The sequence below is a fragment of the Vibrio sp. 1S139 genome, assembly GCF_041439475.1.
Lineage (GTDB): Bacteria > Pseudomonadota > Gammaproteobacteria > Enterobacterales > Vibrionaceae > Vibrio > Vibrio crassostreae_C.
The window spans coordinates 1-47,882 of the sequence record NZ_JBGOOD010000012.1; the positions used below are offsets into that span (position 1 = coordinate 1).

Genomic DNA, 47,882 nt, shown 5'->3' on the forward strand with positions numbered 1-47,882 from the left:
CGATTAGTCAAATATGGCGTCGTTGAACCTCAAGCTGATTTGATCAACAACGCCATTCATTTGGATAAAGCATAAGGCAATCAACATTATCGACTTTAATAATATCATCAGTCGTTAGTTGAAGTAGTTCTTTTAATCTTGCTCCTGTGTAACGAAGCAAATACACAATCCAGAATTTAAAATCATCTTTTTGAGAGTAGCTTTCTTCAATATAGTCAAATATCTTGACTAATTCATTCATCTCAAATGACCTGTTTTTTTCATTTGCCTTGACTAGTGCAGGTCTTTTGAATTTAATATCCTCAAGAGGATTTGAATCCATAATACATTCACTTCTCAAGTAAGATAACATGTTAGCTAGACTGCTAAAGTAACCTCTGTGAGTTTCAACTGTAATAATTGGATAGCAATTATCCCCTCTCTCTTTATTTATTCGACAAACATCTTTTGCATTCAAGCCTGTAAATTCTTTTATTTTAGCTGAATTAACAGGCAAGTAATAAAGATCGTCTCTCATCTTCTTTACTTTCTTTTTGGTCAGCTCTTCAAACCCAACACTATTAAGATATGAAGCTAGAACATTTAGCCTCTGCTCTAACAATGTTACTGTTTCAACAGTTCTCTCAAGCTCTGTTATTTCTTTAATACATTTAGCAATGTATTTCTTATTCTTACTTAACACTTTAAAACCTTTGTTTGTTTCGTTGGGTGCTATATTGTCAGGATTTTAATTTTGAGCAATCATTTATTACTCAAGAAGATCAACCATATTATAATATGGATAACTTGAATAAATATTATAAGTAATAATTAAATTCTTATTGCTGAGATTATTTCACTGATTTTTAGTTTAGAACTTGGATTGCTTTACACATACAATAAGATCGATATAATCCGCCGCCAAAAAAAAGCCCGCACCCAAAATGGTTGAATTTCAACCAAGCAAACTTTAGCCAAAAATCAGACATCCATCACACTTTTCTAGAGGTAGTCGAATGTATTTCTTTACGGCAGATTAACCTTTAGCCCAATCAGGGAACGTGAGCTAGCAGTTACACGTATAGTTACCATTAGCACTTCCAATTTGGTGGGGGGGTTTACACAGAGGGTTAAGAGCTGTGGGAGTTGAACCGCCGTCCAAAATGCGCTTAGGAGTTAGTTAACCACTGATTTGATAAGCAGTTAGATTGAATCTATTTTTTAAGTACTGTAATCTTGTACTTAAAATTCAATTTCTCATAAGCTAAACAGCATTAAGTGATTGATTGAGTAGGATTTAAGGTAGGGTTGTAGGCAATCCCGCCAGCTCCACCAAACGTTTGGAAAGGGCGGTAACTCACTGAGTTATCGCCCTTTTTGTATTTATAATCAATACATACGCTATTAGTACTAAAAGCAAGCACTAAACGCGCCACCTTTCACTCACAGGGGGACGTACAGTGTAAAGTGCTTTTAATTGCCATGACTTTAGTTTCGAACCATCTCATTGCGCTTCAAAGTCAGTATTTCTAATCAACTTTGTGTAGCATATTTGATCTACTTACGTGTAACCATTATCTCACCTTACCCGTACGGATAATCGCTAGTCGACAGAAGAACTTAGCGACAAGTCTAACAAAGGCTGGTATCCACCTTCTTGCAATACCTCTTTAAGCTAAAGGCTTTGATAATCCTACTTTATCCCCTATAAGGTATATATCTTGCAATATCCTTCATAAGGTATAAAGTTACATATATCCCTTTATTGGGATAGCATGACCAATATCCTCTCATGAGGATGAAACCTCATAGTAAGGAGTGACAACTTGTGATTTATAGCCCACAACAATTAGCTAATACTTTACTGCTAATACGCCAAAAAAATAGGTGGACCCAATCTGAGCTGGCAAAAAAAGTAGGGATAAAACAAGCAACCATTTCGAACTTTGAAAATAGACCAGAAAAGGCCACTATTTCAACAATGTTCAAGCTCATCCAAGCATTAGATCTCACCCTTAAAATCGAACCCAAAGATGCAAAAAATAGTCAAAGCACTGTTGATGAGGAAGATTGGTAATGCAACAACTTGATGCCTACATGAATGGTGAGTTGGTCGGTACTCTAACAAAGCAAAACAATGGCTCTCATGAATTTAAATATAATGAGTCTTGGCTAAGTAACGACAAATCTCGCCCATTATCTTTATCCCTTAAGCTACAAATACCTACGATAACTTCTGATGCCGTTATCAACTACTTTGACAACCTACTACCAGACAATATTGCTATACGTAATAGGATTGTTGCACGCTATCAAACGGCTTCAAATCAACCTTTTGATCTTCTGAAAGAAATTGGCAAAGACAGCGTTGGTGCCATTGCTCTGCTCCCTCCAAGTCAACCCTATATCGAGAACAAACTGTCATACGAACTTCTTGATGAATCTCGGCTTGAAAAAATCTTAGCTGCCCATCATTCCGATATTCCATTAGGTATGATTAAGGAAGAAGATGATTTCCGAATATCGGTTGCTGGCGCTCAAGAAAAAACAGCATTGCTAAGGTTGAATGGAGATTGGTGTTTGCCTAAAGGGAATACACCTACAAGCCATATCATTAAGCTACCTATTGGTGAGATTAAGCAGCCCACCTCTATTCTAGATCTGACTGAAAGTGTCGAGAATGAGTTCATCTGTATTGAGTTAGCTAGAGAGTTGGGGTTTGATGTTCCGACAGTCGAGATCATCACAACCCATAATTATAAAGCCATTGCTGTTGAGCGTTTTGATAGACGTTGGATTAAGGATCGTACACACCTACTGCGCCTTCCTCAGGAAGATATCTGTCAAGCCAAAGGAATCCCTTCATCGATAAAATACGAAAGTGATGGAGGCCCCGGAATCGCCGATATTATGAAGCTACTTGAAGGATCATCAAATGCACTGGAAGACAGATATAACTTCATGAAGTTTCAAGTCTTCCAATGGGCTATAGGCGCTATTGATGGGCATGCAAAGAACTATTCAATATTTATTGAAAAGCAAGGTAGTTATCGCTTAACACCATTTTATGACATTTTGTCGGCTTACCCTATCACAGGAAAAAAAGGACTTAACATCAGAAAGTTAAAGTTAGCAATGGGGTTAAAAGCAAGCCGTGGTAAAAAATACCAGATAAGCAAGATCTACTCTCGCCACTTTCTTGATACCGCCCATTCAGTTGGCTTTAATTCTGATAGCATGCAAAGCATATTGGATGACATGCAAACTGAATTACCCAAAGCAATCGAGCGCCTCGCCGCACGCTTGCCTGAAGGTTTCCCAAAACACATAACCGAAGCTATCTTTGATAACTCTATTGCCATGCTTAACAAATTGAATTTGAGCAAGAACTAGATCATTTCCCTTTAGAGAAGATGGAGCACTCAATAAAAAAACACACATCCCAATACTGAAATGTGTGGCTGTTTAGAACTATTATCTTACGAACTTAGATAAGCTTAGGTGTTACTCCATATCACCTAACAAGTAATCTTCATCGCTACTCACTACTGCGCCGTGCTTTAAGAAGTTCTTACCTAAGATCATGCTGTATTCAAAGCGAGAGCGATCTTGAAGGTTTACCCTCACCTCTTTCTCTAAGTCACCCAACTTAACCTTCATTTCAACGACAGGGCGAATGTTCACCTTCTCGCCTTTCTTGGCTTTGATGCGCATGACATCAATCACTGGCTTAGTGAAGTCTTGCTTATCGCCTTGGTTGTTTTGATAGGTAAAACTCACCATGTCTTGGCCGTCTTTCTTAAATCGTTTGATGTTGACTGCATTCATTGAGCTTACATCCGCGCCAGTATCCAACTTGGCTGGGAACTTCATGCCGTTCACTTCAACAACTTCAATATGCCCAACTTTAAACAAAGGCTCAGCTTTCAAAAGATAGTCAGAGCGAGTGTTCACATACACACCGTCTTTTGCCATCTTCTTGCCTAAAATAAAGTACGCTTCTTTCTCATTACTGTTAAGCACATCGATAGCAAACTCTTGCGTACGAACGTTTCCAGAGACCGCAAACTCACCACTCACTACCGGACGAGTATCATCACCGACTTTAAGCTTCTTAATAATTGGCTTGGTCACCTTCTGCTTCTCACCGTTTACATCCGTAAGATAAAATTCAACGGAGGCATCTTTGCCTTTACCTGTCATTTCAAAACTGTCGACCTTCAACAAAGGCGTGTTGACAGTGAATGAGGCAACGGCCTTGAGTGGGAAGTCATCAAGGGTGATGTCCTCTTCTGGAGAAATAACCAAAGGTTCACTCTTTTTAGCAACATCACTAAAGCTCTCTGAACCTTCAGAAAGAATATTTTCTGCATTGGTATCAATCATAAAAAGTTCACTGGCGGTACTGGTACCAAATCTCAACTGCGACTCACTACTCGAGCGCTCACGTAGGTACACCAGAACGTCTTTAGTTGTGTTTTCATCGAGTTGAACCGGCACATACACCAAAGGTCTTTTCTTACCACTCACGCTTAACATACGAACTAATGGCAGTGTCATCTCTTTCTGCTTGCCATCGTTGTCGAACATATCAAACGTCACTTCACTGTTCTTCTTATCTATATCGATGTCTTTTGCATGAAGGATGCTGTATCGATTTTTTAATGAGAAGGTCGCATTCATCGCCATTCCAGAGATAGACACCACCTCTTTTCGGCCAACAACCGTCGCGTTTTCCTGCTCTTGCAAGTAGTCATAACCCGCAAACACTAAAGCATTGTCAGCAAGGAAGGTTTTGCCGATCAATACTGGCGCAGAGAAGTGGCTTCTGTCGGTCAGGTTAACATCGGTTTTTAGCTCTTGGTCTGCAATGGTGAGCGACATTTTTACGGTAGGACGAAGTAAAGGTGTGCTGCTGGTGCGGCTTCGTATCATGCTGACACGCTCTAAAGGCGCTTCGATTAATACCATATCTCCCGTACGTGGGTTTTGAACCTTAAAAGACACCACAGCTTCATATTTCGCAAAGGTACTGCCATCCCAATCATCGTAATCAACATCGGAATTATTCAACAGGTCTTCGGTTATTGCTGCCATCAACTCTTTGTCTTTAAGATTCTTGTAATCGGCATTCGTGCTCTTCACATGAATATCTTCAGCATGCATAGAGGTAGTTTCTGCACCAGTGTCGATTTTGCCAATGAAAGGAACGTCTTTTAGCCCTTGAACGCTAGAGAGGTATACATTCTCAGTACGGCCTAATACCGCCTTACCATCGAGTTCGTAAGTCGGGTTTTGAGTGGTAGGTGAAGTATCAGTAGCCAAAGTATATTGTGAAAAAAGTAGAGTACTTAAAAGAGTTAGAGCCAAAGGTATCTTTTTCATTAGTTGGTCCGTTGTGATCAGTTCACTAATAATACTGGCGATTCGGTAAAGAGTTCCCCCACCAGTAATGGTTCTCACAAAACGTTAACGCTATGAGTTTTTCAATGACAAACCGATGACTTTGCGCTGCATTCGCTTATCGATTATTGACTAATGGATACCCAATAACCTTTTCAATGCTCGGTGTTCTATTGGAGAAATGAATACAAAAAAGGCCAACGACAAGCGCTGGCCTTAGCGATTCAAAACACACCTGAAGCGAGTTTAACTTGCTAAAACACAAACGGTTCTAGATAAACATAGCACTAAAAAGTCCCGACTGTTTTCTTTGCACAGATAGCTCGAGCTTTTTCTGCGTCCTCACCTTTATTTTTGAGATAGCACTGTCGATAAGATTCGACGTAGCGCTCAAATAACACCTTGGCTTCAGGTTGGGGTTTAGAAAGCAGTTGGTTAACGAATTTTCTTGAGCCGACCTCAAAATGCTGAGTATCGATTGGGCTATTCCAATCCCCTCCCCAGATCATAAATCCGTGATGGGCGAAAAGCTCAACCACATCTTCTGCCATACCTCGGCGTTCAATTTCGTCACGAGCACGAAAACGAGTACGATTCACATAGCGAGTCGCAGATTGTGAAGGCTTTACCGTGATTCTTCCGTTGCTATCGAACTCTAAGAAAGGATTTTGAACTGGGTTGATGTCGATTGCCACACCATAGGCATGCTTCGACCAACCTCCTCCGCCTGTAATAGGACGAGCGTTAAACGCACTGCTGTTGTTCGCGTCCATTGAGGCGTTATCGTCACCTCTGAATTCACGCATTAAGCGAGCAGAATGAAGAGGGAAATTACGCAGTTTGAGCTCTGAAAAGATTTGTTCAACAGCAGGCGCAATAACATCAAGCACGATCATATTACCCTGTTGCATTTCCCCTTTGAAATTAATGAAATCGAAATCCACCTTAGATAGTCGCTCACAACCAACAGGCGCACCACTACTCAAGACATTGTTCTTTTTCATCATATCGCATTGCCATTGAGATATAGGAGCAACTTGGGCATAAGTCGCAGCACTGAGCACAATGGCCAGCCAGCCGACAATAAAACGTTTCATATCAAAGACTCAAAAATAGTAAGAGTGAAAAGTAGCAGAAGTTGGAAAATAGCATAAGTTAGAAAATAGCATATTAAGCCAAGTTGAGCGCACGCTTTGTTAGCGCGTTTTGTCCCAATAGACAATCTCTCGAACTCGTCCGTTCTGATCCTTGTCAGCTTCTCCACCAACATCTGAAGGCTCAGGTAAGGTCGATAATTGCGGAGCGTTATAGGCAACCAACACCAGTCCAAAAGCATCATAGAGATCGTCTACCGCGACGTCTTTACGCTTGGTGTTTGAAATGGCCAACGACAAGCGGTCACACCATTGAGGGGCGAGTTGCTGAATAATAGAAAGCCGTTCCTCTTTGCCTTCTTGTGTTCGTTTGGAAAACGTCAGCGGTTCGTCTTTCAATGCTGCAAACACCACCTCAGGATGTGATTCCCTGATAGAAAGGTGGGGATGAGATTCAATGAGCTCATCAAGCTCGCGGATCTTAGGCACAATTCCCCAAGTCTGCTTAGAAAACTTCTTATCAAGCTGCTGCACATTGGCATTACATCCCGCAATGTAATCGGTTTGATAAACCGCCTCGCGGCACGGAACAGGAAAAACGGAAGAGCCACGCTTACTGGTGAGAAAGCGCCTTGCTGCTTTATCGCATAATCTATCCGGAGTCTGTGAATCGCTAAAGCCAATAGGCATATCGATTAACGTTGTTGCTCCCGTAAGATCATCAACCAACTCATCGAGCGTGTTTACTACTTTGAACGTAGGTGGCTCATTGCCAGAGACAATCCAAGCGATCCAACCCGCCTTGCAGCCATCAATTCCGATGTATTTCATTATGTTCTCAAATTACGTGCCCATGTTCTTTACGTACTGTCGCTAACTATCGGCTTTGAATCAACTTAACTCCGGTATATATGCCCACAATGATACTCAACACAGAAAAAACACCCGCTAGAGAAAGTACAGGCATCGCCATTAAAAGCTGAGTATCGTTCCCGCCACCAGCCATTACGGCTCCAAAGCCCATAAGCACACCAGCAACTAAGTGTTTGCCCAATCGACGTATAGAGCTCAACCTCAAAGAAAAGGATCCAGTAAATAACGCAGCGCTGACCATTCCAACTAACAGCGAGATCATCAATATAAAGCGCTCGCTGCTTGGCCAATCTTCAGCCCTTCCATGCCAGAGTGAAGTCCCCATAGATTTCAATAAACCACTTGGCGTCCAGTGTGGCTCATACAAGAAAACAAAGCCTGCCATTAACCCAATCCCCAACATTGAGAACCATAACTTGCGATTTACCGCATTCATGAAGTAGCAACTCACCACAATAATGAACGAAATGACCCCAAGGAATGCATATCGGGAAAAATCAGATAAAACCAACCGAGAACCTTTTAACTCAGTCGGTAAAGCTGGAGCAAACAACAGCCAAGCAACGAACCACCCTAATATGGTCGCCAACATAACCACTTCGCCACGAGCTAAACGGCTAACCGTCGAAACTCCGCAACCACTATTAATTGCCGCGCCAATACCAAACAGAAAACCACCAAACAGAGAAAACAGACTCGGCCAAAACGCAGAAGATAACGCTCGTCCTTCCACTGCCGATCCTAATGCCATAAACACCCAAGCCAATGAGCCACTAAACACAATCGCGACAATCAGCATTGGTGATCCGCTTGTCGCCTCTTTAACGCCCCGAACCATACAAAGGCCGGTAGTTTGGGCGAGATATCCCACCAGAAAAATGCAGAGCAAAGCGAGAATAAACAGCATACACAGCCTCCGAATTGCGTTGATTTTATTATTGTCGTTGGTTAAATATAGTCAGAAGACCCAATAACAGCGTGCAAGGACAAGCCCGAACAGGGATAATTGTTTTGATAATTAAACCAACCTCAAACACCCAGCCGATAAAGACTAATGACCACATATTCGTACATAGACATCCCATTCAACCTGCGCCACACCTGTTGGTTTTGTGGTGAACCTTCCAATGATGTTGTTGAATTCCCTAAGACTGCACAAGCTATTGCCAAGATAGACTATTCACCGATTGCACTGCCAGCTTGTAAGGAGTGCGCGAGTGTCAGGTATGCAAAAGATCTAACTTCGATTTGGGCGGTGCGCGATCAGATAAAACACGCACTTATCGATAAGTACGCAAAGCACCTAGGCATCGGTGAGAACTGGACGGAGCAAGAGCTTATTGATTCTGATTTCTCTGGCTCGACGCTCGGTGGATTTGGGCGCAGTGCTTGGAAGATGTATCAAATAGCCAAACAGCGAATCGACTATAAAGGTTGGCCTTTGTCGGTTGATGACATTGTAATCGAGGTCTACGACGAAACCAGTGGCTTTGAATTCGACGGTACTCGTTATGCTTCAATCAATTCGTGTATCGATTATTTCACTAAGGCTGCGGGCGTAGACAAAGAGCTGCTATCGCAACTTGTCGACATAGTTTCAACAGACCGTTTTAGCTACGCACTACGAATCGCCAAGCTAAACAAGAATGTCTCTAATACCAAACGCTCAGAGATCGTCGAAGAGGTGTTACAGCAAGAGTCTGAGCAAGAAGAGATACAGCTTGAACAAGCCAACTCACTGTTCAACCCAAATGTCGAAGAGGTCAGCATTTCAGGTTCGACGGCTCCGGTGTTCGCTATTCAATGGGCAATGATGAATAACGTTAAAGATTTAGCTCACCTTTGCGCGCTCGAGGATGATTATTTTGACTATTTCGAGCATCTTGGTGGACCTGCTGCTTTCATGTCTTATAACGGCCTACAACTCTATTTAGAGTCGCGTCAAGATCCTGAATGGGTAGAAAAGTCGGATCCAAATAAACAGTATTGGTGAACATACCTACCTACTGGTGAACACGTGTAAGCTCGATGATCGTGTCAAACACCCATTGTTAGTCCTTGTTTTATATAAAGATCTAAAAAAAGAACCCTATAACAGTTAATTGTTGCAATTCGGTTAAATAGAGTGAAAACTTCAAGCATCTAAAACTATTTAATCACTGCAATCTTGTGGTGAGTAAGGAGTGAATTGTGCTTGCTGTTCTTCGTATTATTTTGGCTACGGTGTTTATTATTTTCACCACCCTCTGTGCTTTTGTTTACTGCTTGTTTAGCCCCAAGAACCCTAAGCATGTGTACGTTTTCTGCCGTTGGTTCAATCAACTACAAAAGATCGTCGGTGTAAAACTGGTGCAGCGCGGCCTAGACAATGCGCCGACATCAGAAAAAAGCGTCTACATCTCTAACCACCAAAGCATATTAGACTTTGTGACCGATCCAGGAATGCTAAGACCTCGCACTGTTTCATTGGGCAAGCGCGATTTGTTGTATGTGCCTTTCTTTGGTCTGCTGTATTGGATCACCGGTAACATCATGATTAACCGCGAAGATAAATCCAAAGCACGCGATACCATCAAGCAAGTGGCAGAAGCCATTCATCAGCGAGATCTGTCTGTTTGGGTTTACCCTGAAGGAACGCGCAGTAAAGGGCGTGGACTACTGCCATTCAAAACGGGCGCTTTTCGAATGGCGATTGAAGCTGGCGTACCTATCACCCCGATGTGTACCAGCACCACACACAATAAGATTGACCTCAACCGAGTTAATAATGGCATTGTGATCACCGAGATGCTTGAACCTATCGATGTGTCTGGATACAAGATCAGCGACGCTAGAGAACTAGCCAATCGCTGTCACGCAATTATGGCTGAAAAAATAGCAGAGCTTGATGACGAAGTGGCTCGTATAGAGGCTCAACAAAATCCAGAGCTGGATTCAGACCGTTCTTCTACGCGCTAACAAGGTAGTCACAGAAGGAACAAGAGCTAACTCGCAACGAACCCACTGAGTCATCGCTCAGTTACTTAAAAAGACACTCAACGATCGCAACTCTCATTGTTCTTGTTTTACTTGCTGGCGCTTATCCGCAAAATAAAAACAGGCGTTAATGGCTTTATAGAGCAATGGGAGTAAACGATGGAAGTGATTCACCATGGTGGCAAACATACTGTCACAGGATCTTGTCACGAACTAAGAGATTCAGGCCAAGCGGTGCTCATCGACTGCGGCCTTTTTCAAGGTTTAGATCTTCAAGGCAAAAAGCTCCAAGGTTCGGATGCACGTTCTCTTGATATTGAATTTGAAACTTCCCACCTCAACGCTCTGCTGCTGACCCATACCCACATTGATCATATTGGCCGGTTACCTTGGTTACTCGCCAGTGGATTTAACCAGCCAATTTATTGCACGCAAGCCACCGCCGAACTCGCTCCTTTAATGATTGAGGATGGGTTAAAACTACAAGGGCTCAGCAATAAACAATCGAAGCTGATACTCAAAAAGATTCATTCGTTGATAGCCCCCAAGCCTTACGGGGAATGGTTTCCCATCACGTCCACACAGCAAAACAACGGAAAGGATCATCATAGGCCAAATACTCTACATGCTCGCTTTCAACCTGCTGGGCACATCTTAGGTTCCGCCTATATTGAGCTTAAATTACCCAACCAAGAGGTGGTGGTCTTTTCAGGCGACTTGGGCCCAAGTAACACACCATTGCTGCCGGATCCGAAACCACCACAACAAGCCGATTACCTATTTATCGAATCAACTTACGGCACCAGTAAACATGACGATATTGCAACGCGATCGGAGCGCTTGAAGGCGATCATTGACCGTTCGTTACTCGATGGTGGCGTCATCCTGATCCCGGCATTTAGTATTGGCAGAACACAAGAACTGTTGTTTGATATTGAAAACCTGATCTTTGAGCATCAACTCAGCGCCGATATTCCTATCATCCTCGATTCGCCTATGGCAGATAAAGTAACGCGATCCTACCGACGCTTTAAAGAGTTGTGGGGACAAGAAGCAAAGCAGCGCCTTGAAGTGAAACGTCACCCACTCGCCTTTGAACAATGCATTACTGTTGATGGGCATAGAATGCACAAGAAAATTGTTAATCGCCTTAAGTCGACAGGTGAACCTGCCATTGTGGTCGCAGCTTCTGGAATGTGTCAGGGCGGCAGGATAATGAACTACTTATCAGCTTTGCTTCCAGATAAACGAACCGATGTGATTTTAGCGGGCTATCAAGCGCACGGAACGCTCGGGCGAGAACTGCAACAAGGCGAAATGCAGGTTTCTATTGATAAAAAAGACGTTGAGGTCAATGCTCAAATTCATGGCATGTCTGGCTACTCAGCTCATGCCGATAAAGAAGATCTCTACCGATTCATAGAAGGCATCGCGACTCCACCGAAAGAGGTGCATTTGATTCACGGTGAGCCAAATACTCAGTCTGAGTTCGCTCAAGCTTTGGTTGGGAAAGGATTTAAAGTCGTTTAAAACAGGCGATTGATTCACGATTTCTGATTGCGGTAATCCTTACGGAAAGTTCTAAAAATTACTACTGATATTTTAAATAATACCTCCCCTTAAACCTGCCTAATTTCACTATATCGGTGATATATTCTTGCGTCTTTACCGTCGTAATGTGTTAACAGTCATTAGTACTGAACAACGTTTCCTCTCATTTTTCTTCTATTTTCCCTTCTGACACATATTGTGAGTTTCGAAAATTTGTATTAATCACTATTTATTCACTTTACAAACCGACACTAAAAACAACTAATTGCATATCAATTTTAATGGAACGATTATCAAATTAGCACTAAGCGTTAACAAACCCCCTCTGTAACTTGCTTTATGTCACAGTAATCCTAATGCGCAGTTAAATAATTTAACACTTGGGTTACAAGTGAAGTATTGTGTTGTTCGAAAAACAATCATAAGTAAAACTAACAGGGAAAATACTCATGCAGTCATTCGTTGATTTTTTGAATGGAATAATCTGGAGCCCAGTACTTATCTACCTATGTTTAGGTGCAGGTTTGTTCTACTCCATCATGACTCGATTTGTTCAAATCCGTCACTTCTTTGAAATGTGGCGCTTGCTACTATCAGGTAAAAGCTCTGCAAAAGGCATCTCGTCTTTCCAAGCTCTTGCCGTTTCGCTATCTGGCCGTGTAGGTACAGGTAACATTGCTGGTGTTGCTGCCGCTATCGGTTTCGGTGGCCCGGGTGCAGTATTCTGGATGTGGGTTGTAGCCTTCTTTGGCGCCGCGACTGCTTACGCAGAATCTACGCTAGCGCAAATCTACAAAGAAGAAGACGAAGGCCAGTTCCGTGGCGGTCCGGCTTACTATATCGAAAAAGCGATGGGCCAGAAGTGGTACGCATGGATCTTCGCTATCTCGACTATTTTTGCATGTGGTATTTTGCTTCCAGGTGTTCAGTCAAACAGTATTGGTAATGCTGTAGAAGCTGCATTTGGCTCAGGCGACATGATTGAAACAGCTATCGGTACATTCAGTTTCGCTAAAATTTTCACTGGTACTGTTGTTGCTATCATCCTTGCTTTCATCATCTTTGGTGGTGTTAAACGTATTGCGAACTTCACACAAATTGTTGTTCCATTCATGGCATTGGCTTACATCATTATCGCGTTCGTTATCATCTTGCTAAACATCGGCCAAGTGCCAGCTGTTTTCGGAATGATTCTTGGTGATGCATTCACACCTATGGCGGGCTTTGGTGCTGCAATTGGTTGGGGTGTTAAGCGTGGTGTTTACTCAAACGAAGCAGGTCAAGGTACTGGTCCTCACGCGGCAGCGGCTGCAAATGTCGATCACCCAGCTCAGCAAGGTTTGGTACAAGCGTTCTCTATCTACATCGATACTCTTCTAGTATGTTCTGCTACAGCGTTCATGATCATCATCACTGGTGCTTACAACGTTCACGGCGGCGCTGAAGGCGTGTTCCTTGTTCAGAACCTAGCAGCAAACATTGGTGCGAATGGTCCTGTATTTACACAGCTTGCTATTGAAAGTGCACTACCAGGTATTGGTAAGCCATTCATCGCATTTGCTCTGTTCTTCTTCGCATTTACAACGATTCTTGCTTACTACTACATCGCAGAAACGAATATTGCTTACCTACGTCGTACCATCAAGATCCCTGGCATGATGTTCGTACTTAAGCTTGTTCTTATCACTGCGGTTTTCTATGGCACAGTCAAAACAGCGAACCTTGCATGGGCAATGGGTGATGTTGGTGTTGGCTTGATGGCATGGTTAAACATCGTTGGTATTCTGATCATCTTCTTCATGTCTAAGCCTGCGCTTAAAGCTCTAGCAGACTACGAAGAACAGCAGAAACAAGGTGTGACTGAGTACACATTCAACCCTGTAAAACTAGGCATTAAAGGTGCTACTTACTGGGAAGAGAAGTACAAGCGTAAAACAGGTAAGTCTCCAGAAGCAGAAGCTGCAGACACTAAACCTGTAGAGCAACCTTCAGCTTAAGATTACCTTAACAAATAGATTGCTTTAATAAATAGATCGCTTTAACTCGCGCTATTAATAACGCATAAAAAAGGGGTTAGCCATTTCGGCTAACCCCTTTTGTTTTATTTATAACCAATAAACGGCTTATAACGAACTAACTGTTCCCAAGTTAGAGCATTAAGCAGCGATTTCTTGTGTTGCCATTTGAGGTGCTTTCTTCTCACCAACAGGCAGTACTGTGCGGCCGTATTCGTTGTTGATTACTTGTGCCATTGCAAAGTAAATAGCTGAAGCGCCACAGAAGATACCTTCAAAACCAGCGATAGTGCCGATTAGTTCGCTGCCAGTGAAATCACGAGCTGCAAGTAGGAAGAACAAGATAGTGAGTGAACCGAATACTACTTGCTTCGCTACTGGGTAGCATAGAGAGCCAATGAACATGAAGCCTGTGAAGATGCCCCATAATAGTAGGTACCAACCCATGAATGCAGCTGGGCTTGCTGGTAGGCCCATGTAAGGCATTACAATTAAACCAACCAAAGACAACCAGAATAGGCCGTAAGAAGTAAACGCAGTTGTACCGAACGTGTCACCACGTTTGAAACACATTGTGCCCACGATAACTTGGCTCAAACCACCGTAAAAAATACCCATCGCAAGGATCATTGAATCCATTGGGAAGAAACCTGCGTTGTGGATATTAAGAAGAATAGTGGTCATACCGAAACCCATTAAGCCTAGTGGCGCTGGGTTAGCTAGTTTGGTCGACATTGCGAATTTACCTTATTAAAGTGGTTGATTAAAAAAAATCTACAAAGTTTGTAAGAAAATTTTAATCCATAAACCGCTCAACTAGGTAATCCAGTTATCGTAAACTAAGATTGTGTAAATGATCCTATGGAAAATTAGTTTCATAATAACGACAATTAATTCACAGGAACTATAAGTAAGCAGATTCCCTATCACGCTATAAAAAAGATGCGAGTAACGAGATGCGAAAAGAGTCTTTAGATTCGAGTAAGCGGGATGCGAAGAGCATGTTTAGCTTGAAATAAGTGAAATGAGAGATATGAACTGAGAACAATAGAGAGCGAGCTCTTCGCTACTCGTTTACTCGCATCCCGTATCTACTCTCTCAGTCGTCACTCCAGAATCGAGGGACGAGGTATCTGGAATCATGCACTTAGACATAAACACCGACGATAAACGCCAGAGATTCCCTATCACGTTCGTTCCTCACTGTAGGGAATGACGAGGTTTGCTTAGATACGAGTAAAAGAGATGCGGGTAACGAGATTCGGGATGCGAAAAGAGTCTTTAGATTTGAGTAAGCGCCCCTTAATAGCAAACGTAGGTAACAGAGGGCGAGCTTTTCTTTACTCGTATCCCGCATCTACTCTATCAGTCGTCATTCCAGAATCGAGGAACGAGATATCTGGAATCTCGCCCCTCTTCTGTAATTTTAAATTACGCTTGTTGTGGTTTAGATTCAGACACTTGAGATTGAACTTCTGAAGAAGCGTTTTTACTCGCATCTCGTTTAGCTAACAGAGTCACAAGGATAAGCTGAGCAACAAGAGCGCCCAACACAACCCATGAACTTCCAGTAAAGCCTGCCACTACAAAACTAACCAAAGCGATAGAGCCGTTCATCAACGCATAAGGAAGCTGTGTCTTAAAGTGTTCAAACTGGTCACACCCTGCCCCGGTTGAAGAAAGAATCGTGGTTTCAGAGATCGGTGAGCAATGGTCTCCAAACAAACCACCAGACAACACAGCGCCAATTGCGACAAGTAACGGTGCATCAATCGCAATCGCGGTTGGAATAACCAATGGCATCATAATCGCGAAGGTTCCCCACGACGATCCCGTTGCGAATGAAATAATCGCCGACAACAAAAAAGCAACCGCTGGTACTAACCAGTATGGGAAACCACTCTGTGCTTGCTCGGCAATATAAGCCGCTGCACCCAACTCTTTACCGACTGTACTTAACGCCCAAGCCAATACCAAGATGATCGCAACTGGCATCATGTTTCCCATGCCTTTTAAATACACTGAAACACCATCAGACAGCTTTCTTACACCGTAGTAAGCCATAAGTGAGATCAAAGTAATTGCCGCAAAGAAATAAGCCGATGATAAAGCTGCTCTGAACGATGAACCCGCGACCTTTTGGAACGGGAAGCCTTGAGGAACTAACATCGCACACAACACCACCAGCATCACTAACAACGGTGCCCAGACAAAAGATGCCTTTGCATTTTTATGCGAGAACGGATTCAGTGATTCGCTATTCACGCCAGTATCGATTCCCGCTTGGCAATCACGCTCGGCTTTTGCCATTGGCCCAAAGTCTAAACCTTTAACGGACACTAACGGGACGATGAAAATCGCGAGGAATGCGTAAAACTGAAAAGGAATTGCACCGATGAAGGCATCCCAATCAGACATGTTGACATTCAACGCAGTAAATTCTTTCTGGATAAGACTCATGATGTAAACGCCCCATCCAATGAAAGGGATAAGAATAGCGACGGGCGACGAGGTTGAGTCGATGATGAATGCTAGCTTCTGTCTTGAGAGTTTCAGTTTATCGAAAAGGGGACGAAAAACAGGGCCAACAATTAACGGAGTGCCTAAGTCTGAGAAAAATATCACGATTCCCCCCAACCATGCTGAGATTTGAGCTTGGCATTTGTTGCTTACCCATTGAGTAACACGTTTTGCAAACGCAACACCACCACCCGACTTCTCCATCAGAGCAACAAAGCCACCTATGAACACCAACAGCATGATCACACCTGCGTTATAGCTGTCGGTAAGTTGAGGGACTAAGTAACCTTTCACCATGATACCAAACGTATCAAGCGGGTTAAGTTCACTAAACATGCCAGTCAGCATCGCAACACCACTCAGCACGCCAGCAAAAAGGCCAATCACCACATTCCTTGTCGCCAACGACAACACCAAAGTAATAACAATGGGGATGAGTGACGTGATATCTGTCTGTTCCATAGGTACACCTTAACCCTAAAATGAAAAGAATAAATATTAATTAAATTTGAATATAAATTCACAACCACCATTTGTACAGAACTTTATCCCATAACTGGATAATTAGTCTTTAAATGCGCTTCAACATAGCCAAATAGACCAATAGCCCTCCTTAGATAGCCAAGTTCGAAACGAAAAAAAGCCGAAAGTAGAAACTTTCGGCTTTTGATTATTTATATCATTATGGTCGTACGATTGAACTCGTAACTTAGGTCACCTCTTCAGCATTCAGACTATCAATTACAACTGATTTCATCCCAGAACCAATTCGACTGAACAGGGCTTTCCCATACACCTGGGCCGTTTTTAGCCACGAAACACTTGCCGTTATGCGTCACTTTATCTCCGTTACTCACTTGGCTAACGCCCGCTTGCCATGTGATAAACACCGATGGGTCAACGACGACAGGCGGCTCGGTAACAGGTGGTTCAACTGGTGTTGGGTCTACCGGAGCAGGATCGACAGGTGCAGGGTCAACTGGCGATGGATCTGTCACGGGTGGAGTTGACTCTCCAGCAACCAATTTCCAAGGGCCGCTATTCGCTGGGTCATCCCCTTGTGTCCACCATTTCGCTTCGTAGGTTGCGCCATTATGAGTCACTTGGTCACCCGCATTGTAAACCTTAGTCGCACTCCAACCATTACCACCCGGATCAGTTCCAGGGTCTACCGGATCAAGCTTATCGACCACTTTCACTTCAGGCCAGCTCGCATGAGAACCATAAAAATTCGTCACACACTTCTCGTAATCGCCAGCCACTAGCGCTGAATATGCCGTTTGGAATCCAACCAACTCACATTCAAATGAGTAGCCTTCTGGGCGGTCTGCGTAGTATTTCCAGTTACCATCCCAGTTGGTGTACAACACATCGGTCGCGCCATTGAGATTCAAGCTTCCGTAAGGCGTTTGCTGCCAACAAGTATTGGCTTCATCCGCTTCTACCGGAATTTGATAGTGCGCCGCTAGCCCTTCCCAGTAACGAATACGGTTAACGGGTTGGCCTTTATCTTTGTTCTGCTCACCACATTCAATACCACCATTAATCACGTTGATTGTGGTACCAAAGCCATAACCAATACCTGCATCCAACTCGCGTTGAGAGGGAGTCCAAGTACGGTCAATCACGTGCAGCATGGCTGGTTTAGGCGCTTGAGGCGTAAGGAAGAACCAGATAGCAGAAGCCAAGTTCAACCATGAATCAGCAACCAAGCCTGGATTATTCAATAGCACCGTTGCATCGCCATCGAACATCACTTCTGAGAACGCACCGTAATTAAAGTGGTAAGAAAGCTGTTTAGCACCACGACCGAAGTAGCCCTGCCCCGCGGCACATGGCCAACGTGCATTCTGCCAATCGTTCTGACCACAACCCGTGGTATAACCTTCTTGGCCTTCAGACCAACCCATTTCACGAACATGCACCAGCGCTTGCTGCCATTCTTCTAGAGCTAATGGATTATCAGAGGTGTTGTCTATCGCGATGTGACCGCCCGTCTCTTGAGAGAAGTGAGCAAAAGCGGTGATGATGGATTTTTTACAAATGGCGTCGGAGTCACGGCCGTCGGTGTACTCTCCACAGAAGGCTGGGAATTTGCCAATCGCACGTAAGAAGCGAGTGTAAGTATATTCTGATGCTGCCATCTGAGTGAGGAAATCCCATTCAGATTGGGGGAATACACGCTCGACTCGTTTCACGTTTTCAGGATTAGAGGCTAAGCCCGGTTCTATCGCTTCAACAATACTATTGGGACGAGTCTGTAATGCTTGTGACCAGATCGCATACATAGGATCGGATGTTTTCGCTTGTTCAGCAGCTTGTAGGGCCGACTTTTCAACAAGGTAACCATTCGGGTTTTGCGGATCAGGTTGGATGTTCAAAGACGCATGACTCTGCGCTGCCAATGTGCAGCCGAGCACTGTCGCCAAATATTTGATTTTTAACATGATGGATTCTCTTATCTGTCCTTAATAAGTCCATCAAAGAGTATGCTTCACATGTGAAATGGCCTAGCTGTAGCGGTGTGAATTTATAAAAAGTGCGAGTGATCTTTTTGATATATAGCTCAACACAACAAAGCGTCTCATGGTTTCTTGAGCTGATATCTAGTTTCCAACTGATTTGGTGTTTAGTTGTCAGCTATAAGCTTTTAATACCCTGAGTCAGAAATAAAAAAGCCCCGAACTTGAGTTCGAGGCTTTTAATAATTAAGTCAAATCATGGCTAAGTCAAATAATAGCCAAATCAAAACTGGTTAAATCTCTAAGAGATTATTCCCACTCGATAGTTGCTGGTGGCTTACCAGAAATATCGTAAACAACACGTGAAATGCCGTTAACTTCGTTGATAATACGGTTAGAAACCTTACCTAGGAAGTCGTATGGTAGGTGTGCCCAGTGAGCAGTCATGAAGTCGATAGTTTCTACAGCACGTAGAGATACAACCCAATCGTACTTACGGCCATCGCCCATTACGCCAACTGAACGTACTGGTAGGAATACCGTGAATGCTTGAGATACTTTGTGGTAAAGGTCAGCAGCGTGAAGCTCTTCAATGAAGATAGCATCAGCACGACGCAGTAAATCACAGTACTCTTTCTTCACTTCGCCTAGTACACGAACACCTAGACCTGGACCCGGGAATGGGTGGCGGTAAAGCATGTTGTATGGAAGACCAAGCTCTAGGCCGATCTTACGTACTTCATCTTTAAACAGCTCACGTAGAGGCTCAACAAGGCCCATTTCCATATCATCAGGAAGGCCACCAACGTTGTGGTGAGATTTGATTACGTGTGCTTTGCCAGTCTTAGATGCTGCAGACTCGATGACGTCTGGGTAGATAGTACCCTGAGCAAGCCATTTAGCATTCTTCAGTTTCTTAGACTCTTCGTCGAAGATATCTACGAATACGTGACCGATGATCTTACGTTTCGCTTCTGGTTCAGCTTCGCCTTCCAGAGCGTTAAGGAAACGTTCTTCAGCATCAACTTTAATGATGTTAAGGCCGAATTTGTCACCAAACATGTCCATAACCTGCTCGCCTTCGTTTAAACGAAGAAGGCCGTTATCAACAAATACACATGTTAGTTTGTCGCCGATAGCGCGGTGAGCAAGCATTGCAACTACAGATGAATCAACACCACCAGAAAGACCAAGGATAACTTCGTCGTCACCTACTTGTTCTTTAATACGTGCAACTGCATCTTCAATGATAGACGCTGAAGTCCACAGACCTTCACAACCACACGCGTTAAGAACGAAGTTCTCTAGCATTTTTAGGCCGTTTTTAGTGTGTGTTACTTCTGGGTGGAATTGAACACCGTAGTATTTCTTCTCTTCGTTTGCCATTGCTGCGTATGGGCAAGTGTCTGTCTCTGCGATTTTTGTAAAATCAGCAGGGATTTCAACCACTTTGTCACCGTGGCTCATCCAAACATCTTGAGTCGTCTCAAGGTCAGCGAAAAGTGCAGATTCACCCGTTACTTGTACCGCTGCGTAGCCGAACTCGCGCTCAGTAGACGTTGCTACTTTACCGCCAAGTTGCTCAGCCATAGTTTGCATGCCGTAGCAGATACCGAAGACAGGAACACCTGAATCAAATACGTACTGAGGTGCACGTGGAGAATTCTCTTCCGTTACACTTTCAGGGCCACCAGATAGGATGATGCCGTCTGGATTGAATTCACGAATATCCGCTTCTTCTACGTCCCAGCTCCAAAGTTCACAGTAAACACCGATCTCACGAATACGACGAGCTACTAGCTGTGTGTATTGAGAACCGAAGTCCAGAATTAGAATACGTTGGTCATGAATATTTTTAGTCATTGTAAGCAGTCTTATTGGCTATGTGATAAAACGGAGGCGAGTTTACTCACCTCTGATTAACTCTTCAAGAAATAAAGCAAACGTTTTCGTTAGATATCTTTAATCACGTGTTTTGAGAAAATCGGACTTTTAACAAAACAGACGGTAGATAAAATAATGTGCCGACTAAATCAGCACATTATTCAAACGTTCGGACGTATTATTAACCTAAACGGTAGTTAGGTGCTTCTTTCGTGATTTGAACATCGTGTACGTGAGATTCTTTCATGCCCGCACCAGAGATACGAACAAACTCAGCTTTAGTACGCATGTCTTCAACAGTTGCAGAACCCGTTAGGCCCATGCTTGAGCGTAAGCCGCCCATCTGTTGGTGAACGATCTCTTTTAGACGACCTTTGTATGCGATACGACCTTCAATACCTTCTGGAACAAGCTTGTCTGCAGCATTGTCAGATTGGAAGTAACGGTCAGAAGAACCTTGAGACATAGCGCCAAGAGAACCCATACCACGGTAAGACTTGTAAGAACGACCGTTATAAAGGATGACTTCACCCGGTGCTTCTTCAGTACCAGCGAACATTGAACCAACCATCACACAAGATGCGCCAGCAACGATAGCTTTACAGATATCGCCAGAGAAGCGAATGCCGCCATCTGCGATTACTGGAATACCGTATTCGTTAGCCACTTCAGCTGCGTCTGCGATTGCTGTTACTTGCGGAACACCAACACCAGTAACGATACGAGTCGTACAGATTGAACCCGGGCCGATACCTACTTTAACCGCACTAACACCCGCTTCGATAAGAGCACGAGCGCCAGCGCCAGTTGCTACGTTACCACCGATGATTTGTAGATCAGGGTATGTAGCACGCGTATCACGAATACGGTTAAGTACGCCTTCAGAGTGACCGTGTGAAGAGTCGATAAGTAGAACGTCTACGCCAGCTTCAACAAGAGCAGCAACGCGCTCTTCGTTACCAGCACCAGCACCAACAGCTGCACCTACACGTAGGCTGCCGCGCTCATCTTTACAAGCGTTTGGTTTACGTTCTGCTTTATGGAAATCTTTCGCAGTGATCATTCCAGTTAGTTGGAAGTCATCATTTACAACAAGAACTTTTTCAACGCGCGCTTCATGCATTTTCTCTTGAACTTCTTCACGAGTTGCACCTTCTTTAACAGAAGCAAGGCGAGCTTTAGGCGTCATTACTACATCAACTTTCTTAGAAAGGTCAGTCACAAAGCGAACGTCACGGCCAGTAATAATACCAACAAGTTCGTTTGTTTCAGTAACAACAGGGAAACCGGCAAAGCCGTGTTTTTGAGTAAGGGCTACAACATCAGCGATTATCGCATCAGGGTTTACAGTAACAGGGTGAGAAACCACACCTGCTTCGTAAATTTTAACCTGGCGAACCATTTCTGCTTGCTGTTCAATAGACATGTTCTTATGAATGAAGCCTATTCCGCCTTCTTGTGCCAGTGCAATCGCTAGGCGAGCTTCTGTCACAGTATCCATCGATGCAGAGATCATTGGGATGTTTAGGGAAATATTCTTCGTCAGCTGAGTGCGAAGATCAGCTGTATTAGGGAGAACGGTGGAGTGTGCTGGCACTAGCAGTACGTCGTCGAATGTCAGCGCTTCTTTGGCAATTCTTAGCATTTGCAATATCTCACAATAATAGGAGTAAAAAGAAACAATCCAATCTCATCGTTTCGCCTAATGAGGGCAGCCAATTAAGGAAAATCAAACTGCATTTGGATTAGATATTGCGGACGGATTATACGGCCAACGAAATCGCTTGGCTACACATTTTTGTATTTTTAATTTGCATTTACCCCCTTGCTATGTATTATATTGCCGCTATCTTCCATACTCACGCCCTGTGAGATTCCAAGAAAGACCTTCCTTCAAGGAAAGATAGTGCTTCTATGACTAATCCAAACATCTTTACTGTTTCTCGCCTCAACTCAGAGGTTCGTCTCCTATTAGAAAACGAAATGGGAATAGTCTGGCTCGTTGGTGAAATCTCAAATTTCTCTGCACCTGTCTCTGGTCACTGGTACCTCACGCTTAAAGACTCTCGCGCTCAAGTTAAGTGCGCTATGTTTCGTGGCAATAACCGCCGTGTGACTTTTAAGCCTCAGAACGGTAATCAAGTTTTAGTCAAAGCACGTCTGTCTCTTTATGAGCCACGCGGTGACTATCAGCTGATTATAGAAAGCATGCAGCCAGAGGGTGATGGTAAGCTTCAGCAAGAATTTGAAAAACTTAAGATGAACTTAGCGGCGGAAGGCTTATTTGCTCAATCCAGTAAGCAGATTCTGCCAGAACATCCTAAGTGCGTCGGTGTCATCACCTCTAAAACAGGCGCAGCCCTCTTCGATATTCTCGATGTTCTCAAGAGACGCGACCCTTCATTGCCAGTCATCGTGTATCCGACCATGGTACAAGGTGAAGGAGCTTCGATTCAGATCGCTCAAGCGATTGGACGTGCCAATGAGCGCAACGAGTGTAACGTATTGATCGTTGGTCGTGGCGGCGGTTCATTAGAAGACTTATGGTGTTTCAATAACGAGATCGTCGCTCGCACCATTGCAGCAAGCCAGATCCCGATTATCAGTGCCGTTGGCCACGAAGTTGACGTCACTATCGCCGATTTCGTCGCAGACATGCGAGCTCCAACGCCATCAGCAGCCGCTGAATTGGTTAGCCGTGACAACAGTCATAAGGAGCAAGCTTATGCGTCTAAACGTGCTCGTTTAGTAAGTGCGATTCGTCATGTGCTAATCAAACAAGCACAATCAACTCAAACGTTGAAATACCGCTTAGAGAAACAACACCCGAGCTACCAACTGCAAAAGCAGAGTCAGCAGCTTGATGACCTAGACATGCGTTTGCGTCGTGGTATGACTCAATACCTAAAACAACATGCACAGCGTGTTGAACGTAAACAGCACCAACTTCAGCTGAACTCACCAGTAAAGCGCCTTGGTGAACAAAAACTGCATCTACAACGTTCAGAGCAAAAGCTATTAGATGCAATGGATAAAACACTACTAACCACTCGCCACCAGCTAGCTATGGCTGCCGAGAAGTTAGAAACAGTGAGCCCGCTGGCAACTCTAAAGCGTGGTTACAGCATTACCCATTCAACATCGAGCAAGACTGTGTCATCAATCAACGACGTCGAAGTAGGCGAAGTGATCACCACCCAAGTTGAAGACGGTGTAATTGAATCGCAAGTGACAACAAGAGTCGCTAAGAGCGAGCTTTAGATTCAACTAGGACGTTAAAAATCATTTAAAACAAGAAAGCCCTATCGATAATCGACAGGGCTTTTTTGTATCTACTGGCTTCAAAAGAAACGACCTGATTCAAATCCTACTCAGTCGTAGAAGGCTCCTTCATGGTTAGCATCCCTTCCGTCACAATAAAGTTGATGATGAAGTCTAAGCCTTGACTCTCTTTTAGGTTGGTGAACACATATGGCTTGGTTGGTCGCATGCGCTGAGTGTCTTGCTCCATTACCTCAAGCGACGCTCCTACATATGGTGCTAAATCGATCTTGTTGATAACCAGCAGATCAGAACGTGTAATACCCGGTCCGCCTTTACGTGGGATCTTCTCCCCTTCCGCTACATCGATTACATAGATAGTAAGGTCGGCTAACTCTGGGCTGAACGTGGCACTGAGGTTGTCGCCACCGCTTTCGACGAATACCACATCGAGGTTCTTATGCAGTTTAGCAAGCTCTTCTACCGCAGCTAAGTTCATCGACGCATCTTCACGGATCGCAGTGTGCGGACAGCCACCCGTTTCTACACCAATGATGCGGTCAGGTTCGAGAGCCTCTGCACGTGTGAGTATCTTGGCATCTTCCTGGGTGTAGATGTCGTTGGTTACCACAGCAATGTTGAGCTTGTCTCTAATCGCCTTACATAGCACCTCTAACAATGCTGTTTTACCAGACCCTACCGGGCCGCCAATACCAATTCGAAGTGGTTGCTTATAACTTTCCATTGTCTACTTCCTTATATTCTTTTTGCTACATCGTTCGCGCTAACCGCTACGAACGAAATAGTCGTGTGTATTGTGTTTCGTGCAGTGAACTCGCTAATGCCATCGAAGGCGAAAAGCTCCCTATCATCCAATCTTCTATCGTGCGTGCTTTCTCAATGATCTCGGGAAACGTATTGGTGATATTAATCAGTGTCAACTGACCATCGGTTTGACCTAAAGGCACTAACTTGACCCCTGCGGTAACGATGTTTTCAAGCCAACTCCATAAATAACCCTGCTTGAGGCTCTCTAAATCAATACCCCAATGCTGAGCCGCCATACACATGCCCAACAATTGGTTTGGATGACTATCAACAGAATCCACCAGCGAAATATCGATATCCAAGCGCTTCAACAAGGTGTTCAATGCATGCCCACGCTGCTTTTCTTCCGCTCGCAATTCACTGGTTTCACGGCTTGAATATAAGTAGTTACACCAATGCTCAATCTCATCGATTTCACCCTTTTCTAGCGCGTGATAAAGACGCTCTAAGATAGGTAATTCCAAAGTTGCGACACTGGAACTGACGATGGTATTAAGCCACCGTTCCATGCTGTTGCGATCGCTCACCCACCCCGCTTCAACCGCTAGCTCTAAGCCTTGCGAATAAGTGAACCCACCAATCGGCAACGATGGACTGATCAATTGAAACAGACGATAGACGGCTACATTTTCTGTTGTGGTCATAATCGTGCCCTCAGTCTTCCAGAATCAAATAAGTTCGAGAGCCTACGCGCCTAACAGCAATAGTGCGCTTGCTGAAGCCACGCCGACTGACAACCATTTAGAGTAAACCGCGCGACCAACAAAAGTACCGATAACCATCAGAGCCAAAGCACTGATACTCATGCCTGTTGCGAACTGAGTCAGGTTGCTCGCGGCTTCAACGCCGTGTGCGTAACCATGGAAGAACAACATAGCAATCGAAGCAACTAATACGCTGTTTATACGCTTGGTTGATGGTGAGAATACATGCCATAAACATAAGCTGACGACAAACAGAGAAGCGATAATGGCAGGCTCAACAATCACAGAGAAACCTAAGGCTTGGCCTGCGATGAGTCCGACCACCAAAGACGCCAACCCGCCGCCAATCAGAGCGGCTTTTATCTTGGTTGAAAATGACAGTGCGCCGATTAACAAACCGAAAGCGATCAGCATGATCAGATGATCCATGCCAGTCACAGGGTGAGTTAAGCCAGACATAAACGAGTGAGACTCATGAACTGAATGCGCCCCATGTCCTGGGTGAGCGAAAGCCATCGTTGATGTTGTTAGAGAAGCTATTGTGAAAGTGCATAAGCCTGCAGCTGTTTTAAAGTTCATCGCGAGTTCCTTGCGTTTATAGTTATTAATATTTGTTGTTATATAAATCGTTTAGTGAGTCATCAATGACTCGATTAATGATGGTGATGATGTCCACCAGAGCGACCGCCATAAGCACCGCCTTCTGGTTCAAACGGTTGTTTCTCGGTAGTCACTTTCGCGCCTAAGCCTTCAACCATTTCATCTAAAACATGGTCGTGTTGATAACGAACCCAACCCGCTTCCACTTGCAGTGGAACATGACGGTTACCAAGGTGATACGCCACTCGCGTTAACAGGAGCAAGTCTTCACAGTAAACAGTCGAAACGGTTTCTGGTGCCGCTTTCACTTCTACGACTAAACCGCATTCACTTGAGAGTTGTTCGCCACCACGCAAGATATGACCTCGTGGTAGAAACAGCCCGGCATTGCGCCCGTCATCGAGCATCACCTTAAGGCGGCTTTTAATGCGGCTATCGATCGGCAGGCTCAAATAGCCGTCCGGTGCATTTTGTATTTGAGTCTTCAGTTGAGTCAGTTCAATCATGCTATTACCTCAATCTCCTTGTGAGATTTATAACGTTCAAAATAAGAGCCTTCAGCCAAGGTTTAAAATTGGAGCTTCAGCTAAAGGACTAAAATAAGAGTCTTCAGTCAAAGAGCCCTCAGCTAAGCCTTAAAATAAGAGCCTTCAACCGAGCTCTTAAAATAGAAAATACCGTTGTGCCATTGGTAGTTCTTCAGCAGGCTCACAAGTTAGCAATTCACCATCGGCGCGTACTTGATACGTCTGAGAATCCACCTCAATCTTCGGCATCCAATCGTTGAGCTTCATGTCGGCTTTGCTGATATTTCGGCAGTTGCTCACAACACCAATCAAGCTCTGCAAACCCAATTGCTTATCAATGTTCTGCGCCTTGGCTTCCTTAGAAACAAACAACATTGATGTGTTTTGACATGCCTTGCCGTAGCTACCAAACATTGAACGGTAGTGAACTGGCTGAGGGGTTGGGATTGAAGCGTTTGGGTCACCCATCGGCGCCATGGCGATCATGCCGCCTTTCAAAATCACGCTTGGTTTCACGCCAAAGAAGGCTGGCTTCCATAGAACTAGGTCAGCTAATTTCCCGGCTTCGATCGAACCGATTTCATGAGACATACCATGAGTGATCGCTGGGTTGATGGTGTACTTAGCGACATAGCGTCTTAATCGGAAGTTATCGCTGTAGTCTGAATCTTCTTTTAGGCTACCGCGCTGAACTTTCATCTTGTGTGCGGTTTGCCAAGTTCGAGTTATTACTTCACCCACTCGCCCCATAGCTTGTGAATCCGAAGCGATCATCGAGAACGCGCCTAAGTCATGAAGAATGTCTTCTGCGGCAATGGTTTCACGGCGAATACGCGATTCGGCGAACGCGACATCTTCAGCAATCGATGGTGAAAGGTGATGACACACCATCAACATATCCAAATGCTCATCGACGGTATTGATGGTGTAAGGGCGTGTTGGATTGGTTGAGGAGGGCAAAACGTTCGGCTCACCTGCAGCACGAATAATATCGGGAGCATGACCACCGCCCGCACCTTCGGTGTGATAGGTATGAATCACGCGATCACCGATTGCGCCAAGTGTCGATTCAACAAAACCAGATTCATTCAGAGTGTCGGTATGAATCGCGACTTGTACGTCCATTTCATCGGCAACGCTCAAGCAGGTATCGATTGAAGCGGGTGTGGTTCCCCAGTCTTCGTGCAACTTCAAACCCACAGCACCTGCCGCTACTTGTTCGCGTAGAGCTTCTGGCTGACTGGCATTGCCTTTGCCTAACAAACCAAAGTTCATCGGGAATTGATCGAGTGACTCCAACATGCGGTGCATGTTCCAAGGCCCCGGCGTGCATGTGGTCGCGTTAGTACCTGTGTTTGGCCCCGTGCCACCGCCAATCATGGTTGTGACACCTGACGCCAGTGCTTCTTCAATCTGTTGTGGGCAGATAAAGTGGATGTGTGAATCAATGCCACCAGCAGTCAGAATTGAACCTTCGCCGGCTAAAATTTCCGTGCCCGGGCCAATCACAATATCAACGCCCGGCTGAACATCAGGGTTGCCCGCTTTACCCAATGCCTGAACGCGGCCGTCTTTGACTGCGACATCGGCCTTTACGATGCCCCAGTAATCCAACACAATCGCATTGGTGATCACCAAATCTGGAGTTTCGGCACTTGGACGCTGGCTTTGCCCTTGTCCATCACGGATAACTTTACCGCCGCCGAACTTCACTTCGTCGCCGTATACGGTGTAATCCTTTTCAACTTCTAGCCATAAATCAGTGTCAGCAAGACGCACTCGGTCACCGACTGTTGGCCCAAACATTTCGGCATAAGCCTGTCTGGATATCGTCGCCATGTTCAATCCTTTGTTATTTTCATTATTCCGTGGGAGCGCTTAGAGCTTGCCCATCACCTTTCCTTGGAAGCCATAGATCTCTAACTTACCGGCGTAACGCACTAACTCGACGCTGCGCGACTGACCCGGCTCAAAGCGGGTTGCAGTACCAGCAGGAATATTGAGTCGAAAACCTTTAGTGGCTTCTCGGTCAAAGATCAGCGAAGGGTTTGCTTCATAGAAGTGGTAATGAGAGCCAATTTGGACAGGACGATCGCCAATGTTCTGTACCTTAACGGACGTTGTGTCGCGGCCTTCATTGAGAGTGATGTCACCCGGTGCGGTTTCGACTTTTCCGGGAACGAATCCTGAGTATTGTTTTGTGGAACCAGCCATATTACTTCTCCCTACACGATAGGTTCATGAACGGTCACCAGCTTGGTGCCATCAGGAAAAGTGGCTTCGACTTGTACATCAGGGATCATGGAAGGGATCCCCTCCATAACGTCGTCGACAGTAAGCAGTGTGCGCCCAAAATCCATTAATTCTGAAACGGTTTTACCCTCGCGGGCACCTTCGAGAATGGCACTGCTGATCAGTGCAATAGATTCTGGGTAGTTGAGTTTTAAGCCTTTTTGTTTGCGCTGCTGTGCCAGCATTCCTGCGCAGAAGATAAGTAGCTTATCTTTTTCTCTTGGTGTTAATTCCATTTAGCCGCCCGCTGTTAGTGTTGTTTTCTTAGTGCTCAAAAACACATGAGCAGTAAGTGGGATTCAATCACAGCAAGCTTGAAAAAATGTACCTAGGGTCGGAAGTCACCCTAGGTACAAAAAGGGCTAATCGCTAAGTCGCCCAAATCCTTGGTAAATCAGGAGTCGTACCACATAAATGAGAGCGAGTTGCTTGCCAAATCTGACCAAAGGCCTGGAGGATGTCTTCACTCCAATTACCCAAGGCTCGCACCACAATCAATCCTTCTATCTGAGTCGCACCCAATATTAATGTGGGTTCACTCGACGTTTTTGATGTAACTGATTGCTGTGAAGCTTGCTGTGTAATAGATAAGAGCAAGCTCTGTACCAACTCTAAATCTTGCTTCTCATTTGAAGTAATATAAAAGGTTCCCATCATTGAATAATCAAGTAACCCCATATTTATCATTAACTTATCGCCACCGTGAAAATTAAAACCTTCAGTCAGAAGCCTTTGATTATCAAGATAGATTTCTGTTTTCCCAACGAGGTGACCATGCTCGAATCCCTCATTCTGTGCAGGGCGTCCAAAACAGTGCATCTCCCAACCCCAAAACTGTGCGCCCTTTTCTAGGCGAATTTCAGTATCTAAACGAACGTGTGCATTCGGGAAAAAGATGTTCTCTTGCGGCATCCATTCCAAGCGTGCACCTTTCTTCACTCGTAGGGTCTGCTTCTGCTTGGCGTACTTGTTGTTTGAGCGATAAAACTTGGTCGCACCGGGTGTGGTGATCAACGCATGCGCACCGCTTTCGATGGTCGCTTCAATATTGAGAGTGTCACCACCTACCACTCCGCCGGGGGGATGGAGTAAGTAGGTGTGACACGTTTCCCCATCAGGATACAAGGGGCGTTGCACAGCAAGCGGACCAGACTGCTGACGATTCTTTAATACGGTTTTATCACCACGGTCGACAAAGGTGAGGTTTAAGCTCGCCTGCCAACCGTCTCGAATATCTTGTTCGATGGTCTCATTCAGAGACAACACTCCCGCTAAAGAAGCATTTATTGCTTCACTCGAAGAATATAGAGAGCTCATACGGTTAGGTACTCCTTAATCAAGGACTCATTGAGCCCTTTCATTTCACCTTCAGCTACCTGACGACCACGGTCGATAATGCAAAATCGGTCACCGACCTTTCTCGCAAATGGCAGCTTCTGCTCAACAAGCAGTACTGTGAGTCCCATCTTCTCGTTGAGCATGCGAATGATGTCACCAATCTCTTGCACGATATTGGGCTGAATACCTTCTGTCGGTTCATCCAAGATCAACAGTTTTGGATTGACCACCAGCGCACGCCCAATCGCGAGTTGTTGTTGCTGACCACCAGATAAGTCACCACCGCGACGATGCAGCATCTCTTTTAATACTGGGAATATATCGAAGATGAACTCAGGGATCTTACGGTCGCCCTTTTCGCGAATCGGCAAGCCGACTTCTAGGTTTTCTTGAACGGTAAGCATCGGAAAGATCTGACGGCCTTGCGGCACATAACCGATACCTTGGCGAGCACGCTCTTCCGCATCGGTTTTCAAAAGCGACTCACCCGATAACGAAATGTCACCGCTCTCGACCTTAACCAACCCCATGATGCATTGCAGCAACGTCGTTTTACCGACACCGTTTCGTCCCATTAACACTGTGCACTTGCCTTCCGGGATCTGCATGTCCAAATCCCACAGCGTGTGGCTCTCACCGTAATATTGATTAACTGATTTAACCTCTAACATCCTATTCTCCGAGATAAACTTGTTTAACTTCAGGGTGAGCCTGCACTTGATCCATAGTGCCTTCAGCCAACACGTGACCTTGATGAAGCACGGTGACATGGCTAGCAATCGAACGAACGAAATCCATATCGTGTTCAACCACGACCACTGAGTGCTTGCCTGCCAGTGAGTTAAGTAACTCAGAGGTACGGTCCATCTCTTGGTGAGTCATCCCTGCAACGGGTTCATCCACCAACAATAGCCTAGGGTTTTGCATCAATAACATGCCTATCTCTAACCACTGTTTCTGACCGTGAGACAGGTTACCTGCCAAGTTAGCCGCTTCGTCTTTTAAATGAATCAGCTCAAGTACCGAGGTCAATTTGTCTTTCTGTTCACCAGACATCACCGCAGTGAACGTCGCCCACACTGAACGGTCACCGGCCATGGCTAATTCAAGGTTCTGCCACACGGTTAAACACTCTATCACGGTCGGTTTTTGGAATTTACGCCCAACGCCTGCATTGGCGATTTCGGCTTCGTTCATCTTCAATAAGTTGATGTTCGAACCCAACCACACCTCGCCAGTATCTGGCTTAGTTTTACCTGTGATGATGTCCATCATGGTGGTTTTACCTGCGCCATTAGGGCCTATGATGCAGCGAAGCTCTCCTTCATTGATGTAGAGGTTCAGATCGTTTATCGCTTGGAAACCATCGAAGCTTTTGTTGACGCCTTCCACATACAACAGCACGTTGTGGCGAGTATCGATAGCGGGGTGAATATCAGGTTTAAGGTAATCAAAGACTTGGTCTCGACGAGTGAACGCCTGAACCGATTCCTTTACGCTATTAAATGTGGTCATGCGATCACCTCCTTGGCTTTGTGCTGATCATCCTTATCTTCATCTTGGTTTTTCCCATTTGATGCCTTGCGTAGCTGCTGCCATTTTTCACTGACAAAGCCAATCACACCTTGTGGGAAGTACATGGTCGAGAGAACGAATAGTCCACCCAGAGCAAATAACCACACCTCTGGGAACTCAACCGTAAACCAACTCTTGGCGTAGTTGATGATCAATGCCCCAACAATGGCACCAAACAGAGTGGCACGACCGCCTAAGGCTACCCAAACCACAATCTCAATCGAGTTGAGCGGAGCAAATTCACCTGGGTTAATGATGCCAACTTGAGGGACATATAAAGCCCCAGCAATACCCGCGATAACCGCTGAAAGAACGAAGACCCACAGCTTGATGCCATCGACGTCGTAGCCCATAAAGCGAGTACGTGACTCTGTATCTCGAATCGCTAGTGCCACACGACCTAATCGACTGGTCACCACCATGCGACAAGCAATGTAGCTGAGAATAAGCGCAATGCCAGTCGCGACAAACAGACCTATCTTGACCGCATCACTCTGCAAGCTCAGACCGATGATGTCTTTGAAATCCGTCAGTCCGTTGTTACCACCAAAGCCCATCTCGTTGCGGAAAAATGCCAGCATCAATGCGTAAGTTAACGCCTGAGTCATGATAGAAAGGTAAACCCCTGACACGCGAGAGCGAAAAGCCAGATAACCAAACAAGTAAGCCAACGCGCCCGGCACTAGCACCACCATCAAGCAGGCGAACCAGATCTGATCAAAACCCTGCCAGAACCACGGCAACGCAGACCAATCAAGGAACACCATAAAGTCAGGCAGGACTGGATCACCATAAACCCCACGGTCACCAATCTGGCGCATCAAGTACATGCCCATCGCATAACCACCAAGCGCAAAGAAAGCACCGTGGCCGAGGCTCAAGATTCCGAGATAGCCCCACACCAGATCGAGCGCCAACGCCAACATTGCGTAGCTCAAGTATTTGCCCATTAATGAGATAGTGAAAGTCTCGACATGGAGCGGGTGTCCACTTGGTAACATGGTGTTAGCCAGTGGGATAAGAATAACGGCCGCAAGAATGGCAAGGATGGTCAGTTGGCCACCTTTGTCACCACGCATTGCCGAAAGTACAAATGATTTTGACTGCATGATGTTGTCCTTAACCTTCAGCCGCACGACCACGTTGCGGGAAGAGTCCGCGTGGGCGTTTTTGAATAAATAGAATGATGAAAACCAGTACCAGAATCTTGGCGAGAACCGCACCAGCCCATGGTTCTAAAATTTTATTGAACAGACCAAGGCTTAAGCCTGCGACTAGCGTGCCCCATAGGTTGCCAACACCGCCGAATACCACCACCATGAATGAGTCGATGATGTACGCCTGTCCCATATTAGGGCCAACGTTGGTCAGTTGAGACAGTGCCACGCCTGCAACACCCGCAACGCCAGAGCCTAAACCGAAGGTCATCGCATCAACTCGCTCTGAACGAATACCCATCGCACGAGCCATGCCACGGTTTTGAGAAACCGCACGAACCTGCAAACCTAGTGGTGTCTTTTTCAGAACCATTAATAAGCCCATAAATACCAAACCACAGAAGAGAATGATATAAAGTCGGTTGTAAGTCAGGGACAACATTGGGTTCAATTGAAGTGCGCCAGACATCCATTCAGGCGTGCTCACTGAGCGGTTCAAAGGAGAGAAAATCGAGCGAACAGCCTGCTGCAAGATTAAGCTAATACCAAAGGTCGCGAGTAAGGTTTCCAATGGGCGACCATAAAGATGACGAATCACACTTCGCTCAATCGCAATGCCCACTAAGCCAGAAACAATGAATGCCGCTGGAATGGAAAGTATCAGCGCTAGGCCAATATGATTCGGCATCAACAACTGCAATACGCAGGTGGTGTAAGCGCCAATCATGATCAGCTCGCCATGAGCCATGTTGATAACGCCCATCACACCAAAGGTAATCGCTAAGCCAATGCCTGCCAGTACCAATACCGAGCCTAAGCTCAAACCGAAGAATACGGTTTCTACACCCGAATAGAGTGCTTGGCTTTGTTGATAGCTATCCATCGCACGTTCTGCTGCAGCGGTAATGCTTGGATCTTGCTCAGTGTTTAACAGTTGATTCAGTGTTTTCAGAACCACCGAGTGTTTGAAGTCACCAACTCGTTCAATTGAAGCCACACGATCTTCAATGGTGGCACTGTTATTAAGAGAAGTGGCAATCGCTAACGACAAATCCATTAGCTCAGCTACTTTGCCATCTGATTCATTGGCTCTGAGTTCAGTTAGTCGTTCGATAATGTCAGCGTCTTTGGTTCCTAACAAATCCAAAACCGCCTTATAACGCACATCAGGGTTGCCGCTGTTCAGTCCAATCGAGGCTATTTCCCCGCGTAATATCTCGCGAAGTTTGTTATTCACACGAACCTTTTTAAACTGTCTCGCATTCTCGATATTAAGCGTTGAATCATCCCATACTGACTGAGCTGACGTCGCTGTTTTGATACTTTGAATGAGGTAGAGCTGTTTGTACTGCTCGCTCTGTTTCTCATTGAAGTAGTAAAGGTTTCCGTTTAACCAGCCATCTAAAATAGCTTTCGACACGTCTCCCGTTTGCGTCTCAATCACCCAATCGATAGCTAATTCTTTATCCGATGTTTTCTTACCAACTAGCGCCTTGGTAAAGCTAGCTTCATCCGTTATTCCAGCAAAAGCCAACTGAGCACTGACTGCCATGAGCAACAGCACTTTAAATACGTTTAATACGTTTTTCATCCCTGCTTCCTTAACCAACCAAGTTAGATATTGTTATTTTTACTTGGAGGATGTGTGGATAGTGGTTGTTACCTGAAACGATGAGCCTTCCGTTCGCTTCGCCCGTTAAACAGACGCGTTCTTCCCAAACCGGAAGGCTCAATATTCCTGAATTGACGATCTAGTTACCGCCAGAACACTTCTTCGTTTCGACGTTAAACGCACCCCATGAGAATGGCTTCGACCAGCTAGAGAACAGTTTTGCCGATTCAGGTAAGTAACTCGACCAAGCATCACCCGCCACTAGTCCAGTGGTTTCCCAAACGATATCGAATTGACCATCGTCTTGGATTTCACCGATCAGGACTGGTTTAGTAATGTGGTGGTTTGGCAGCATGGTAGAGTAGCCGCCAGAAAGGTTAGGTACAGACACGCCAATCAAGGCATCTTGCACAGATTCAGGATCGGTTGTGCCCGCATTAGTGACCGCTTGAGCCCACATATTGAAGCCAACATAGTGCGCTTCCATTGGGTCATTGGTGACACGCTTTTCACTCTTGATGAACGACTGCCACGTTTCAACGAACTCTTCATTAGCTTCAGTATCAACACTCATGAAGTAGTTCCATGCCGCTAGATGACCAACCAATGGTTCTGTGTCCATGCCTGACAGTTCTTCTTCACCAACAGAGAATGCAATAACTGGGATGTCTTCAGATGAAATGCCTTGAGCGCCTAGCTCTTTATAGAAAGGTACGTTCGCATCGCCGTTTACAGTAGAAACCACAGCGGTTTTCTTGCCAGCTTCACCGAACTTTTTGATGTCTGAAACGATAGATTGCCAATCAGAGTGACCAAATGGCGTGTAGTTGATCATTATGTCTTCTTCTGCGACACCTTTATCTTTTAGGTAGGCTTCTAAGATCTTATTGGTTGTACGTGGATAAACGTAATCGGTACCTGCAAGTACCCAGCGCTCGACTTCAAGCTCTTCCATCAAGTAATCCACTGCTGGGATCGCTTGTTGGTTTGGCGCGGCACCGGTGTAGAAAACGTTTTTAGAAGACTCTTCACCTTCATACTGTACTGGGTAGAAAAGGATGCTGTTGAGTTCTTCAAAGACAGGTAGCATGGATTTACGTGATACCGACGTCCAACCACCGAACACCACATCCACTTTCTCTTTTTCGATAAGCTCACGCGCTTTCTCAGCAAATAGCGGCCAGTTTGACGCAGGGTCAACCACGACAGGCTCTAGCTTCTTACCAAGCAAACCGCCCTTTTTGTTCTGCTCTTCGATGAGCATTAGCATTAGCATTAGCATTAGCACGGTATCTTTTAGCGTTGTCTCACTGATCGCCATGGTGCCAGAGAGTGAGTGTAGAACACCGACCTTGATGGTCTCATCAGCAGCAAACACTGTTGCAGAAGAAAATGAAAGTGTTGTACACAGTGCAGCTAGCGATAAATTGAACACCTTGTTCATGATATTACTCCATAATTGTATTTTTGTTATTCAATTACAGAGTTACAAGAAGAGTGCCAAACTTATAAACCAATGAAATTATTTATAAGTAATTGTATTAATAGAATTTAAAAGAAAATCACACCAATAGAGTGCATAGCAATCATGTAACTATGTTTCATACTGGTGCAGTGACGGTGGGAATGAACCAAGATGACACATTACTGTTCTTCAGATACAAAAAAGACCCAACACTTTAGTATTGAGTCTCTGGTATAACATCACCGATGGTCGTTCAAACCATGTAGTTTAAGGCTATTCCGCAGGTTGAAATTCGAATTTTACTCTCGACTTTGATTTCAACTCGTTGCAATCACCGTTGCAAAAATAGCTCGCCGCACCACAGGCTTGAAGCTTCTCAAGTTGGCTGCTGCACTCAGGGCAAAACCCAACTTTAGTAAAGTGAGCCTGACAACTTTCACAATGATACTTGCCATCCCAAGCTAGCTCAGACTGGCACTTAGGGCAGATATTTTCACTCATTAGCATTTCCTAATTCACTACTATTTTTACAATCTACTACCGCTGAGACTTCGCTTGCTTGATTTGGTACATGTTCTTATCAGCTTGTGCGATCAACTGGTCTAATCCTTGAGGATCTTTGTCACAAGACAACCCAACACTCACTGAGAACTGCACATCATTGATATAAAGCGCTTGTTGCAGTGCTTTCTCTAAGCTGTGGTAGAAGCTAACAACGCTTTCTTGATCATCAAAGCAAGAGAACACCACAAACTCATCGCCACCATAACGGCCTATCTTGGCACATGCTGTGGTTGCCTCATCAAGAACTTCGGCAACCGCCAACAGCACATCGTCACCGAAACTGTGGCCATAGGTATCATTTATCGATTTGAACTTATCGACATCAACAAACAAACACGCCATCACCTTTTCAGAAAAGCATCGCTTGGCCAACACTTTCTCCGCTTCATTAAACAATGCGCGACGATTCAAGCAATGGGTTAAAGAATCTCGATTAGCGAAAAAGTTTAGCTGGTTCTCCAGCTCAAACTTCTCTAGTGCTACCGAATACAGGGAAGCCAGTAGCTCTAAGATCTCGAGCTCAAATTCATGTGGTTCAGAGATGTACTGGCTATAAATAGCGAAGGTACCCAACACATTACCGCGCGACGAGATAATGGGGACCGACCAACAGGCATGTAAATTCGCTTGATTGGTTAAGACCAGAAAAGGTGCCCAGTTTGGGTGTGCATTTATGTTGGAGACCATCACTGCTTTCTTAAGCGCAGCTGCCTCGCCACAAGAGCCTATCCCCGCACCAATTCCTATCCCTTCAATCTGTTGATTGTAAAAATCAGGCAGGTTTGGGGCATACTCAAGGTGTAACGTTTAGACTCTGAGTTGAGCAGTAAAATTGAAGCCATGCGCTGCTCGGTAAGCTGAATAATCTTGTGATTTAAATCTTTGCGCTCCATCCCAAGCGCAAGCTTCCGCAGCAAACTATTGACGGCTCGATGACCTTCTAATAAAAATTGTTGTTCCATTCACTAAGGCTTTCAATTGTGTAATCGGGTACAGCTTGTTCTTATGCAAGCTTGTTATTGGTTAATAATAGCACACTAAATTAGTACGACACACAATCGAAGATCATAGGTTGATCTTTCGCTTTATCTATTTTGATCAGCGATCTACCCCAAAAAGAATATTTATATCACCACACACCGAAAGCATAAGTTACATGTGCTGCATTTCAATTTTAAACAGTCATTTATATTAAAAGTTACATGCAAAAACAAAACAAACAGCACAAGCCATTTCGATCTGTAGTCTAGATCATCGAATTACATGCGTCAGCATTTCAATATGCTGGTCATCTAACTGGGTTAACTTAACGGATAATGCCTTAAGTTCTGAGGTGTTCTCAATGTGAGTACCACCACACGGAATAGACACTAAAGTGTCGGCATCCAACTGCCATTCCCAATAGCGAGAGTCTGTTAATGCTTCGCCTTCCAGTCGCATTGCAACTGGCGTCGGCTCTGCAAACCAGCCCGCAATCATTTGGTTGATATCAGCTTCGATGTCATCAAGACTTGCTAGCATATCTGCAACGTTCAAACCGCGCTTCTTGAGGGTTTTGCCTAAACGATACTTATCGGAACACAGCTCTGGAGTCACAAAGCTCGTCACTTGTGCGTAGCTATTGAAGTCGTAACTGCCAAGCGGATCTTTTCTATCCGCATCTTTACGCCAGTAGCGCTCAGCCAATACTTTATTCAAAGCTAGGAAAGCGATGTGGCCAGCACTGTGACCACGGCTCAAACTGGCTTGGTACTCTTTATCAACCGACAACACGACTTCGTCGTTAACCTTAATCATAGAAACAGATGTAGGTAGCTGGTGGACAACAACAAACGCCCACCCTTCCGTATCACGCTTAACAGGGATATCTGCTGCGATATGAAGCTTGCCAGTAGATTGTTCTATAGCACCAACAAGGCAGTCTTCAACTGGATATAGCACGTCACCAACACTCACAAAGCCTTGGTCTGCAGGGTGATCTGGCCAAATGTGACTCACTGGGTGGAAGGGTGTCACGTCGGTGATCAGGTAAGTTTTGCTGTCATCGCTTTCAACGTACTGCGCTTTAGCATTGAGCTGCCAAGCCTGATGACAAAATTGAGTGATAGTTGGTGTGATTGCTGACACAGGTGTAATCAAATCGCTAGTAGTCATATCGTTCTTCTTCTGGAATCTAGTCTGATTCGTTGAGCCATGATGATAAAAACGTATTGTTATGGCTTAACGTGAATTTTGCTTAAAAAAATACCCGAGACAGGCTCGGGTATCAAATCTATTGGAAAGGTTTACTTACGACCTTTAACCATGCTCATCATACGTTTACGTTTACGTTCTTGAGAAATTGTCAGCTTGTTAGTCTTAGCTTCAAATGGGTTCTCGCTGTTCTGGAATTGAATGCGAATAGGTGTACCCATGATTTCTAGTGAACGACGGTAGTAGTTCATCAAGAATCGTTTGTATGAATCTGGCAAGTTACGAATTTGGTTGCCGTGGATAACGATAATCGGTGGGTTGTAGCCACCAGCGTGCGCGTATTTCAGTTTCACACGACGGCCACGAACCATAGGCGGTTGGTGATCATCAGTCGCCATCTTCATGATACGAGTTAGCACAGAAGTACCAACACGAGTAGTCGCTGACTTGTAAGCTTCTTGTACAGACTCAAACAAGTGACCAACACCTGTACCGTGAAGTGCAGAGATAAAGTGAATACGTGCGAAATCAACGAAGCCTAAGCGACGGTCTAGCTCTTTCTTAACGCGTTCTTTAACGTCGTTATCTAGGCCATCCCACTTGTTTACGGCAATAACAATTGAACGACCAGCGTTCAACGCAAAGCCTAGCAAGCTTAGATCTTGATCAGAGATGTTTTCGCGAGCATCGATAAGCAGCAATACAACGTTAGCATCTTCAATCGCTTTCAGTGTTTTAACCACTGAGAACTTCTCTACCGTTTCGTTGATGTTTTTACGACGACGAACACCCGCAGTATCGATTAGAACGTATTCACGCTCGTCACGCTGCATTGGGATGTAGATAGAGTCACGAGTCGTACCTGGCATATCGTAAACAACCACACGCTCTTCACCAAGAATACGGTTCGTTAGCGTTGATTTACCTACGTTAGGACGGCCAATGATCGCTAGTTTGATCGGTTGATCTTGAAGACGCTTGAATTCTGCTTCAGCTTCTTCTTCTGTAAATTCAACCTGCTCTTCTTCTTCGTCTTCAAACTCAGTTAAGTCGCTTACTTCGCCATTCTCAGCTTTTAGCGCTTCTGCGAATGGGTTAAGAGCAAGGTCAATAAGTGCAGTAACACCACGACCATGCGCCGCAGCGATTTGGTACATATCTTCTACACCTAGTTGCCAGAAGTCAGCACTTGCAGCATCAGGGTCGATACCATCAACCTTGTTTACTACTAGCATTGAAGGCTTTTCTAGTTGACGTAGGTGCTTAGCAATCGCCACGTCTGAAGGTGTTAGACCCGCACGGCCATCTACCATAAATAGAACGACATCAGCTTCATCAATCGCCGCTAGCGACTGTTCAGCCATTTTAGTTTCAACACCTTCTTCAGTACCGTCGATACCGCCAGTGTCAATAACAATAAAGTCATGCTCGCTAAAATGAGCATGACCGTATTTACGGTCACGCGTTAAGCCAGGGAAATCCGCAACCAATGCATCACGAGTTCGAGTCAATCGGTTAAATAACGTAGATTTACCTACGTTCGGACGCCCTACTAGAGCAACAACAGGTACCATAACAACCTCTACAATTTCTTCTCTAAATGTAGTTATAGGTAAGCACTTGTTCGCAAGTTTAAACTCTTACCTATAACCACACGGTTTATTAATTTTTAACAACAAAACGGCTCCTGGCTGTTACCAACCAGGAGCCGACTGTGAATTATATCACGCTTTTATTGGCTAATCGTTAGTTTCTTTACATCGCCATTGCGAGTCGTCACTAAGTAGCCTTCAGGCAGTTCAATTGGTGCAACCGCAAAGCCGCTATCATCGACAAGCTGTTGAGCAACAAACTCACCCGATGAACGATCCAACCAGTGCAGATAACCTTCAGTATCACCCACGACTACATAACCATTAATAATAGCAGGTGCTGTCAGTAAGCGGTTTTCTAACAATGGAGTGCTCCACAGTTCAGTACCACTACGCGCATCAACCGCAACCACATGGTCTTTGTCGGTAACAACGAACAAACGGCTACCATCACTTGCTAAATCAATCGCTGATGAGTAGTTACGTTTCCAAATTGGCTTACCAGAACGAAGGTCGATAGCAATCAGCTGACCATTGATACCTACGGTATACAGGGTGCCACCAAGAACAATTGGAGATGCATCAACATCAACCAAACGATCAATTTCCGTTGCACCTTTTGGTGTGCCTACTGGCTGTTGCCAAATAAGCTGACCACGATCAACGATAGCCGCAGCTAGACGACCATTTGCTGTACCCCAGAATACACCACCAGAAACTGCAACAGGCGAGCTATCGCCACGCAGTGTTAGGCTTGGTACTTCCGTACTGATGGTCCATTTTTGTTCACCGCTTGCTTGATCTAACGCGATCAACATACCGCGACTGGTATGAACAATGACCATGTTGCTATCAGTTGCTGGGGATGCAAGCACCTCGCCATTGACTGATACACGCCACAGCTCTTCACCGGTCGATTCTTCCAGTGCGATCACTTCGCCATTTTCAGAACCAACAAAAACTTTACCGTAAGCCGCCGTTAAGCCACCCGATAAACGAGCCAATACGTCTTTCTCAAGATCGACTTTCCACAGCGCTTTACCTGTATCAGGATCAAGCGCTTTAACCATACCTTCACGGCTTGCAACAAACACTTTGTCGTAAGCCAATTCTGGCGTTAGTTTTGAAAAGTAGTGACCAACACCATCACCAACCGACGTAGACCATTCCTGACTAGGAGTGAACTCGCTGTTTACCGTTGGGACTGGAGCCATGATTACGGTGTCTTCTTCACCCGCACAGCCAGCTAGTAGGCCAAGAGCAATCGCACACAACGCCGCTTTTGGAAACATCTTCTTCATTCAAAGCGCCTTATTTAGCTAGGTCGTCAAGTTTGATTTGAAGCGTTTGGCTAGCGTCAACAGCTTGCTGTGCTTCTGTGTAAGCACTGTATGCTGCGTCTGTGTCGCCTTTACGAAGTGAGATATCACCACGCAGTTCAGCAACACGGCCTTTCCAAGATTCGTCTGTCATAGCAGCAAGATCAGTCAGTGCTGCGTCAAATTCACCTTGCTCAGCTTTAATACGTGCAACACGGTAAGTAAGTAGTGGCGCAAGTGCCGCGTCCTTAGTTGCCGATTTTGCCCACTCGAGCTGTTCAAGTGCCGCCGCTAGATCGCCTGCTTGTACTTGTACTTTTGCTAGTTGCATAGCAGCAAGTACTGAGTACTCAGCATCTTTGTTTGCGTCGATGAAAGCTTGAATATCAGATTGAGCATCAACACCCTTAACATCAAGAGCTGAAATTACAGAGGTGTAGCTTTCTGAAGCTGCTTCACGCGCTTCAACTACTGAATCTTGGTAATAGCGCCAGCCAAATAGACCACCTAAACCAATAACCGCACCAAAGATTACGGCTTTACCGTTCTCTTTCCACCAATCTTTAATGGCTTCAACTTGTTGCTCTTCGCTATCGTAAAGTTCCACTTCCTGTCCTCTTTAATTCTTTAAACGCCAGCATAGTGCTGACGTTAGTATTCATTATGAGCGTTTGCTCAATGGCTAATTAGATTAGCGCAGCAACTTTCTCTGCAACTTCCGTTTGAGACACGGTTTCTTGCTCGCCGCCAACCAGATCTTTTAGCACAACTGTATTGTCAGCAACTTCGTTCTCACCAAGTACCAGCGCCACAACAGCACCTACTTTGTCAGCACGTTTGAATTGCTTCTTGAAGTTACCACCACCGAAGTGGTTCATTACACGCACGCCTTCAACGGTGTCGCGTAACTGATTCGCTAACTGCATGCCCGCGATCATAGTACCTTCGCCAGCAGCAACTACGTATACATCAACGCTACGACGAACTTCTGTTAGCTCTAGCGTTTCCATCATCAGAACCAGACGCTCTAGACCCATTGCGAAGCCAACTGCATTGGTTGCTTTGCCGCCTAGTTGCTCAACAAGACCATCGTAACGACCGCCGCCACATACTGTACCTTGAGCACCAAGGCTGTCTGTGATCCACTCAAATACAGTGCGGTTGTAGTAATCTAGGCCACGTACTAGACGCTCATTAACTTGGTATTCGATACCAACAGCGTCAAGAAGTTCACACAAACCAGCAAAATGTTGCTTCGATTCTTCACCTAGATATTCAGATAGTCGAGGTGCGTCACCTAAGATAGCTTGAACCTCAGGGTTCTTAGTATCAAGTACACGTAGAGGGTTAGTGTGCATGCGACGTTTGCAGTCTTCGTCAAGCACATCAATGTGTTGCTCAAGGAAAGCCACTAACGCAGTGCGGTAGCTTACGCGATCTTCTTGAGAACCGATTGAGTTCAGCTCTAGGCGAACGTGCTTGTCGATGCCTAGCTCACGCCATAGACGTGCTGTCATCATGATAAGTTCTGCGTCAACGTCTGGACCGTCTAGGCCAAACACTTCAACACCACATTGGTGGAATTGACGGTAACGACCTTTTTGAGGACGCTCGTGACGGAACATAGGGCCCATGTACCATAGGCGCTGTTCATCACGGTTGATAAGGCTGTTTTGAATACATGAACGAACACAACCTGCTGTGCCTTCTGGACGCAGCGTTAGGCTATCGCCATTGCGGTCGTCAAAGGTGTACATCTCTTTAGAAACAACGTCTGTCTCTTCACCAACTGCACGGCTAAATAGGTTTGTTTCTTCAACGATAGGCATACGTACTTCGTTGTAACCGTATGCACTCACCACGTTTTTAACTGCGCTTTCTACTTTCTGCCACAGTGGTGATTGAGTTGGAAGGCAGTCGTTCATGCCTCGAATTGCTTGAATATTTTTAGCCACAGTATTTATTCCGTAATTTCTCACGACCAGGTGTTAGTGCGAATAGACAATCACACCCCATCGCGTTGTATTAATCTTCTAAGTTTTCTACATCAATGCGATTTGCTTTATCAAGCACTGACGCTTTTGCACGAATCTTAGCTTCAAGTTTGTCGACAAGGTCATCGTTGTCGAAGCGCTCTTTCTGACGCTTACCATCTTCGTAGAAGGCACTCTTACGTGCACTACCAGCTAAACCTAAGTGAGACACTTCAGCTTCACCAGGGCCGTTAACCACACAACCGATGATAGATACGTCCATTGGAGTGATCACGTCTTCTAAGCGTTCTTCAAGGGCATTAACGGTGTTAATAACATCGAACTCTTGACGAGAACAGCTCGGGCACGCAATGAAGTTGATGCCACGCGAACGAATGCGCAAAGATTTAAGAATATCAAAGCCAACTTTGATCTCTTCAACCGGATCAGCCGCTAGCGAGATACGCAGCGTATCGCCGATACCTTCAGAAAGAAGCATACCTAAACCTACCGCTGACTTCACAGAGCCAGCACGCGCACCACCCGCTTCGGTAATGCCAAGGTGAAGAGGTTGATCAATCTGCTTAGCCAGCAAACGGTAAGAACCGACTGCTAGGAATACATCAGAAGCCTTCACGCTGACTTTGAATTGATCAAAGTTCAGACGGTCTAGGATATCTACGTGACGCATTGCTGATTCAACAAGCGCTTCTGCTGTAGGTTCTGTGTATTTCTCTTGGATCTCTTTCTCAAGAGAACCGCCGTTAACACCAATACGAATCGGAATATTCATATCACGTGCACAATCAACAACTGAGCGGATACGGCTTTCGTTACCGATGTTACCTGGGTTGATACGCAGACAGTCAACGCCGTATTCCGCCACTTTAAGTGCGATACGGTAGTCGAAGTGAATATCAGCAACCAAAGGAACAGAGACCTGCTGCTTGATTAGCTTAAAGGCTTCAGCTGCATCCATAGTCGGTACAGATACGCGAACGATATCAGCGCCAACTTTTTCCAGAGCTCTAATTTGAGCAACGGTCGCGGCTACATCTGTTGTTCTTGTGTTGGTCATGGATTGCACAGCAATTGGTGCACCATCACCGATCGGCACATCACCCACATAAATACGGGTTGATTTGCGACGAATAATAGGAGATTCGTGTTGCATATTAACTCTAAGGTAAGGTTATTCTAGCTACTTTGCCTGAAGTATACCCAGAAAGGTCGACAGGTTCACTTGCAAATGTCATCGATACGCCTTCAGGCGCACCCAGAATCACTTTATATGGTGCAGTTCCAGAAAGATTTAATGTCTGGCCTGCTTTTTTAATGCCAGTAGATAATGTTTTGCCCGAAGCATCTTTCACTTGGATCCAACAATCAGCAGAGAACTGCATGACTAGCTCGTTAGCCACAGCTTCAGGAGCCGTGCTTGCTTCAACCGCTTCTGCATTAGCAGTAACTTCAGCAGTTGGTTCAGTCTCTGTTGCTTGCTGTGCAGGAGTTTCGTCAGCTGGAGTAACAGCACCTGAAGTATCTTCCGCATCGCTTATTGCAGCAAGGCCTTCAGTACCTTCAACAACAGAAGCACCCGCTTCGTTTTGTTCAGCTTCAATCACTTCTAAAGAGGTGAATTCAGGGGCAAGTGATTCTTCTACCGCTAGCTCTTCTGAGCTTTCAGTATTCGCTAAAGATTGGGATAGGGTGTCTTGTTGTTGGTTCTGCCACCACCAAAGTGAGGAGATACCCGCAATGACCGCAAAAATACTCCAAGTCAGGATCATAATACGGCTGTTGTGCTTCTCGGTTTTGGTCTTACGAGAAAAGCTCAACATTTCTTGCTCTTGATGCTGAGCATCACCGGCATGATGCAGCGCACTCAATACGACTTTTTCGTCAAGATTGACGTATTTCGCGTATGAACGAATATAGCCACGCATAAACGTCGCCACTTGATCTGACTCGAATTGGTTTTCTTCAATTTGTTGGATCAGCGTAACGCGAAGTTTCAAGCGATCAGAAATCTGCTTTTGCGTTAAACCAAGAGATTCTCGTTTGTTCTTAAGCAGCGTTCCCGCTTCCAAAGCTGGAGCTACGGTTTCTTGCGTTTGTGTATCTTGTTCTGTGTTCATAGAGAGTGAACTTCTAAAGTATTATCGCAGGTTGAGGAGAGCGTTTTCTTATTGTCGTTTAAGCTCAATCTAACAACCCACGTTATGTGGAATTTTTCCTGCTATCTAAATCATCAACCCTTAAAGGCGAACATCATTCATTTGTTATGGATGACCTTCTCAGGAAGCTAGTTTATCAAGTAGCCAACCTAAATAGACATATTGATGATCAGTAGCAAGCGAGCACTTAAATTAATTTAAGATTAGTTAATCATAAGCTAATGCCATTACAAGGCAAAAACACTTTAAACAAAATTTACCGTCAGCTCATGGTTTTGTCCAAAATTTGACGAAAAATGTAAGAAAGCGTGGGCAAGAAGTCCAAAAAATCAAAAACTGTACCCCAGAAAAGCAACAAGCCAGAAGTAGGACTTCTGGCTTGTTTAGGTTCTAATCGCGTTTTATACCGCTTTTACTTCAATCACACCACCGGCAATCAAGTTCGCTTCAGAGGCTGCTTTGATCATTTTGGTACGTTTGGTTCTATCAATCACATCACCGACTAACTGACCACACGCGGCATCAATATCATCACCACGAGTCTTACGAACGGTTACTGTGTAGTTGTATTCCATCAGCGTTTTTTGGAAGCGATCAATACGAGAGTTGCTTGGCTTCTTATAAGGCGAACCCGGGTAAGGGTTGAATGGAATCAAGTTGATCTTACAAGGCGTCTCTTTCATTAGCTCTGCAAGTTCACGTGCGTGGTCCATATCATCATTCACATGATCCAATAGCACGTACTCAACCGTTACTTTACCGCGGTTAGCGTTTGAAGATGCAATGTAACGACGAACAGATGCTAGGAAGTCTTGGATATCCCAACGGTCGTTGATCGGCATGATTTGGCTACGTAGTGCATCGTTTGGCGCATGTAGAGAAATAGCCAATGCGACATCGATGTTGTCTGTCATTTGGTCAAGGCCAGAAACAACACCAGAAGTTGATACGGTTACACGACGCTTAGACAGTGCGAAACCTAGATCATCAAGCATGATTTCTAATGATGGCATTAGGTTCTTCATGTTCAATAGAGGCTCGCCCATACCCATCATTACAACGTTAGTAATTGGACGACGACCGGTTTCTTTTTCTAGGCCGATTTCGCGAGATGCACGCCAGATTTGGCCAACAATCTCTGAAACTTTTAGGTTACGGTTGAAGCCTTGTTGAGCTGTAGAACAGAACTTACATTCAAGTGCACAACCAACCTGTGAAGATACACATAGCGTCGCACGGTCACCATCTGGGATGTATACCGTTTCAACGTCTTGGTCGCCAACGCTCATCGCCCATTTAATTGTGCCATCTGAAGAGTGTTGAGCTTCAGAAACAACAGGTGCAACAATCTCACAGCGACGTTGAAGTTTCTCACGTAACTTTTTGTTGATGTTATTCATTTGTTCGAAGTCATCGACACCGAAGTGATAAATCCACTTCATCACTTGCTCTGCTCGAAACGCTTTCTCATTCAGTTCTTCTGTGAAAAATTTACGAAGACCTTTACGATCAAAATCGAGTAGATTGACTTTAGCTGTGGTCATGATGCCTCTCAATGACGGAACAATAATTAAGGGCGCGAATTGTACAGGCTTTACGCAACTTCAACAAGCATTGTAAAACCCTGTGTTTATTAAGACATTCAAACTTAAGCGATTAAAATTTGAACAATTGTATTTATCGGCCTGAGATTACCCAATTTAAACAAAGATTCCCGATTACACTCCTTCGTCGCTTTCGGGAATGACGTAAATAATCACCAATTGCTCGATAATATTTACCACGAGATGGTTGCTCCAAAGTTCCCCGTCATTCCAGAACTGAGGAACGAAGTATCTGGAATCTCCAATAACAAAAACAGATTCCCGATTACGCTCCTTCGTCGCTTTCGAGAATGACGTAAATAATCACCAATTGCTCGATAATATTTACCACGAGATGGTTGCTC

The 47,882-nt window shown here is 44.9% G+C and carries 39 protein-coding genes and 1 pseudogene; 7 read left to right on the forward strand and 33 right to left on the reverse strand.

From position 1 onward, the window contains the following. Positions 1-43: 43 nt before the first annotated feature. Positions 44-682 (reverse strand): hypothetical protein, encoded by a 639-nt coding sequence (locus ACED46_RS06130; RefSeq protein WP_371721095.1) that lies wholly within the window; start codon positions 680-682, stop codon positions 44-46. A gap of 1,125 nt (positions 683-1,807) precedes the next feature. Between ACED46_RS06130 and hipB the strand changes: the two genes are divergently transcribed. Together hipB and ACED46_RS06140 are read left to right on the forward strand one after the other, a co-directional pair. Beyond that, positions 1,808-2,056: a type II toxin-antitoxin system antitoxin HipB gene (hipB, locus tag ACED46_RS06135; protein ID WP_017110259.1), complete on the forward strand. Its 249-nt coding sequence runs from the start codon at positions 1,808-1,810 to the stop codon at positions 2,054-2,056. Next, the gene (locus tag ACED46_RS06140) at positions 2,056-3,372 is read left to right on the forward strand and encodes a type II toxin-antitoxin system HipA family toxin (RefSeq protein ID WP_017110260.1); all 1,317 of its coding nucleotides are present in this window, start codon (positions 2,056-2,058) and stop codon (positions 3,370-3,372) included. Before hipB ends, ACED46_RS06140 begins: the two co-directional genes overlap by 1 nt. A gap of 111 nt (positions 3,373-3,483) precedes the next feature. Here the strand turns inward: ACED46_RS06140 and ACED46_RS06145 are convergent, their stop codons facing one another. The 4 genes from ACED46_RS06145 to ACED46_RS06160 all read right to left on the reverse strand — a co-directional run bounded on the left by ACED46_RS06145 (position 3,484) and on the right by ACED46_RS06160 (position 8,187). Beyond that, complete coding sequence (locus ACED46_RS06145) at positions 3,484-5,364, reverse strand: RimK/LysX family protein (RefSeq protein WP_108086543.1); 1,881 nt, start codon at positions 5,362-5,364, stop codon at positions 3,484-3,486. Between the two features lie 305 nt (positions 5,365-5,669). Further along, the gene (locus ACED46_RS06150) at positions 5,670-6,479 is read right to left on the reverse strand and encodes a M15 family metallopeptidase (RefSeq protein WP_371721096.1); all 810 of its coding nucleotides are present in this window, start codon (positions 6,477-6,479) and stop codon (positions 5,670-5,672) included. Between the two features lie 99 nt (positions 6,480-6,578). Continuing rightward, a complete protein-coding gene (locus tag ACED46_RS06155; protein ID WP_108193321.1) occupies positions 6,579-7,307 on the reverse strand; it encodes a DUF429 domain-containing protein in 729 nt (242 codons plus the stop codon). Positions 7,308-7,353: 46 nt separating this feature from the next. Further along, entirely contained in the window at positions 7,354-8,187 is an 834-nt protein-coding gene (locus ACED46_RS06160) for a YeeE/YedE thiosulfate transporter family protein (protein WP_371721097.1), read from the reverse strand. A 216-nt stretch (positions 8,188-8,403) separates the two neighbouring features. Here ACED46_RS06160 and ACED46_RS06165 point away from each other — a divergent pair, with 216 nt between their 5' ends. The 4 genes from ACED46_RS06165 (at position 8,404) to ACED46_RS06180 (ending at position 13,873) form a co-directional block, all read left to right on the forward strand. After that, positions 8,404-9,342, forward strand: a complete 939-nt coding sequence (locus tag ACED46_RS06165) for a hypothetical protein (protein WP_108193319.1) — start codon at positions 8,404-8,406, stop codon at positions 9,340-9,342. Positions 9,343-9,539: 197 nt separating this feature from the next. Continuing rightward, a complete protein-coding gene (locus ACED46_RS06170) occupies positions 9,540-10,307 on the forward strand; it encodes a 1-acylglycerol-3-phosphate O-acyltransferase (protein WP_108193318.1) in 768 nt (255 codons plus the stop codon). Positions 10,308-10,484: 177 nt separating this feature from the next. Next, entirely contained in the window at positions 10,485-11,855 is a 1,371-nt protein-coding gene (locus ACED46_RS06175; RefSeq protein ID WP_371721098.1) for an MBL fold metallo-hydrolase, read from the forward strand. 470 nt (positions 11,856-12,325) lie between these two features. Next, positions 12,326-13,873, forward strand: coding sequence for a sodium:alanine symporter family protein (locus tag ACED46_RS06180; RefSeq protein WP_017084421.1), 1,548 nt, complete (start codon positions 12,326-12,328; stop codon positions 13,871-13,873). A 159-nt stretch (positions 13,874-14,032) separates the two neighbouring features. Here ACED46_RS06180 and ACED46_RS06185 read toward each other — a convergent pair whose 3' ends face one another. The 5 genes from ACED46_RS06185 to guaB form a co-directional block, all read right to left on the reverse strand. Then, positions 14,033-14,626 (reverse strand): GPR1/FUN34/YaaH family transporter, encoded by a 594-nt coding sequence (locus tag ACED46_RS06185; RefSeq protein WP_004735131.1) that lies wholly within the window; start codon positions 14,624-14,626, stop codon positions 14,033-14,035. Between the two features lie 696 nt (positions 14,627-15,322). Then, on the reverse strand, positions 15,323-16,873 hold the full coding sequence (locus ACED46_RS06190; RefSeq protein ID WP_371721099.1) for a Na+/H+ antiporter NhaC family protein: 1,551 nt from the start codon (positions 16,871-16,873) through the stop codon (positions 15,323-15,325). A gap of 275 nt (positions 16,874-17,148) precedes the next feature. Next, the gene (locus ACED46_RS06195) at positions 17,149-18,858 is read right to left on the reverse strand and encodes a chitinase (RefSeq protein ID WP_108093470.1); all 1,710 of its coding nucleotides are present in this window, start codon (positions 18,856-18,858) and stop codon (positions 17,149-17,151) included. A gap of 324 nt (positions 18,859-19,182) precedes the next feature. Beyond that, entirely contained in the window at positions 19,183-20,736 is a 1,554-nt protein-coding gene (gene guaA / locus ACED46_RS06200; RefSeq protein ID WP_017110460.1) for a glutamine-hydrolyzing GMP synthase, read from the reverse strand. A gap of 202 nt (positions 20,737-20,938) precedes the next feature. Continuing rightward, positions 20,939-22,402 carry an IMP dehydrogenase gene (gene guaB, locus ACED46_RS06205; protein WP_371721100.1) on the reverse strand — a complete coding sequence of 488 codons (1,464 nt, stop codon included), beginning with the start codon at positions 22,400-22,402 and terminating at the stop codon, positions 20,939-20,941. Positions 22,403-22,671: 269 nt separating this feature from the next. Here guaB and xseA point away from each other — a divergent pair, with 269 nt between their 5' ends. Next, positions 22,672-24,018, forward strand: a complete 1,347-nt coding sequence (gene xseA, locus ACED46_RS06210; protein WP_102450308.1) for an exodeoxyribonuclease VII large subunit — start codon at positions 22,672-22,674, stop codon at positions 24,016-24,018. A gap of 106 nt (positions 24,019-24,124) precedes the next feature. On the opposite strand, the gene ureG is transcribed toward xseA, so the two are convergent. From ureG to ACED46_RS06325, 23 genes and pseudogenes are all read right to left on the reverse strand, one after another. Then, on the reverse strand, positions 24,125-24,763 hold the full coding sequence (ureG, locus tag ACED46_RS06215) for an urease accessory protein UreG (protein WP_017062498.1): 639 nt from the start codon (positions 24,761-24,763) through the stop codon (positions 24,125-24,127). Between the two features lie 46 nt (positions 24,764-24,809). Beyond that, the gene (locus tag ACED46_RS06220; protein ID WP_371721101.1) at positions 24,810-25,490 is read right to left on the reverse strand and encodes an urease accessory protein UreF; all 681 of its coding nucleotides are present in this window, start codon (positions 25,488-25,490) and stop codon (positions 24,810-24,812) included. Between the two features lie 42 nt (positions 25,491-25,532). Beyond that, positions 25,533-26,129: a HupE/UreJ family protein gene (locus ACED46_RS06225; RefSeq protein WP_371721102.1), complete on the reverse strand. Its 597-nt coding sequence runs from the start codon at positions 26,127-26,129 to the stop codon at positions 25,533-25,535. 74 nt (positions 26,130-26,203) lie between these two features. Beyond that, on the reverse strand, positions 26,204-26,656 hold the full coding sequence (gene ureE / locus ACED46_RS06230; RefSeq protein ID WP_108175950.1) for an urease accessory protein UreE: 453 nt from the start codon (positions 26,654-26,656) through the stop codon (positions 26,204-26,206). 156 nt (positions 26,657-26,812) lie between these two features. After that, positions 26,813-28,516 carry an urease subunit alpha gene (ureC, locus tag ACED46_RS06235; protein WP_017084416.1) on the reverse strand — a complete coding sequence of 568 codons (1,704 nt, stop codon included), beginning with the start codon at positions 28,514-28,516 and terminating at the stop codon, positions 26,813-26,815. Positions 28,517-28,555: 39 nt separating this feature from the next. Then, positions 28,556-28,891, reverse strand: coding sequence for an urease subunit beta (locus ACED46_RS06240; protein ID WP_004735120.1), 336 nt, complete (start codon positions 28,889-28,891; stop codon positions 28,556-28,558). Positions 28,892-28,902: 11 nt separating this feature from the next. Then, positions 28,903-29,205, reverse strand: a complete 303-nt coding sequence (gene ureA / locus ACED46_RS06245; protein WP_004735119.1) for an urease subunit gamma — start codon at positions 29,203-29,205, stop codon at positions 28,903-28,905. Between the two features lie 133 nt (positions 29,206-29,338). After that, a complete protein-coding gene (locus ACED46_RS06250) occupies positions 29,339-30,286 on the reverse strand; it encodes an urease accessory protein UreD (protein WP_108111705.1) in 948 nt (315 codons plus the stop codon). Next, a complete protein-coding gene (urtE, locus tag ACED46_RS06255) occupies positions 30,283-30,978 on the reverse strand; it encodes an urea ABC transporter ATP-binding subunit UrtE (RefSeq protein ID WP_054542217.1) in 696 nt (231 codons plus the stop codon). The genes ACED46_RS06250 and urtE overlap by 4 nt, the downstream gene beginning before the upstream one ends. Before the next feature lies 1 nt (position 30,979). Beyond that, on the reverse strand, positions 30,980-31,822 hold the full coding sequence (gene urtD, locus ACED46_RS06260; RefSeq protein ID WP_004735116.1) for an urea ABC transporter ATP-binding protein UrtD: 843 nt from the start codon (positions 31,820-31,822) through the stop codon (positions 30,980-30,982). Beyond that, positions 31,819-32,991, reverse strand: a complete 1,173-nt coding sequence (gene urtC / locus ACED46_RS06265) for an urea ABC transporter permease subunit UrtC (RefSeq protein ID WP_371721103.1) — start codon at positions 32,989-32,991, stop codon at positions 31,819-31,821. Before urtC ends, urtD begins: the two co-directional genes overlap by 4 nt. Before the next feature lie 10 nt (positions 32,992-33,001). After that, entirely contained in the window at positions 33,002-34,630 is a 1,629-nt protein-coding gene (gene urtB / locus ACED46_RS06270; protein ID WP_371721104.1) for an urea ABC transporter permease subunit UrtB, read from the reverse strand. A gap of 160 nt (positions 34,631-34,790) precedes the next feature. Beyond that, positions 34,791-36,095, reverse strand: a complete 1,305-nt coding sequence (gene urtA / locus ACED46_RS06275) for an urea ABC transporter substrate-binding protein (protein ID WP_371721105.1) — start codon at positions 36,093-36,095, stop codon at positions 34,791-34,793. 294 nt (positions 36,096-36,389) lie between these two features. Then, positions 36,390-36,617 carry a zinc ribbon domain-containing protein gene (locus ACED46_RS06280; RefSeq protein ID WP_017056199.1) on the reverse strand — a complete coding sequence of 76 codons (228 nt, stop codon included), beginning with the start codon at positions 36,615-36,617 and terminating at the stop codon, positions 36,390-36,392. A 36-nt stretch (positions 36,618-36,653) separates the two neighbouring features. Continuing rightward, positions 36,654-37,642, reverse strand: a pseudogene (locus ACED46_RS06285) (sensor domain-containing diguanylate cyclase). 289 nt (positions 37,643-37,931) lie between these two features. Beyond that, positions 37,932-38,834 (reverse strand): alanyl-tRNA editing protein, encoded by a 903-nt coding sequence (locus tag ACED46_RS06290; protein ID WP_371721106.1) that lies wholly within the window; start codon positions 38,832-38,834, stop codon positions 37,932-37,934. 131 nt (positions 38,835-38,965) lie between these two features. Continuing rightward, positions 38,966-40,447 carry a ribosome biogenesis GTPase Der gene (der, locus tag ACED46_RS06295; RefSeq protein ID WP_371721107.1) on the reverse strand — a complete coding sequence of 494 codons (1,482 nt, stop codon included), beginning with the start codon at positions 40,445-40,447 and terminating at the stop codon, positions 38,966-38,968. A gap of 158 nt (positions 40,448-40,605) precedes the next feature. Then, positions 40,606-41,766 (reverse strand): outer membrane protein assembly factor BamB, encoded by a 1,161-nt coding sequence (bamB, locus tag ACED46_RS06300; RefSeq protein ID WP_017062512.1) that lies wholly within the window; start codon positions 41,764-41,766, stop codon positions 40,606-40,608. A 10-nt stretch (positions 41,767-41,776) separates the two neighbouring features. Further along, positions 41,777-42,391, reverse strand: coding sequence for a YfgM family protein (locus tag ACED46_RS06305; RefSeq protein WP_017062513.1), 615 nt, complete (start codon positions 42,389-42,391; stop codon positions 41,777-41,779). 79 nt (positions 42,392-42,470) lie between these two features. Next, a complete protein-coding gene (gene hisS, locus ACED46_RS06310; protein ID WP_371721108.1) occupies positions 42,471-43,739 on the reverse strand; it encodes a histidine--tRNA ligase in 1,269 nt (422 codons plus the stop codon). A gap of 70 nt (positions 43,740-43,809) precedes the next feature. Further along, positions 43,810-44,931 (reverse strand): flavodoxin-dependent (E)-4-hydroxy-3-methylbut-2-enyl-diphosphate synthase, encoded by a 1,122-nt coding sequence (gene ispG / locus ACED46_RS06315; protein WP_009848294.1) that lies wholly within the window; start codon positions 44,929-44,931, stop codon positions 43,810-43,812. A gap of 7 nt (positions 44,932-44,938) precedes the next feature. Then, positions 44,939-45,895 carry a cytoskeleton protein RodZ gene (gene rodZ / locus ACED46_RS06320; protein WP_065584658.1) on the reverse strand — a complete coding sequence of 319 codons (957 nt, stop codon included), beginning with the start codon at positions 45,893-45,895 and terminating at the stop codon, positions 44,939-44,941. A 440-nt stretch (positions 45,896-46,335) separates the two neighbouring features. After that, positions 46,336-47,478 carry a bifunctional tRNA (adenosine(37)-C2)-methyltransferase TrmG/ribosomal RNA large subunit methyltransferase RlmN gene (locus ACED46_RS06325; protein ID WP_019822113.1) on the reverse strand — a complete coding sequence of 381 codons (1,143 nt, stop codon included), beginning with the start codon at positions 47,476-47,478 and terminating at the stop codon, positions 46,336-46,338. Positions 47,479-47,882: the final 404 nt, after the last annotated feature.

Coding starts and splice junctions, on each gene's coding strand:
- bamB (WP_017062512.1), bottom strand. CDS start 41,766: ATGAAGAAGATGTTTCCAAAAGCGGCGTTGTGTGCGATTGCTCTTGGC.
- ACED46_RS06160 (WP_371721097.1), bottom strand. CDS start 8,187: ATGGTTCGGGGCGTTAAAGAGGCGACAAGCGGATCACCAATGCTGATT.
- ispG (WP_009848294.1), bottom strand. CDS start 44,931: ATGCAACACGAATCTCCTATTATTCGTCGCAAATCAACCCGTATTTAT.
- urtE (WP_054542217.1), bottom strand. CDS start 30,978: ATGTTAGAGGTTAAATCAGTTAATCAATATTACGGTGAGAGCCACACG.
- ACED46_RS06155 (WP_108193321.1), bottom strand. CDS start 7,307: ATGAAATACATCGGAATTGATGGCTGCAAGGCGGGTTGGATCGCTTGG.
- ACED46_RS06190 (WP_371721099.1), bottom strand. CDS start 16,873: ATGGAACAGACAGATATCACGTCACTCATCCCCATTGTTATTACTTTG.
- ACED46_RS06165 (WP_108193319.1), top strand. CDS start 8,404: ATGACCACATATTCGTACATAGACATCCCATTCAACCTGCGCCACACC.
- xseA (WP_102450308.1), top strand. CDS start 22,672: ATGACTAATCCAAACATCTTTACTGTTTCTCGCCTCAACTCAGAGGTT.
- guaA (WP_017110460.1), bottom strand. CDS start 20,736: ATGACTAAAAATATTCATGACCAACGTATTCTAATTCTGGACTTCGGT.
- ACED46_RS06280 (WP_017056199.1), bottom strand. CDS start 36,617: ATGAGTGAAAATATCTGCCCTAAGTGCCAGTCTGAGCTAGCTTGGGAT.
- ACED46_RS06195 (WP_108093470.1), bottom strand. CDS start 18,858: ATGTTAAAAATCAAATATTTGGCGACAGTGCTCGGCTGCACATTGGCA.
- ACED46_RS06145 (WP_108086543.1), bottom strand. CDS start 5,364: ATGAAAAAGATACCTTTGGCTCTAACTCTTTTAAGTACTCTACTTTTT.
- ureE (WP_108175950.1), bottom strand. CDS start 26,656: ATGATTGAACTGACTCAACTGAAGACTCAAATACAAAATGCACCGGAC.
- ACED46_RS06220 (WP_371721101.1), bottom strand. CDS start 25,490: ATGACCACAACAGAAAATGTAGCCGTCTATCGTCTGTTTCAATTGATC.
- urtC (WP_371721103.1), bottom strand. CDS start 32,991: ATGCAGTCAAAATCATTTGTACTTTCGGCAATGCGTGGTGACAAAGGT.
- ACED46_RS06250 (WP_108111705.1), bottom strand. CDS start 30,286: ATGAGCTCTCTATATTCTTCGAGTGAAGCAATAAATGCTTCTTTAGCG.
- der (WP_371721107.1), bottom strand. CDS start 40,447: ATGGTACCTGTTGTTGCTCTAGTAGGGCGTCCGAACGTAGGTAAATCT.
- rodZ (WP_065584658.1), bottom strand. CDS start 45,895: ATGAACACAGAACAAGATACACAAACGCAAGAAACCGTAGCTCCAGCT.
- ureG (WP_017062498.1), bottom strand. CDS start 24,763: ATGGAAAGTTATAAGCAACCACTTCGAATTGGTATTGGCGGCCCGGTA.
- ACED46_RS06325 (WP_019822113.1), bottom strand. CDS start 47,478: ATGACCACAGCTAAAGTCAATCTACTCGATTTTGATCGTAAAGGTCTT.
- ACED46_RS06175 (WP_371721098.1), top strand. CDS start 10,485: ATGGAAGTGATTCACCATGGTGGCAAACATACTGTCACAGGATCTTGT.
- ureC (WP_017084416.1), bottom strand. CDS start 28,516: ATGGCGACGATATCCAGACAGGCTTATGCCGAAATGTTTGGGCCAACA.
- ACED46_RS06150 (WP_371721096.1), bottom strand. CDS start 6,479: ATGAAACGTTTTATTGTCGGCTGGCTGGCCATTGTGCTCAGTGCTGCG.
- ACED46_RS06240 (WP_004735120.1), bottom strand. CDS start 28,891: ATGGCTGGTTCCACAAAACAATACTCAGGATTCGTTCCCGGAAAAGTC.
- urtD (WP_004735116.1), bottom strand. CDS start 31,822: ATGACCACATTTAATAGCGTAAAGGAATCGGTTCAGGCGTTCACTCGT.
- ureA (WP_004735119.1), bottom strand. CDS start 29,205: ATGGAATTAACACCAAGAGAAAAAGATAAGCTACTTATCTTCTGCGCA.
- ACED46_RS06290 (WP_371721106.1), bottom strand. CDS start 38,834: ATGACTACTAGCGATTTGATTACACCTGTGTCAGCAATCACACCAACT.
- urtA (WP_371721105.1), bottom strand. CDS start 36,095: ATGAACAAGGTGTTCAATTTATCGCTAGCTGCACTGTGTACAACACTT.
- guaB (WP_371721100.1), bottom strand. CDS start 22,402: ATGCTAAGAATTGCCAAAGAAGCGCTGACATTCGACGACGTACTGCTA.
- ACED46_RS06225 (WP_371721102.1), bottom strand. CDS start 26,129: ATGAACTTTAAAACAGCTGCAGGCTTATGCACTTTCACAATAGCTTCT.
- ACED46_RS06140 (WP_017110260.1), top strand. CDS start 2,056: ATGCAACAACTTGATGCCTACATGAATGGTGAGTTGGTCGGTACTCTA.
- ACED46_RS06185 (WP_004735131.1), bottom strand. CDS start 14,626: ATGTCGACCAAACTAGCTAACCCAGCGCCACTAGGCTTAATGGGTTTC.
- urtB (WP_371721104.1), bottom strand. CDS start 34,630: ATGAAAAACGTATTAAACGTATTTAAAGTGCTGTTGCTCATGGCAGTC.
- ACED46_RS06180 (WP_017084421.1), top strand. CDS start 12,326: ATGCAGTCATTCGTTGATTTTTTGAATGGAATAATCTGGAGCCCAGTA.